At 60.4% G+C, this 57,651-nt stretch carries 45 protein-coding genes; 14 read left to right on the top strand and 31 right to left on the bottom strand.

Going from position 1 to position 57,651, the window contains the following annotated elements; translation table 11 throughout:
• Positions 1-196: 196 nt before the first annotated feature.
• The 11 genes from ACTNB2_RS07600 to ACTNB2_RS07550 form a co-directional block, all read right to left on the bottom strand.
• Positions 197-1,444 (bottom strand): zinc-ribbon domain-containing protein, encoded by a 1,248-nt coding sequence (locus tag ACTNB2_RS07600; RefSeq protein ID WP_441040756.1) that lies wholly within the window; start codon positions 1,442-1,444, stop codon positions 197-199.
• A 150-nt stretch (positions 1,445-1,594) separates the two neighbouring features.
• Positions 1,595-2,617: a YitT family protein gene (locus ACTNB2_RS07595; RefSeq protein WP_427728028.1), complete on the bottom strand. Its 1,023-nt coding sequence runs from the start codon at positions 2,615-2,617 to the stop codon at positions 1,595-1,597.
• Between the two features lie 207 nt (positions 2,618-2,824).
• Positions 2,825-3,346, bottom strand: a complete 522-nt coding sequence (locus ACTNB2_RS07590; RefSeq protein WP_441040758.1) for an Asp23/Gls24 family envelope stress response protein — start codon at positions 3,344-3,346, stop codon at positions 2,825-2,827.
• A gap of 44 nt (positions 3,347-3,390) precedes the next feature.
• Positions 3,391-3,768: a DUF2273 domain-containing protein gene (locus ACTNB2_RS07585; protein WP_441040759.1), complete on the bottom strand. Its 378-nt coding sequence runs from the start codon at positions 3,766-3,768 to the stop codon at positions 3,391-3,393.
• Complete coding sequence (locus tag ACTNB2_RS07580) at positions 3,761-4,333, bottom strand: hypothetical protein (RefSeq protein WP_441045741.1); 573 nt, start codon at positions 4,331-4,333, stop codon at positions 3,761-3,763. Before ACTNB2_RS07580 ends, ACTNB2_RS07585 begins: the two co-directional genes overlap by 8 nt.
• 138 nt (positions 4,334-4,471) lie before the next feature.
• Positions 4,472-5,278: a YebC/PmpR family DNA-binding transcriptional regulator gene (locus ACTNB2_RS07575; protein ID WP_154514825.1), complete on the bottom strand. Its 807-nt coding sequence runs from the start codon at positions 5,276-5,278 to the stop codon at positions 4,472-4,474.
• A gap of 165 nt (positions 5,279-5,443) precedes the next feature.
• Complete coding sequence (locus ACTNB2_RS07570; RefSeq protein WP_441040762.1) at positions 5,444-7,627, bottom strand: DUF6020 family protein; 2,184 nt, start codon at positions 7,625-7,627, stop codon at positions 5,444-5,446.
• A 145-nt stretch (positions 7,628-7,772) separates the two neighbouring features.
• Positions 7,773-8,594, bottom strand: coding sequence for a prolipoprotein diacylglyceryl transferase (gene lgt, locus ACTNB2_RS07565; protein WP_441040763.1), 822 nt, complete (start codon positions 8,592-8,594; stop codon positions 7,773-7,775).
• 109 nt (positions 8,595-8,703) lie between these two features.
• Positions 8,704-8,982 carry a NifU family protein gene (locus tag ACTNB2_RS07560; RefSeq protein WP_441040765.1) on the bottom strand — a complete coding sequence of 93 codons (279 nt, stop codon included), beginning with the start codon at positions 8,980-8,982 and terminating at the stop codon, positions 8,704-8,706.
• 188 nt (positions 8,983-9,170) lie between these two features.
• Positions 9,171-9,695: a deoxycytidylate deaminase gene (locus ACTNB2_RS07555; protein WP_154514829.1), complete on the bottom strand. Its 525-nt coding sequence runs from the start codon at positions 9,693-9,695 to the stop codon at positions 9,171-9,173.
• Positions 9,696-9,786: 91 nt separating this feature from the next.
• Positions 9,787-10,638, bottom strand: coding sequence for a type III pantothenate kinase (locus ACTNB2_RS07550; RefSeq protein ID WP_154514831.1), 852 nt, complete (start codon positions 10,636-10,638; stop codon positions 9,787-9,789).
• 353 nt (positions 10,639-10,991) lie between these two features.
• Here ACTNB2_RS07550 and ACTNB2_RS07545 point away from each other — a divergent pair, with 353 nt between their 5' ends.
• Both ACTNB2_RS07545 and ACTNB2_RS07540 read left to right on the top strand, forming a co-directional pair.
• Positions 10,992-12,692, top strand: a complete 1,701-nt coding sequence (locus ACTNB2_RS07545) for an OPT/YSL family transporter (protein ID WP_441044911.1) — start codon at positions 10,992-10,994, stop codon at positions 12,690-12,692.
• A 209-nt stretch (positions 12,693-12,901) separates the two neighbouring features.
• The gene (locus tag ACTNB2_RS07540; RefSeq protein ID WP_441040769.1) at positions 12,902-14,041 is read left to right on the top strand and encodes a DUF389 domain-containing protein; all 1,140 of its coding nucleotides are present in this window, start codon (positions 12,902-12,904) and stop codon (positions 14,039-14,041) included.
• Between the two features lie 69 nt (positions 14,042-14,110).
• Here the strand turns inward: ACTNB2_RS07540 and ACTNB2_RS07535 are convergent, their stop codons facing one another.
• The 9 genes from ACTNB2_RS07535 to ACTNB2_RS07495 all read right to left on the bottom strand — a co-directional run bounded on the left by ACTNB2_RS07535 (position 14,111) and on the right by ACTNB2_RS07495 (position 27,492).
• Positions 14,111-15,823 carry an aryl-sulfate sulfotransferase gene (locus tag ACTNB2_RS07535; RefSeq protein WP_441045739.1) on the bottom strand — a complete coding sequence of 571 codons (1,713 nt, stop codon included), beginning with the start codon at positions 15,821-15,823 and terminating at the stop codon, positions 14,111-14,113.
• A gap of 328 nt (positions 15,824-16,151) precedes the next feature.
• Positions 16,152-17,111 carry a 3-hydroxyacyl-CoA dehydrogenase gene (locus ACTNB2_RS07530; protein WP_154514839.1) on the bottom strand — a complete coding sequence of 320 codons (960 nt, stop codon included), beginning with the start codon at positions 17,109-17,111 and terminating at the stop codon, positions 16,152-16,154.
• A 281-nt stretch (positions 17,112-17,392) separates the two neighbouring features.
• Positions 17,393-22,174, bottom strand: coding sequence for an acyl-CoA dehydratase activase-related protein (locus ACTNB2_RS07525; protein WP_441040771.1), 4,782 nt, complete (start codon positions 22,172-22,174; stop codon positions 17,393-17,395).
• Positions 22,175-22,185: 11 nt separating this feature from the next.
• Positions 22,186-22,896, bottom strand: a complete 711-nt coding sequence (locus ACTNB2_RS07520; protein ID WP_154514843.1) for a TetR/AcrR family transcriptional regulator — start codon at positions 22,894-22,896, stop codon at positions 22,186-22,188.
• 120 nt (positions 22,897-23,016) lie between these two features.
• Positions 23,017-23,874 carry an HAD hydrolase family protein gene (locus ACTNB2_RS07515; RefSeq protein WP_441040773.1) on the bottom strand — a complete coding sequence of 286 codons (858 nt, stop codon included), beginning with the start codon at positions 23,872-23,874 and terminating at the stop codon, positions 23,017-23,019.
• Between the two features lie 87 nt (positions 23,875-23,961).
• Positions 23,962-24,300: a P-II family nitrogen regulator gene (locus ACTNB2_RS07510; protein ID WP_117629936.1), complete on the bottom strand. Its 339-nt coding sequence runs from the start codon at positions 24,298-24,300 to the stop codon at positions 23,962-23,964.
• 156 nt (positions 24,301-24,456) lie between these two features.
• Positions 24,457-25,734: an ammonium transporter gene (locus ACTNB2_RS07505; RefSeq protein ID WP_441044910.1), complete on the bottom strand. Its 1,278-nt coding sequence runs from the start codon at positions 25,732-25,734 to the stop codon at positions 24,457-24,459.
• A gap of 198 nt (positions 25,735-25,932) precedes the next feature.
• Positions 25,933-26,952, bottom strand: coding sequence for a putative ABC transporter permease (locus ACTNB2_RS07500; RefSeq protein WP_441040777.1), 1,020 nt, complete (start codon positions 26,950-26,952; stop codon positions 25,933-25,935).
• 3 nt (positions 26,953-26,955) lie between these two features.
• Entirely contained in the window at positions 26,956-27,492 is a 537-nt protein-coding gene (locus ACTNB2_RS07495) for an HD domain-containing protein (protein ID WP_441040779.1), read from the bottom strand.
• A 227-nt stretch (positions 27,493-27,719) separates the two neighbouring features.
• On the opposite strand from ACTNB2_RS07495, the gene ACTNB2_RS07490 reads away from it, so the two are divergent.
• The 6 genes from ACTNB2_RS07490 (at position 27,720) to ACTNB2_RS07465 (ending at position 34,472) form a co-directional block, all read left to right on the top strand.
• Complete coding sequence (locus ACTNB2_RS07490) at positions 27,720-29,501, top strand: 1-deoxy-D-xylulose-5-phosphate synthase (RefSeq protein ID WP_441040781.1); 1,782 nt, start codon at positions 27,720-27,722, stop codon at positions 29,499-29,501.
• A 649-nt stretch (positions 29,502-30,150) separates the two neighbouring features.
• On the top strand, positions 30,151-31,146 hold the full coding sequence (locus ACTNB2_RS07485) for a glutamate ABC transporter substrate-binding protein (RefSeq protein WP_154514875.1): 996 nt from the start codon (positions 30,151-30,153) through the stop codon (positions 31,144-31,146).
• 138 nt (positions 31,147-31,284) lie between these two features.
• A complete protein-coding gene (locus ACTNB2_RS07480; RefSeq protein ID WP_154514877.1) occupies positions 31,285-31,944 on the top strand; it encodes an amino acid ABC transporter permease in 660 nt (219 codons plus the stop codon).
• Positions 31,941-32,774: an amino acid ABC transporter permease gene (locus ACTNB2_RS07475; RefSeq protein WP_022094658.1), complete on the top strand. Its 834-nt coding sequence runs from the start codon at positions 31,941-31,943 to the stop codon at positions 32,772-32,774. The genes ACTNB2_RS07480 and ACTNB2_RS07475 overlap by 4 nt, the downstream gene beginning before the upstream one ends.
• Positions 32,775-32,810: 36 nt before the next feature.
• Positions 32,811-33,575 carry an amino acid ABC transporter ATP-binding protein gene (locus ACTNB2_RS07470; RefSeq protein WP_117840240.1) on the top strand — a complete coding sequence of 255 codons (765 nt, stop codon included), beginning with the start codon at positions 32,811-32,813 and terminating at the stop codon, positions 33,573-33,575.
• Between the two features lie 87 nt (positions 33,576-33,662).
• A complete protein-coding gene (locus tag ACTNB2_RS07465; protein ID WP_427728070.1) occupies positions 33,663-34,472 on the top strand; it encodes a gamma-glutamyl-gamma-aminobutyrate hydrolase family protein in 810 nt (269 codons plus the stop codon).
• Positions 34,473-34,543: 71 nt separating this feature from the next.
• Here ACTNB2_RS07465 and ACTNB2_RS07460 read toward each other — a convergent pair whose 3' ends face one another.
• Together ACTNB2_RS07460 and ACTNB2_RS07455 are read right to left on the bottom strand one after the other, a co-directional pair.
• A complete protein-coding gene (locus tag ACTNB2_RS07460) occupies positions 34,544-36,424 on the bottom strand; it encodes a diguanylate cyclase (RefSeq protein WP_441040783.1) in 1,881 nt (626 codons plus the stop codon).
• Positions 36,425-36,632: 208 nt separating this feature from the next.
• Positions 36,633-37,430, bottom strand: coding sequence for an alpha/beta fold hydrolase (locus ACTNB2_RS07455; protein WP_441040785.1), 798 nt, complete (start codon positions 37,428-37,430; stop codon positions 36,633-36,635).
• A gap of 236 nt (positions 37,431-37,666) precedes the next feature.
• Here ACTNB2_RS07455 and ACTNB2_RS07450 point away from each other — a divergent pair, with 236 nt between their 5' ends.
• The 3 genes from ACTNB2_RS07450 to ACTNB2_RS07440 all read left to right on the top strand — a co-directional run bounded on the left by ACTNB2_RS07450 (position 37,667) and on the right by ACTNB2_RS07440 (position 40,565).
• The gene (locus tag ACTNB2_RS07450; RefSeq protein ID WP_441040787.1) at positions 37,667-38,443 is read left to right on the top strand and encodes a radical SAM protein; all 777 of its coding nucleotides are present in this window, start codon (positions 37,667-37,669) and stop codon (positions 38,441-38,443) included.
• 169 nt (positions 38,444-38,612) lie between these two features.
• A complete protein-coding gene (gene map / locus ACTNB2_RS07445) occupies positions 38,613-39,500 on the top strand; it encodes a type I methionyl aminopeptidase (protein WP_441040789.1) in 888 nt (295 codons plus the stop codon).
• A gap of 123 nt (positions 39,501-39,623) precedes the next feature.
• The gene (locus tag ACTNB2_RS07440) at positions 39,624-40,565 is read left to right on the top strand and encodes a D-2-hydroxyacid dehydrogenase (protein ID WP_441040790.1); all 942 of its coding nucleotides are present in this window, start codon (positions 39,624-39,626) and stop codon (positions 40,563-40,565) included.
• Positions 40,566-40,640: 75 nt separating this feature from the next.
• Here ACTNB2_RS07440 and ACTNB2_RS07435 read toward each other — a convergent pair whose 3' ends face one another.
• From ACTNB2_RS07435 to ACTNB2_RS07420, 4 genes are all read right to left on the bottom strand, one after another.
• The gene (locus tag ACTNB2_RS07435) at positions 40,641-42,095 is read right to left on the bottom strand and encodes a glycoside hydrolase family 1 protein (RefSeq protein ID WP_441040792.1); all 1,455 of its coding nucleotides are present in this window, start codon (positions 42,093-42,095) and stop codon (positions 40,641-40,643) included.
• A gap of 85 nt (positions 42,096-42,180) precedes the next feature.
• Complete coding sequence (locus tag ACTNB2_RS07430; protein ID WP_441040794.1) at positions 42,181-43,584, bottom strand: PTS transporter subunit EIIC; 1,404 nt, start codon at positions 43,582-43,584, stop codon at positions 42,181-42,183.
• 104 nt (positions 43,585-43,688) lie between these two features.
• Positions 43,689-44,423: a MurR/RpiR family transcriptional regulator gene (locus ACTNB2_RS07425; protein WP_441044909.1), complete on the bottom strand. Its 735-nt coding sequence runs from the start codon at positions 44,421-44,423 to the stop codon at positions 43,689-43,691.
• A 119-nt stretch (positions 44,424-44,542) separates the two neighbouring features.
• On the bottom strand, positions 44,543-45,928 hold the full coding sequence (locus ACTNB2_RS07420; protein WP_441040798.1) for a M18 family aminopeptidase: 1,386 nt from the start codon (positions 45,926-45,928) through the stop codon (positions 44,543-44,545).
• A 161-nt stretch (positions 45,929-46,089) separates the two neighbouring features.
• Between ACTNB2_RS07420 and ACTNB2_RS07415 the strand changes: the two genes are divergently transcribed.
• Entirely contained in the window at positions 46,090-47,175 is a 1,086-nt protein-coding gene (locus ACTNB2_RS07415) for a carcinine hydrolase/isopenicillin-N N-acyltransferase family protein (RefSeq protein ID WP_441040800.1), read from the top strand.
• Between the two features lie 140 nt (positions 47,176-47,315).
• Positions 47,316-48,395: a 6-phosphofructokinase gene (locus ACTNB2_RS07410; protein WP_154514896.1), complete on the top strand. Its 1,080-nt coding sequence runs from the start codon at positions 47,316-47,318 to the stop codon at positions 48,393-48,395.
• 514 nt (positions 48,396-48,909) lie between these two features.
• On the opposite strand, the gene ACTNB2_RS07405 is transcribed toward ACTNB2_RS07410, so the two are convergent.
• Both ACTNB2_RS07405 and ACTNB2_RS07400 read right to left on the bottom strand, forming a co-directional pair.
• The gene (locus ACTNB2_RS07405) at positions 48,910-51,675 is read right to left on the bottom strand and encodes an FtsX-like permease family protein (protein WP_441040802.1); all 2,766 of its coding nucleotides are present in this window, start codon (positions 51,673-51,675) and stop codon (positions 48,910-48,912) included.
• A gap of 5 nt (positions 51,676-51,680) precedes the next feature.
• On the bottom strand, positions 51,681-52,382 hold the full coding sequence (locus ACTNB2_RS07400) for an ABC transporter ATP-binding protein (protein WP_427718202.1): 702 nt from the start codon (positions 52,380-52,382) through the stop codon (positions 51,681-51,683).
• Positions 52,383-52,697: 315 nt separating this feature from the next.
• Here ACTNB2_RS07400 and ACTNB2_RS07395 point away from each other — a divergent pair, with 315 nt between their 5' ends.
• A complete protein-coding gene (locus ACTNB2_RS07395; RefSeq protein ID WP_441040804.1) occupies positions 52,698-53,933 on the top strand; it encodes a chloride channel protein in 1,236 nt (411 codons plus the stop codon).
• A 153-nt stretch (positions 53,934-54,086) separates the two neighbouring features.
• Here the strand turns inward: ACTNB2_RS07395 and ACTNB2_RS07390 are convergent, their stop codons facing one another.
• From ACTNB2_RS07390 to ACTNB2_RS07380, 3 genes are all read right to left on the bottom strand, one after another.
• Complete coding sequence (locus tag ACTNB2_RS07390; protein WP_441040806.1) at positions 54,087-55,454, bottom strand: sensor histidine kinase; 1,368 nt, start codon at positions 55,452-55,454, stop codon at positions 54,087-54,089.
• Positions 55,451-56,140, bottom strand: coding sequence for a response regulator transcription factor (locus ACTNB2_RS07385; RefSeq protein WP_441040808.1), 690 nt, complete (start codon positions 56,138-56,140; stop codon positions 55,451-55,453). Before ACTNB2_RS07385 ends, ACTNB2_RS07390 begins: the two co-directional genes overlap by 4 nt.
• Before the next feature lie 228 nt (positions 56,141-56,368).
• Positions 56,369-56,947 carry a methylated-DNA--[protein]-cysteine S-methyltransferase gene (locus ACTNB2_RS07380; RefSeq protein ID WP_441040811.1) on the bottom strand — a complete coding sequence of 193 codons (579 nt, stop codon included), beginning with the start codon at positions 56,945-56,947 and terminating at the stop codon, positions 56,369-56,371.
• Between the last annotated feature and the right edge of the window lie 704 nt (positions 56,948-57,651).

Raw genomic sequence — 57,651 nt, 5'->3', positions numbered from 1 at the left:
CGGCAATCCACTACGCTGGTGCCGCCTCTCTAATGTTGTATAACAAAACCTTGTTGTCTAAGCGCGACCAACGCGCAGCCTTCGCCAGAGCGGGTTTTAACGGGGGGGGGGGAGGTGGCCACCCGCCCCCCCCCGCTCATTCGTCAAGCACTATTTCTACCATTTCTACCCCATCCCCAAATGGCAGGTGACAGGGCTACTCGTCTTGCGGGTCCTCGTCGGAGCTTGGCGCGGGCTCCGTCGTGGGCTCGGGCTCCGTCGTGGGCTCGGACTCCGGCGCAGATCCCGGGACAGACTCAGGCTCGGGCTCAGGCGCGACATCCGGAGCGCTGTAACCCGAAGGAGCGGACTTCTTCTCGAAGGGCAATACAAAAGTCAGGACGTCGTCCTTATCCTCGTCGGCCCACTCGCTTGCATAACGTGCGACCCAATAGCCAACGGCACGGTGCTTGAGCATCTTGCCAAAGACCGTTAGAAATACGGTGACGAAAGCGATCAGCACCAGGAACAGTACGAGTGCGATGCCACCGCCGGTAACAATTGCCTCAATACCCGTAGGACGATAGTAGTAGCTATACATACCGACAGAGGCAATGGCGCCAAAGACGGCCGTCAAGATCCATGTGACAACGTTGGCGACCAGGCCCGTCAAAAACTCGGGAAGGAATGAAGCGCAAAACAGCTTGGTCTTATTGTTCTTAAAGGCCGCCCAGACCTTGTCGAGCGAAAACGCGCTCTCGACGCGACCGGTCACCGCAAAGTGCATCACGGCGATATCGGCGAACATCTTAAAGAAGACTCCCAGGACCGCCGTGGCAATCATAGCCAGGACAAGCAGGCCAAGCGAGCCAAACAGCGCAGTCTCGAGCGCAGAAGAGCCGTAATACGAATACGAGCCCGCCGCGCCAATTACCACGCTCTCCACCAGCGAAAGCACTACACCAATAACGGGAATGGCAGCGATAATCTCGAGCACGACCGAAATAACGCTCGAAAAGACCCCGAGGCCAAACGATGTGGAACGCATCAACGGACGATCCATGCCGTCATCGATCTTAAGCGACAGGTCGCGACCCCACTCGATGCCAAAGCCCGAACCGCACACACTCGCCACGCAGGCGGCCAAAAAGCCGATGGCAGCTGCAATACCGCCGATAACGGGAATGAACAGCACGAGCACCGACACGACACAGATAAGCGCCGGCAAAAAAGCAATCTGGCACACGCGCTGCAGCACGCCCGGAGTCTTGGTCATGTCTTGGAACGCCTGAGCCACACAGCCCTTTGGCGCATTCGCCACGGGCGGTTGCGGAACAAACTGCTGGGGCTGAGACTGTCCCTGGGGAGCGGGGCCGGCGGCCTTGACCACGGTATTAGGGGCACCGCACACGCCGCAGAACTTGTCGTTATCGCCCATGGGGGCGCCACACTGCGAACAGAACATCGAAATCATCCCTTCGTATCTAGAGTGAATCACCTGGATCGCAAACGACGTCTTTGGCAACATTATCGCGCAATGTGGGGACAAATACCCCAAGATGACCGATTTGAAACGTAGGCGGCTTTATTCAATGGTTCGAAGGGTATATCCGCGCTAGTTCGTGCCGCGGAAGCCCTTGCCCACGATCTCGGAGCTGTCAACGATCGTGATAAACGCATCTGGATCGATATCGCGGGTATAGCGGCGCAGTTGCACTGCTTCGCGACGGCTCAGCACGCTCATGATCACCGTCACGCAATTGCCCGAGAAGGCACCGTAGCCGCGGCTGATCGTTGCCGTGCGGTTGAGATGCTTGACGATAAACTCCTCGACTTTGCGTGGCTCGGCGCAAATAATCGTACAGACCTTGCGCAAGTGAATGCTCTCGATGGCCTTGTCGACCACAAGCGTCTTGGCAAACAGGCCGAGCACGCAGTACAGGCCAACGCGCGGACCGTACAAAAAGGCCGCGATGGTCACGATGCCGATATCGACCAGTAGCAAGGCGCGTCCGATCTCGAGCGTCGTGCGACGCTTGAGGATCATGGCAAGGATATCGGTGCCGCCCGTCGAGGCGCCAATATCAAAGACAATGGCACTGCCCAGCGCCGGCAAGATAACGGCAAAACACAGGTCGAGCCACATATCGCCCGTCATCGAAACATCCGTCGGAATGAAGAGCTCAAACAGCGAGACGTAGGCCGAAAGCGCAAACGAGGCAAAAACGCTCCACAGGATTGCCTTGCGCTCCAAAAAGATAAAGCCCAAGACGACGAGAACCGCATTGATGATCCACATAAAGACGCCGACGGGCAGAGTCGGGAACAGCGTGGAAAGAATGACCGACACGCCCGAGGTTCCGCCGAAGGCAAAGTGATTGGGGGTTTTAAACGCAACGATGGCGAACGCCGTGAGGATCAGGCCCAGATTGAGCTCGGCGAAAAAGCGCGGGAAGCCCGGCTCCTGGCTGCGCTTGCGGCCGGCACGCTCGCCGCGCTCGATATCGGCGCGATCAACCACGCGCTCCATCGGCACCACGGGAGGACGATGCACCTCCTCGGCGGCACGCGATGCCGCCTCTGCCGCGGCGGCCTCAATCGCCCATGCCTTGCTTTCTGTTTCGTGCTCGTCGGCCATTACGGCAACCCCTCGTTAACGATTTGGAAACAATGCGCCCATTAGGGTAACGCGGAGCGCGAAGATTGCAACCCCTAGTTAGACGAGCGGTATGACTACATCGAGGGCATATAGAAAACGGTCGACCGCACTTTTGCTTGCGCGGTCGACCGTTTAGCGTTTTCGCAGGTAAAACCTATCGAAACAAACCTGTCCCTATTTGGTAGGTTACTCGTGCTGGCTGGTGCGGTGCTCGTACTCCTCGGGGGTGATGACATCCTCGATGCGCAGGTTGACGCCTGCCACCTCAAGGCCGGTCATCGCGGCCAGACGCTCGGTCACGCGCGCCTTAACGTCGTCGAAAATCGCGGGTGCGTAGGCGCCGTACTCGATAATGACGGAAATGTTGACGACCACGCGGTTGTCATCGGTGACCTCGACCGTCACGCCCTTGGTCAGGTTCTCGGCACCAAACTGCTCCTGAACAAAGTGCATAAGGTTGCCCTTCATGCCCAGGACGTGCGGCACCTCGCGGGTGGCCATGGCGACGATCTTCTCGATCACACCGTTGGAATAGGTCAGCGAATCCTCGGACTCGTCCGCTTCCTCATCATCCTCGTCCGCATCGTCGGCGGGCTCGGCCTCGACGAGCGCCCCGTCCTCGAGCGTTACGTCCTCAACCTCGGCGGCGACGGTCTCGTCTGCCTCGAGCTCGGTATCGGCCACATCGACCTTCGTGTTAAAAGCCATGGTTCCTCCTTATGCCCACCGCACACGCGGCGGTCGAATACATACTAGCGGCCGCTAAACAGACGGCCGAAGAAGTTGACGATCCCGTTCTCGCCGTCACGGATCTGGCCAATCACGGCGCCGATCAGCACAAAGAATGCGATGACGAGTGTGTCCCACAGGCCGAGCGTGAGCACCAGCACGGCGAGCACAAAACCAGCGACGGCTCCGAGCGTGGTGTTGGGATGACGGACGGCATAGCTCCAGATGGCCGCCCCCGTACCCTTGATGAGACCCATGGCCTCGTCAAAGTCGTTGGCGGCGCTGTCGTGCTGCTCGCCGGCCTCGGGGGTGGTGTCGGCGGACTCGCCTGCCGGCGTAGCGTTCTGGTCGATCGTCAGGCGCGGGGTGCGGACGGTCTTGTCTTGATTGGTATCACTCACCGGAAACCTCCACGGTCTGGACGGTAGTCTTGGACGGCAAAAAACGGACGCGCGCGGTCGTGCCCGGCGTGCCGAGCATGGTGTCGCAGGCCTCCTCGATACGTTGCTGCATCGCGGTTGCAAGGGAGGCCACGTCCCGGTCATCGAGCGCGATGGCTTCGACCTTAAAACGAACGTGCGACTCGTCGGAGCCTTGAACGCGCGCCTCGATACGCTCAACCATCACGCGATCATCGCGCTCTGCCGCAGCGCGAGCGCACGAGGAAAGCGCTGCGAGGGTGACCTCGATGTTGCGCTCCCCCGCCGGATGCACGCAGGACGGCTCGCGACGCGCGAACATCAGGCGGAAAAACCCGATGAGCACGCCAAGTGCCACGATGGCGGCGCACACCGTAACGACGACGCGAGGCATGGTGTCACGCAACAGCAGCATAAAGCGATACGTATACGGTCCCCAGAACTGGCAGACAAGCGTGCCCAGCGCCACGATGGCGGCGGCAAGGTACACGATTGCTAGGGCTCGTTTGAGTACGCGCACGCGCGCTCCCTTCAGGTTTCGGTCCACAGAATGCAAAACGATTCGCATCATTATAAAAGAGCCGGGTCCGGTGCCATACGCACGCGGATCCGGCTCATCTATTCCACGAGGCTTGTATGCTCGCTTCATTATGCCCAGATATGCACGGCTTAACCCGTGCAGGCGCTACTCCTCCTCGAGGGCAGCGATGACCTCGTCGGTCATGTCCATGGTGCTGTAAACATCCTGAACGTCGTCGAGCTCCTCGAGACGGTCGATGAGGCGCTGGACCTTCTTGGCATCGGCTCCGGAGACCTCGGTCGGGGTGGTCGGAACCATGGTGGTCTCGGAGCCCTTGACCTGGATGCCCTGCTCCTCGAGCGCCTTGGAAACAGCCATGACGTCGTTGGCGGCGGTCCAAACGATCCACTCCTCGCCGGCGTCCTCGTAGTCGTCGCCACCGGCCTCGGCGATAGCCATCATGAACTCTTCCTCGTCACCGGCAGCACCGTTGGCGATCATGGTCTCCTTCTTGGCGTTTTCGTCCAGGATCTCCTTGGCGACGACGATCTGGCCCTTGCGCTCAAACTGGAAGGCGACGGAGCCGGAGGTGCCCAGGTTGCCGCCAGCGTGGGAGAAGGCGGAACGGACATCGGCGGCGGTACGGTTGCGGTTATCGGTCAGGCAGTCGACGTAGACGGCAACGCCGGCGGGACCATAGCCCTCGTACACGATGTTCTCGTAGACGGCGGCATCGGCACCCGAACCGAAGGCCTTGTCGATAGCGGACTTGATCTTGTCCTTGGGCATGGACTGAGCCTTAGCCTTGGCAACGGCAGCGGCGAGGCTGGCGTTGTTCTCGGGCAGCGGGTCGCCGCCGAGACGGGCAGCAACGGTGATGTTGCGGCTCAGCTTGGAGAAGAGGGCGGAACGCTTGGCGTCCTGCGCGCCCTTACGATGCTTGGTTGTGGCCCACTTAGAGTGTCCGGACATACGTGTCTCCTATCGGTTTCGACCTAAAGCCCAGCGCAGATGCTCGGGCAATATAAACAAACGTCGTTATGATATACCTACTGGCCTGCGAGATAAACCCCAAAATGAAGGCGTCGTGATGATGCACCCCCTTGGTGCAAAGTAACCTGTCCCCTTTGCACCAAGTTAGAACCAGAGAAGGTCGCTGCGGGTGATGGTGGCGCCGATGGCGAAGGGCATGCAGGCGATGACTGGATACAGGTAGCGCATGTAGGTCGAGCCGTTGCAGGGACCGATCAGGCACACGGCGAGCACGCCCAGCAGCGGCACCCAAATGGCCAGCCCGCGCCACGAATGACGACGTAGCAGATAGACCACCACAGCGATCATGATCCACACGTAGGTGGCCGAGCTCATGGTGAGCGAGATAAACGGGATGCGTTGTACTGCCACGCGATACAGGTTGATCAGGTGGTCGCACCAGCGCACAACCTTGCTATCGACCGGATGGAAGTCGAAGTACTTGAGGTTATCGGGCTTCGCCATGATCTCGGCACTGCGCGCCGTGCTGTAGACCCACGCATCGCGGGCACTCGGATAAAAGTAGCCGTAGTAGTTATTGATGAGCGCCGAGATATAGCACTCGGGATCCTTTTTGAACATCTGGGCCCACACCTCAAAATAGGCCTTGATGTCCTCCTGCGAGGCGTACTCGTTAAAACAGTTTTTTACGGCATCCGACTTGTCGGGGTTGTAGCGGCGGCCCAGATTCTCGTACTTGAGCACCCGATCGATCGCAGCGCGTTCCTTATCGGTCACCAGACCGTCGCAGGGAGCTTCCTCAATCGTGCCGTCGTCTTTGACCTTGGGGTTAACGCCCGAATTAAGGCCGTCGTGCTTTTGGACGAAGCGCGCCGTCTGTTGAAACGGAATCGAGAGGATCTCGCGCTTGGAGCCCGGCGTGATATCGTGCGCGGGCATAAAGACCTTGGTAAAGTACATGTTGGAGGCAAGGCAGAGCACGAGCACCGCGAGAACGCCGGCCCAGCGGAAGCGCGGCGTGGCGCATGAGGGTGCGACGCCAGATTGTTTGACCACGCGACGGGCCACATGCGCGTCCCAGGCGCAAAACGCTGCCGCAATCACGCAGGCCGCCAACGGAAAGACCAGGCCGCCATTGCGCAAAAACGTGGAACCCATGGCGCCCAGCACGAGCAACAGCCAGTCGTGGCGCGCAAAGAGCACAGGCGTGCGCTCGCCCGCGCGCTCGGCATTGACATCGCGACGGGGCAGGCCACATGCCACGAGCTTGACGGTCTGAACGAGCAGTACCAAAAACGCATCGGCAAACAGTACGTCTTTGGTCAGCAGCGCCGCGTAGTTGGAGAACATCGGCATAAACGCAAAGAACAGCAAGATGACGCCGCGGACCGGCAGGCTCACGCCCAGCTTGCGCAGCGACGATATGGAATAGGCCACGCAGGCGGCCGTGATGACAAATTGGGCGCAGGTGTAGATGGCAAGACCCGCATTGGCGCTATTGAATAGCGAAAGCCCCAGTTGCACACACGAGCCGATGATGGCCGTGTGCACCACCGGATGATGGCCGTTGAGTAGCACGTTGGGGTTAAGCAGGCGCAGGTAGTCGCTCGTGCCGTTGGGGTAGTTGAACCATTGGCGAATCTGCGCGCCCGTATCTCCCATAAAGAGGCCGGGCAGCGAGGCGATAAGCGTGGGCGCCCAGACAATCATGAGTACAAGAAACGGCCCAACAAAAGGATGGACCGAGAGCACGGCGTGGGTAACACGCCACACGCGGCCAAAATGCGCCTCCGAAAACGGAATGCGGCGAGAACTCAACCAATCCAAAAACTCAAAAGCCAGATAGAAGGCCACAATCGCCAGAAGCATCCAGCCCGCGCCGCCAATCCAAGCGCAGATAACGCGCGCCTTGTCGCCCAGCACAATCTCGGCCGAATCGGTGAGGTCGTAGCTGCGGCCGAACACCATGCAGACGGCAAAGAACAGCGACGGCAGCACGACCGAGGGGCGCCAAGCGTCACCGCGGCCAAAGAACACATAGCGAAACGGCAGCGTGAGCAGGCAGGCCAGCGCGAGCAGCATCACAGCGTCGGTATGGCCGGCAAATGAGAGGAGTACCTCGTAACACACGTAAAGCATGCCCGAGGCCTTTGGATCGATCGCCAGGACCGCGTTGCTCGACACCGGGGCGGGATCGATGGAAAACGCCGTGGTCGCCAGCAGGGCGAGCAAAAATGCGACGAGCGTCTGCTTGGCGGGATAGCGCTTAAACCAAACGATGCGGGCGGCGTCGCGCGCAGCCGTTGTGGAGAGACCGGAATCCTTCACAGTCCGAAAAGCCTTTCTAGAAACCTGCCAAAAAGGGACAGGTTTATTTTGGCAGGTTTTATCTGGGGAAACGTTACGGTTCTGTCATCGTTGCCTGGCAAAACCGCCACAAAGGTGCCTGTCCCCTTTGTGGTGTATGTGGTGGTTAGGCGTCGAGATAGATGCGCTGGGGACGGTTGCGGCGGAGGGCAAAAATGATGAGCGCCAGGCCCGCAATCACGAGTGGCAAACTCAGCAGCTGGCCCATGGTGATGACGCCGCCCAGCAGATAGCCCAGCTGGGCATCGGGCACGCGCACGAACTCAATGAGGAAGCGGACGATGCCGTACCCCATCACGAACACGCCCATAAACGCACCCTGGGGCAGCAGCGGTTTTTTGCGGCTGAGCACCTGCAGGATGCAGAAGAGCACAATGCCCTCGAGAAATGCCTCGTAGAGCTGGGATGGATGGCGCGGCATATCGCCCGCGGTGCCGCCAAAGATCACGCCCCAGGGCAGATCGGTCGGCTTGCCCCACAGCTCGCCGTTGACAAAGTTGGCGCAGCGCCCCAGGCACAGGGCCAGCGGAGCACCGATAACGGCAAGGTCGGCGATGGTCCAGGCGTCGAGCTTGTACATGCGGCACACGAGCACGCCGCCGATGATGCCGCCCACCAGGCCGCCATGGAAACTCATGCCGCCTTCGTTGGTGGCAAAGATCTCGAGCGGATGCGCCCAGTAGTAGCCGTCACCGTAAAAGATGACGTAGAACAGACGGGCGCCAATGATGAGGCCAAAGACCACACCAACCACGACACTCATCAGGTCGTCGACCGTAATGTCAAAACCCCAACGACGCTGCGTGCGGTACATGACGACCGCCGTGAGCAGAGCTCCGACCACATAGGCCAAGCCGTACCAGTAGATGGTGATGGGCCCCGCCGAAATGGCGACAGGATCAAGCATATGGTAGAGGTCGTTGAGCATATCGGTCCCCCTGCTCCCTACATACAAATGCGGCCGCGGGCCTTTCGCTCGCAGCCGCACATTTGGGCATGACGTCTATGCGGAGCACATCGCCCGCAGCTTTCGCTTCTCAGAACGGCGCATACTCGTCGTACAGATCCTCGACCTCGCCGGAGGCATTGACCTGCTCGACACGCGTAACGCCGGGCACGTGCTCCTTGAGGATACGCTCGACGCCCATGGAAAGCGTCAGAGCGCTCATGGGGCAACCGGCGCAGGAGCCCTGAAGCTCCAGCTTGACGACGCCCTCGTCATCAACGCCCATATACTCCATGTCGCCGCCGTCGGCCTGCAGGTTGGGGCGAATCTCTTCAAGAACCTTCTTAAGCAGCTCTTCGTTAACAGCCACAGGGGCTCCTTTCTCACAATAACGCGGGCAAGCCCGCGGACAGAGCTATGTTACTACAGCCATGTACCCGCTCGCGAGCCGTCCATGCGCGCGGACACGACTTTCACGAGCAGTTAATTTGACAGTCAATTTGGGACGGGGCTTAATTAGCCGCTTTTGCCAACGCCCGGCGCTCGTACACGCTGCCGCTACTGCTGCGTTTGTTCCCCGGTACCAATGTGGACATCGACGATAACCTGGCGGAAGCTAATGCCACAGGAGTCGAGAATGCGGCGACTGATGCGGCCGTCGTCGGTGTCGGCGTACTTATTGTCCAGATAGACAACCTCGCCCACACCTACCTGCGCCAGGATTTTGGCACAGTCGTGGCACGGGAACAGTGTGACGTAGACCGTGGAACCCTCAAGGTCCTTGAGCGAGCCGCGGTAGTTGAGCACGGCGTTGGCCTCGGCATGAACTACGTAGTTATGTTTGTCCTGCAGCGGGTCATCGCTCGTACCCCACGGGAAAAAGTCGTCGTTGAGCGCCGAGGGCGTACCGTTGTAGCCCACCGAAAGAATGCGGTGGTTGGTGCTGGCGATGCACGCGCCCACCTGCGTATTGGGATCCTTGCTGCGGCGCTGCGCGGCGATGGCCACGCTCATAAAGAACTCGTCCCAGCTAATAACGTCGCGGCGCTTGCCCGACGCGGTTTGATGAAGATCGTCCGACATGGCAGACACCTCCGAAATCGAAATAGTTTGGCCCATTGTAGCAGGTGAAAGGCGGGACTGTTTCCTCCCCCCCCCGCCGACGTTCTTGGCTTTATGCGCGGCGAGGCTTTTGGTTGATGCGGTACAGCTCGGCGAGACCCCGCAGCGTCAGCGCGTCGTCTACCGTCAGGCTGTGGCCGACCAACGCCGCGAGCGCCTCGGCATCGTCGCCGGTGATGACAATGGGCACGCTGCCCTCGCCTGCCGCCTTGGTCGAGCGCATCTCGGCAAGCACCATGTCGAGCATGCCGTCGATACGGGCCACCTCGCCCAAGACCACGCCCGAGCGCATGGCCTCGCGCGTGTTGCGACCGATCACATGCGTGGGTGCCGAGGGCTCGACTTGCGGCAGGCGCGCCGCAGCGGCCGAGAGCGAGCGAGCGCCGAGCGCCAGCCCCGGCGCGATAACACCGCCGACAAAGGTTCCGCGCGCATCGATGACCTCGATATTGGTCGTAGTGCCCAGGTCGATCACGATGCACGGAGAGCCGTAGACGGCACGGGCCGCCACGGCGTCGGCGATGCGATCGGGACCGATCTCGGCCGGGTCGTCGTAGTGCACGGGCATGCCGGTCTTAAGTCCCGGCCCCACGGTGAGCACGCGCCCCGTGCAGGTACGGGAAAGTGCCGCCTTCCACGGGCGCTCGAGCGCCGGCACCACGCAGCTCAGCACTGCTGCCGCGGGAACGAGCACACCAGGCATGCCCGCATCGGCTGCCAGTGCGCCCATGACCCGCGCGAGCCTCATGCGCGCCTCATCGGCCGTAATGCTCGGCGGCGTCGTGATCTCGCACGTCGCAAGCGGGCATTCCTGCGCCGCGGCCGAATCCTCGGCAAACAGACCAAAGCGAATGAACGTGTTGCCCACGTCGACCGTCAATATATATGCGCACCCATTAAGCATCGTCGGCGCTCCTTTCGTCTGCCCAGCAGTATATCGCCTACCCGAACCAGCCATCCCAGGTAGTCATTTTGGGACGGGGCTATTTTAGCTACCCCAAAATGTCGGATGATATTTGCCCCAATCCCAGATAATTCGTCGACTGTCAAAGGGTAGCTAAAATAGCCCCGTCCCAAAATGACTAAAAAGCCCCGTCCCAAATTAGCTGGTTTTGGCAGGGCATAGGACGGGCGATGCCGCTATACTGATGCGCGGTCGTGCGCGAGCTCACGCGGCGGCCCTTGGTAACCCGACTTCCCGCGCCGTATCCGTAGCGGCGCTTACGGGGGAAGCGGATATACGCAAAGGAGTTCTATATGGGCAATCCCTCGAACCGCACCTCTATGCGCGGTCAACTCACGCTGCGCGGCGTCGTCATCGGCGTCCTTGGCTGCGTGATTATCACGGCAAGCTCGGCCTACACGGCCCTCAAGATGGGCGCCCTCCCCTGGCCGATCATTTTCGCTGCCGTCATCTCGCTGTTCTTCCTTAAGCTCATGGGCAATGCCAGCCTCAACGAGGCCAACGTTACCCACACCATCATGTCCGCGGGTGCCATGGTCGCCGGCGGCCTGGCGTTTACCATCCCGGGCGCCTGGATGCTGGGCTATGCCGACCAGATCAGCTGGCTCGACATGTTTATCGTGGCGCTCGCCGGCACCATCTTGGGCCTTCTGGCAACGGCGCTCATCCACCGTCACTTTATCGTGGACGCCGCGCTGGAGTTTCCCACCGGCAACGCCGCAGCCCAGACCCTGCGTGCTACCGAGGCCGGTGGCAAGACCGGCAAGCAGCTCTTTGGCTCCATGGCCATCGCAGGCATCTATAGCGTGCTGCGCGACGCCCTGGGCGTGGTGCCCAGCATGCTGTGCACGCTCAATATCCCCGGCGTGACCTTTGCCATCTACAACTCGCCCATGTTGCTGTCCATCGGCTTTTTGGTGGGCTTTGCCCCCGTCGCCTTCTGGTTTGCCGGCGCGCTGCTGGGCAACTTTGGCATTATCGTCGGCGGCACCGCTGCCGGCCTGTTCGATATTGTGACCGCGCAGGGTATCGTCAAGTCCTTAGGTATGGGCCTTATGATGGGCTTTGGCGTCGCCGTCGTCCTTAAAGACATTCTGCCGCAGGTCGCCGGTATCGTCCGCGGTCTTGCCGCCGACAGCTCCACCGACACCGACGAGCAGTCGCTCATCTCGGGCTCGCTTAAGCTCGACGCCGGCATCATCGGCCTGGGCACCGCCGCCATCGCCGTGATCATCGCCATCGCGCTCGACCTTGGCCCCGTCCCAGCCGTCATCGTCACGCTGTTCACCTTTGTCACCACCATCATGAGTGCGCAGAGCTGCGGTCAGACGGGTATCGACCCCATGGAGATCTTTGGCCTCATCGTCATGCTCATCGTAGCGGCCTTCGCGCGGCTTGCGCAGGTCAAGCTGTTCTTTATCGCTGGCATCGTGGCCGTGGCGTGCGGCCTTGCGGGCGACGTCATGAACGACTTTAAGGCCGGCGCCGTGCTGGGCACCAACCCGCGCGCACAGTGGATCGGCCAGGCCATCGGCGGCATCGTGGGCGCACTGGTCGCTGCCGCCGTCATGGTCGCGCTCGTCACCGCCTATGGTCCGGACGCCTTTGGTCCCGACAAGAGCTTTGTGGCCGCGCAGGCAAGCGTAGTCGCCACCATGGTCTCGGGCATCCCGAGCGTGCCGTGGTTCGCAGGCGGTTTTATCGCCGGCATCGTCATGTATTGGCTCGGCATTCCGGCCATGATGATCGGTCTGGGCGTGTACCTGCCGTTCTACATGTCGCTCACGGCCTTCTTGGGCTCCTGCGTCAAGCTCGCCTACGACAAGTGGGCCGCACACCGCGACGCCGCCGGTCTTTCGGGCAAAGAGAAGGCTTCCAAGGATGCTGCCTTCCAGGAGCAGGGCCTGGTCGTCGCCAGCGGCCTGCTGGGAGGCGAGTCTGTCGTTGGCGTTATCCTGGCGTTTGTCTCCGTCGGCCTGAGTCTGCTGGGCTAAACCTAACAACAACGTACCCGTACAGAGCGCGGGGCCGGAGTCCATACGGCCCCCCCCTCAGTATCTGTCGAAACACTCGGCCGCAACCGCATTTGACGTCCCCCTTACCTGCTCGTCTAAGTTTCACGTCAAGATGACCGCCCCGCCCGCCACGGTGTAGAGTACATGCTGCGAGCGCACCCGCGTTCCTGCGGCAATACGAGGTGGACATGGAACTCGACAAACAACAGATCAAGCGACTACGCAAACGCCATCACCGGCGCCACGGCATTCGACCTGCCCATAGTGAGGCCCTGGAGAACACCGGCCGCTTCCTAAAGCGCGCATTCAACATTCGCGAGGGTCGCGCACCCTATCACGTGATTCGCAAGCGCTTTGTAAACGGGGCGCGGCTGACCGGCTCGCACTTATGCATCCTCATCATCGCCATGCTCATCGCGAGCATCGGCCTCGATATCGACTCGGACATTGCCATCGTGGGCGCCATGCTCATCTGCCCACTCATGGGGTCGGTCCTTGCCATGGCATATGGCATCGCCACGCTCGACCGCGAGATTGCCGTCGAGGCCGTCGCCGGCCTCGCGCTACAGATGGCCTTTTGTCTGATCACGTCCACGCTGTATTTTAAGCTCTCGCCCCTTGGCACCACCACGGCCGCCATCATCGACAACTCGACGCCCACTGTGTGGGACCTTGCCGTCGCGCTCGCGGGCGGCTTTGCGGGCGGGCTGGGCAACTCGCGTGACCAGGAACCTGCCACGCTTATCGCCGGCGTGGCCGTGGCGACCGCGCTCATGCCGCCCCTGTGTGCGGCGGGCTATGGCATCGCCATTGCAAGCGGGTCACTGTTTCTCTCGGCGCTTTATGAGTTTGGCGTCAACGTGGTCTTTATCGCACTGGCTGCCGAAGCCGTGCTGCTTCTTTTGCGCGTGCCGCTCAAGCGCGACCTGAACGGCGACGGTATTGTGACTGCTGAAGAAAACGCCGAGGTCAACGAGCTATCGCGCAAGGTGCGCCGCCGCATCATCGTGGGCACGGTGATCTTTGCCATCCCCTGCATTATTATGACGGCGGGGTCTATTGGCTCGGCGCAGGCCGGCGTGCAAGACGGCTACGGCGTCACTGAAACCACGCGCGAACTTGCGGCGGTGCTGCCGGGCTTTAAGGATTACACCGTCGCCGTCGAGACCTCGGCTACCGAAGGCGACAAGGAGGGCGTTGTCGAGCGCCAGACTGTCGCTCGCGTAACGACAAGCGAGACGCTCGGGGCGCACGACCGCCGTGTTGCCCGCAAGCTCATCGACCTCAACGTACCCGAACTCGATCGCGTGGAGTTTGACGTGAAGTGATGCGGAACGTGAGGTAGGCCCGGTACGAGCGCGCGCAGCCGCGGGGCACAGGCACAGCCAAGCGCAGCGCTACAGCTCGTACTTGTACACGCGGTAGATGTACTTCTCGGCTTCCATCTCGTACGTGGCAATGGGCAGTCCATAGCGATCGTACTCGGCAAAGGTCTTGGCTATGCCCGATGCCACGAGCATGCTATTCGAATCGCCGACGCGCTGCGCACTACTTACGTAACCTGAGAACGGCACTGCGATCTGGTCCACAAGCTCGTAGGTGCGCGCGGTCTCGTCCACCGTAAAGATGCGCCCAAACGAATGCGTTCCCTTGCTGTAGTCGGTCACTACCGCAGCGCCCAGCTGGCCCCAGTCGAACTTGGGATAGCTCTCGGCAACACCAAAGTTGTTGTCGTATAGCAGCACCTGGTAGCGACCAGTCGCGGTCGTCTCGTCGTTTGGCAGATAGGTCACACTATGCTGGCCTGCGTTGAGCGAAAAATCGCCTTGAGCCTGCAGCAACTTGTCCTCAAAGCCCGAGCCGGCCCAAAACTCTGGCGAGCCCATAAGCCAATCGACCGTAGGCGTACCGTAGATATCCGTGAGCTTGATGACCGTTGAGGTCTCGCGCGAGCTGAGCAGAACGGTGCCGCCGCCGAGCCACTGGATCGTGTTGATGTGAATCCAATCCAGGTCGCCGTCCGAGGCAACCTTGGCGCTTGCCTTGAGGTCGGGGAATATATCGCCCAGGTCCACGACGAGAGAGACGTCACCTGTTGTTATGTCGACCTTAATGATGAGGTCCTCTACATTAACGCGATCGTCCTTATCTTTTTTGGCAGCCGCGCGATCGACGTCCAAATCGGCTTCGGAGCCGGCGTGACTCGCCAGCACCAGCAGGTTGCCATCGTCATCGAAAGCGTAGTCGTGGTGTAGCTCGTAGTCGCCCGTGCTCCAGACGTTTACCACCTGGCCGATGGCGTTGATCTGGGCCATCTTGGTAGTCGAGACGCTCATGATCATGCTGCCGTCGCCCGGGAACAGCAGGCGGTGGCTGCGGTAGCCGACAATCGGCACCTCGCCACGAATCTGGCCGTCGTTGTCGTAGAGGTACATAAAGTCGAGCTTGGACGAGTCGTTGCCCAGAATAGTAAAGAGACCATCGGCAAGCGGCGTATTGGACTCCCCCGACGTGACGACGAGCTGCTCTTCTTCCTCGCCTTTGAGAGCCGGCGTCTTGACCGTGAACGTCGAGGTGCGGCTGATACCATCTTGTGCCGTGCAAGTGATGGTTACCGTGTTTTTGTGGTTGGGAATGAGGCCGATGACCTTGAACTCGTGTTCCGTGGCCGGCGCATCGCCGCCGTGGGGCGTATGGGAAAACGCGGCGACCTTGGGCGTGTCACCAGTCTTTTTGCGACCGGCGACCTTGTAGGAGACGGTTACGGAATCCGTTGTCGCAAAGCGAACGTAGCAGCTCAGGGTATCGGTGCCAAAGGGGTCCTGCGCGATAAACGGAGTGGTCTCGTTGTAGCCGCCGTCAGCGTACTCGGCATCGAGCCTCTCCTTGATGGCCGCCTGCTTCTCGACGTCGTAGGTCGCGACAATCTGCTTGTGGAGTTTCTTTTGCTCGTCAGTGAGCTCGTTGCTCGCAGTAGATGCGGCGCCCGTGCCGGCCCCGCCGACCGAGCAGCCCATGAGCCCTGTCCCGGCAAGCGCCAGCGTGCCCGCCGCACCCGCAAGAGCCGCTCGACGCGAAAACAGTCTGCTGTCCTTGTCACTCAATTCCATATCGTTACCGTCTTTGAATACCATTGTTGTTCCCTCATATACCACGGCGTTTGCCCAGCCCTGTCTAATTATGACTCGCAGTTTAACAAACGCCCCTTAATGCAAGTTTAAGCTTGTAGCGATACGGAAACGCGGGGCGCGAAGGGAATCCGCAACCCTTCCGCTCCCAAGTGATCAATCGGAGCGGCCGCGATGGTGCTCGATCCAGTCCACGGCAAAGTCGACAAGTTCGCGTTGGCGCATAAAGCGGATTGTCCCGTTGCCGAGCGGCGCTGCGGCGCACTGACACTGCAAATGATACGTTTCTCAATGTTGCCGAGGGATCTTTTTAGTACTTGAAGAAACCCTCGCCCGAGCTTTCGCCCAGCTTGCCTTCGTCGAGCATCTGCTTGAGGACGGATGCCATGGCCTTAAAGTTGTAGGGCATCATCATCTTTTTGAGCAGCGGGCTCACCAAGCCCGGCACCTTCTGATACTGCATGACGATGTTGTAGGCCGTCTGGATGCCCACGGTGTCGAACACGCGGAACGGGCCCTTGGGCGCGCCAGTGCCGCGCGTCCATGCGAGGTCGATGCTCTTGGGGTCGCTGACGCCCGAAACGTACAGATCAAGGCCCGAAAGCAGCCACGGCACCAGCATGGAATTGAGCAGATAGCCGTTCTTTTCCTTGTTGACGGGCAGGGCAAGCATACGGATGTCGCTGGCAAAGTCGACGAGCTCATCGAAATAGCGCTTGTCGGTCTGGTCCTGAGCCATGACCTCGGTCATGTTGTTCTTCCAGATGGAGTTGGCAAAGTGCAGCGACAGGTACTTCTCGGGGCGGCCAGTGTACTTGGCAAAGGTGCTCGGCAGCAGCGTGGAGGAGTTCGTCACGACAACGGTCTTTTGCGGGAGAACCGGGGCGAGCTTCTTGTAGAAGTCGATCTTTGCCTGGGTGTCCTCGGCCATCGACTCGATAACCAGATCGGCGTCGGCCACTGCCTTGGCAAGATCGAGCTCTAGCTTGAGTGTGGAGTAGGCACGCTCGACGGCGGCGAGCGCCGCCTCCTTGTCGAAGGGCTGGTCGCTATCGGCGATACCGGCACACCACTCGCCCGTGCCGTCTGCCATGCCCTCGATAGCCGCGATGTACTCCTCGCGCACATGATCGATCTTGGGCTGAGTGCGGCCGATGCTGCCCTCGCTGCGCAGCCAGATCGTCACATCGAAGCCGCAGTAGGCAGCCTGAAAGGCAATCTGGCTTCCCAACACGCCGCCACCGGCAACACAAACGGTCTTGTAGCTCATAGGAACAGTCCTCTCTTACGTAATTCCATGGATGTGTATTTATTCAACCGTAAGGATGACGCGCGCTGAGGGTGGGTTCCATAAACGGACGGTAATTTGCGGCGAACGGCTACATATGTTCATTATCTCAGGGTTCCAAGGGCGATTTTTGGTGCCACTGACACGTCGCTTTCGGAAGAGATGATAGTTGGGGCGTTTACGCAGCATATGTCCAGCAAAAACGGGTGGTAGCCGGCACGACTACCACCCGTTTGTCTCATATCTAGCACATAGCAGGCCAACTACTTCTTAATGCCGCGTCCCAGACGCTTGGCGACCGATGCAACGGCCTCCTCGCTGGCCGAGCCACAGCTCACGCAGCCATCATGGTCACGCATCTGGCCGGTGACCTCGTCCATCGCGAGCGGCGCCACCTTCTCGAGCTTAAAGCCCTTACCGGCGCGCATGTTTTCCTTGGCCACGCTGATCATGAGCTTAATGCGGTTGAGCTGGTTGACCTCGGACGCGCCGGGGTCGTAGTCCACTGCGACAATGTTGCTCTCGGGGTGCTGACGGCGCAGCTCCTTGATCACGGCCTTGCCCACCACGTGGTTAGGCAGGCACGCAAAGGGCTGCGTGCAGATGATGTTGGGCGCGCCATGGTCAATCAGGTCGAGCATCTCGGCCGTGAGCAGCCAGCCTTCGCCCATGTTGTTGCAAACCGAAAGCACCGTACGGGCCTTGTCCGCCATGGTGCCGATGCGCTCGGGCGCCTCAAAGCGGCGGGACTTTTGGAGCAGCTCTTCCACCGGCGTACGCATCCAGTCCACGAGCTTGATGAACGCCTGCATACCAGCGCGCGTGGTTGCAGAGCTTCCGAGCTCATCCTTCTGCAGCTCGGCGTTGCTCATGGAGTACAGGAAGAAGTCGAGCAGGCCCGGCACCACGGCCTCGCAGCCCTCGCGCTCGATAACGTCGACCACGTGGTTGTTGGCTGTGGGGTGGAACTTGACCAAGATCTCGCCGACCACGCCCACGCGCGGCTTGGTGCCCTCGCCCACGAGCGGCATGGTGTCGAACGCGCGGATGGCCTCGCGGCACAGCTTGGTGTAGTTGTGGCGGTTGAACTTGGGCGCCAGCTTGCGGGCGCGCGCCATGTACTCCTCGTAGAGTGCGTTGGCGGCACCGGGCGTAGCCTCGTATGGACGACAGCGATAAAGCATCTGCATCATCACGTCGCCAAAGAGCACCGCGTAGACTGCCTGCTTAAGCAGCGCCGGCGTAATCTTAAAGCCGGGGTTGTCCTCACCGAGCGCCACCGCCGAAAGCGAGATCACCGGAATCTCGGGGTGGCCGCTCTCGCGCAGGGCCTTGCGGATGAGTGCGATGTAGTTGGTGGCACGGCAGCCGCCGCCGGTCTGGCTGATAACCACGGCCGTCTTGGACAGGTCGTACCGGCCGCTCTCGATGGCCTCCATAATCTGGCCGGTCACCAAAATGGACGGATAGCAAATGTCGTTGTTCACATAGCGCAGGCCGGCCTCGACGGCGTCGTGATCGGTCGAGGGCAGCAGCTCCAAGTTGTAGCCGGCGCCGCGGAACACCTCTTTGACCAGGTCAAAGTGGATCGGCGCCATCTGCGGGCACAGGATGGTGTAGCCCTCCTCGCGCATCTGCTCGGTAAAGGGCACCTTGGGCCACGCGGTCGATGCGCTCTCGCGCTGAGCCTCGAACGTGTACTTGCGGCTCGCGAATGCGGGGGCATCCGTGGAGGGAGCCACCGGCGCGGCATCGCCCTGCTCGTAGGTCTCGCCCGCGGCCGCGGCCTCGGCCAAGCGCTCGGCCTCCTGGTCCTTAAGCGCGGCCATGAGCGAGCGGGTGCGGATACGCGCGGCGCCCAGATTGGACACCTCGTCGATCTTGAGCACGGTATAGATCTTGCCGCTGGCCTCCAGAATCTCCTGCACCTGATCGGTAGTCAGGGCGTCCAGGCCGCAGCCGAAAGAGTTGAGCTGGATCAGGTCCAGGTCGTTGCGCATCGTCACAAAACGGGCGACGGCGTACAGGCGGCTGTGGTACATCCACTGGTCGACGACGCGGATGGGGCGCTCGGGCTTCACCAGGTGCGCAAGCGAATCCTCGGTAAAGACCGCAAAGCCAAAGCTCGAGATAAGCTCGGGCAGGGCGTGGTTGATCTCGGGGTCGTTGTGGTAGGGGCGGCCGGCGAGCACGATGCCGTGACCGCCATGGTCCTCGACCCACTTAAGGGCCTCCTCGCCCATGGTCTGGATGTCCTCGTGGAAACGCGCATCGGCCTCAAAGGCAGCGTTGACGGCGGCATCGACCTCGGAGCGCGTGATCTTGGGACCGCGCACGCGACCGCGACCGGCCTCAGCATCGGCCACGCGGTCGACGGCAAGCACCTGGTACAAGCGGCGCTTGAGCTCGGTCTTGTCGTGATAGGGCACAAACGGGTACAGGAACTCGATGTTCTGCTCACGGATCTCGTCGATATTGAGTGCCAGCGCCGTGGGGTAGCTCATGACGATGGGGCAGTTATAGCAATTGCCAGCCGTCGGATCCTCCTTGCGCTCCCAGCGCACGCACGGCATCCAGATAAAGTCGACATCGCGGTCGATAAGGTTCATCACGTGGCCGTGGCTCATCTTGGCCGGATAGCACACGCTCTCGGACGGCATGGACTCGATGCCCGCCTGGTAGGTCTTCTTGCTCGACTGGTCGGACAGCTGTACGCTAAAGCCCAAGCGCGTAAAGAACGCGTGCCAGAAGGGGTAGTTCTCGTACATGTTGAGTGCGCGCGGGATACCCACGGTGCCGCGCGGGGCCTCGTCGGGGCTCAGCACCTCGCGATTAAAGAGCAACTCGTTTTTCTTTTTGAAGAGGTTAGGGGCCTCGGTCTTTTGCTTTTTGTGGCCGGCGCCCTTCTCGCAGCGGTTGCCGGTAATGAAGCGCCTACCGCCGCCAAAGTCGTTAACGGTGAGCTGGCAGTTGTTGGAGCAACGGCCGCAGCGGACGTGCTTTTGCGTCACAGTGAGGTGCGCGATGTCCTCGGCCGAAAGGATGGTCGAGGTGCCGTCGGCGCCAGCGCGATCACGGGCGAGCAAGGCCGCACCATAGGCGCCCATGCAGCCGGCGATGTCGGGACGCACGGCGTGAACGCCGGTGAGCTGCTCAAACGCGCGCAGCGTGGCATCGGACATAAAGGTGCCGCCCTGGACGATCACCTGGTTGCCGATCTCCTTGGGATCGCGCAGCTTAATGACCTTGAACAGGGCATTTTTGATGACGGAATAGGACAGACCGGCCGCGATGTCGCCCACCGTGGCACCTTCCTTTTGCGCCTGCTTAACACGCGAATTCATAAAGACCGTGCAGCGACTGCCCAGGTCCACCGGAGCCTTGGCATGGATGGCTGCGTCGGCGAACGCGCGCACGTCCATGTTCATAGAGACGGCGAAGCTCTCGATAAAGCTACCGCAGCCCGACGAGCAGGCCTCGTTGAGCATGATGTGCTCGATAACGCCGTCCTTGACGCGCAGGCACTTCATGTCCTGGCCGCCGATGTCCAGGATAAACTCGACGCCGGGCAGGAACGCCTTGGCGCCGCGCAGGTGCGCGACGGTCTCGATCTCGCCGGAGTCGGCCTTGAGGGCCTCGATGAGCAGCGCCTCGCCGTAACCCGTGGTGGTCACGTGGCCGATGGTGCAGCCGGCGGGGATGTGGTTGTAGAAATCGGCCATGATGACCTTGGCCGTACCCAGGATGTCACCGTTGTTATTGCCGTACCAGGTATGCAGCAACTGGCCGTCCTCACCCACAAGCGCGGCCTTCATGGTGGTGGAACCGGCGTCGATACCGATGAACACGCGACCGGTGTAGCCTTCGAGCTTGCCCTTGGGAACGACCTCGGTGTTGTGGCGGGTCTTGAACTCGGCAAAGTCCTCGTCGGTGGCAAAGAGCGGATCCAGACGCTCGACCTCGGCGCCCTGTGTGTCACCCAGGGCATCGATGGCCTCGATGAGCTGCGGGAACGTGCTGAGCTTATTGGACTCGTGCGCCATGGCGGCACCGCTCGCCACAAACAGGTGAGCATTTCGGGGCACGATGCGGTGCTCCTCGTCCAGGTTGAGCGTGAGGTAAAAGCGATGGCGCAGCTCGGAGAGATACTGCAGCGGGCCGCCCAGGAAGGCGACGTTACCGCGGATGGGACGGCCGCACGCCAGGCCCGAGATGGTCTGGGTCACGACGGCCTGGAAGATGGAGGCGGCCACGTCCTCGGGGCGGGCGCCCTCGTTGAGCAGCGGCTGGACGTCGGTCTTGGCAAAAACGCCGCAGCGGCTGGCGATGGGATAGATGGTGGTGGCGTTGGCCGCGAGTTCGTTAAGGCCGCTGGCGTCGGTGTGCAGCAGGGTTGCCATCTGGTCGATGAACGCACCCGTACCGCCGGCACAGGTGCCGTTCATGCGCTGCTCGATGCCGTTATCGAAGTAGATGATCTTGGCGTCCTCGCCGCCCAGCTCGATGGCGACATCGGTGGCCGGGATGAGGGTCTCGACGGCGCGCTTGCTGGCGATGACCTCTTGGACAAACTCCAGGTCGAGCCACTGGGACAGCAGCAGGCCGCCCGAGCCGGTAATGGCGCAGGTCATTTGGACCGTCGGCAGCACGGCCGCAGCGCCCTCGAACAGGTCGCGGGCGCAGGCGCGGACGTCGGTGTGGTGGCGCTGGTACTTGGCGTAGACGATCTGGTTGTCATCGTTGAGCACAGCGAGCTTAACGGTGGTGGAGCCCACATCGATGCCCAGGTGCAGGTTGCCGTGGGCGTTGTCGGGGTTGAAGATTGCGCCTTCGGGGGCGTGGGCGGTGGCTACGGGCTCGGCGGCGGTGGCGGGCTCGCTAGCGACGGACGTCTCCCCTACCGAGTTCTTGGCATCGGCAACTGCCTCGGCAACTTTCTCGGCAGCTGCGGTCGCGGCCTTCTGCGCGGCGTCCACCACGGTGGGCGCAGCCTCGCGTGCGGCGGCGACCATGCGGTCCTTGATGCCCTCGACGAGTTTGCTCATTGTCTCTCCTCTTAGTTGTTGGACTCGACGGTTACGGCGGTGTCGGCCGCGTCCTCGAGCTGCAAGTTCAATAGCTTCATGCCGTACTCCGGCACGTTGATATCGATGGGTTGGCCATACAGGTCACCAGGACGCACAAAAGCGAGCACCGTCATCATGCGCGCCATGGCCTCGGGCGATTCGGTGAGCCCACGCTCAAACCAGCGCTGAATCATGCCGACCTCGGCACTCACGACGTAGGTGACGTAGTAGTCAAAGAACGTGCCCAGCGCCAGGCCCAAAATGCCCGTCTGTGCACGCGGCACCACAGCCTCACGCGCGGTGTCGATAATCCTTTTAATGAAGGCCTGGTCGCCGCCCGGACCCAGCAGAGCACCGATCAAGTCGCGGTTGGCCGCAAGATAACGCAGTAGCTCAACCGAACCGGGCGCCGGCTCGAGCTCATCGATGTTGTGATAAAGATCGGGCAGCCGAGCTGCGGTGATGAGCTCAATACGCTCACGGATCTCGGCCAGCAAGCCGTCCTCGATTTGATTGATAAAGTCGGGGATATCGCGGTAGTGCGAATAGAACGTACGGCGCGTAAGGCCGGCGCGCTCGGTGAGCGACGCGACGTTAATGCGCGAAAGGTCGCCGCTTTCGGCAAGCTCGCTGGCAAGTGCCTGGCGAAGGGCACGCTGCGAGCGAAGGGACCGGCGATCGCATTTCTCGAGCTGGGACAAGCGTCCTCCTTGTTACTCAGCCTGTGCGCTATTGCACAGTGCGAGTATTATTGCACACCGTGTGCATCAACACGTAAAGGCAATATTTGGATGCGACGAAGGGGCAGTCCCTTTGTCACATTATTCGATGATGGTGCGGGGGGTTTGCTTATGCATGGTGGCGAGCATGTGTTTGGGGACGGCGTGGACCATGCAGCTGCCGATAGTCGCGCTCGCGGCGGCCTTGGCCGCGTCACTGCCGTTTTTGGTCGCGTAGCTGTGGCGGAAGCGCTTGAGCATGGCGATGTCGTTGCCGCCGTCGCCGTAAACCGCGACCTCGTCCTCGGCAATGCCGTAGTAGCCCGCCAGCCAGGCCACACTCTCGCCCTTGTTACACGCCACGTCCGTGATCTCAAACATCACCGGATCGAACGGCGCGTTGACCACGCGGTCCGAGCGCTCGGCCAAATACGCCTTAAGGTCGCGCTCCAGCTCGGGCGAGGTCACGCGACAATTGATCTTGCATACGTCATGGCGCAGGATGTCACCGATCGACTGGTCGAAATACTGTTCCTCGTGATACCCCCCACGTGCACGCATGCCGCGCATCACGATGCGCTTGATAGGACTGTCCTTTTTAAAGCCCGCCTGGTGCATCTCGAACGATCCGCTCGAGAACATGCCGTCGGGCGTGGAGCAGTCGAAGCAAATGCCCGGAAACTCCTTGAGCAGCTCCTCGGTAATCTGCGGGTCGATGGTCCAGGTCTTGAGCACCTCGCCATGGCTGTTGCGTACGATGGACCCATTGGAGCAGCAGGCGTCAAGCGCCAGGCCCGTAAAGCCATGCTCGCCGATCGGCAGCGTCGAGCGCCCGGTCGCGGGAACCACATGCAGGCCAGCTTCGGTCAGCTCGCGAATGGCACGGCGGATGGTCCCGTCTGCCTCGTGCAGGGCGTTCAGCAGCGTTCCGTCTAAGTCGCTCGCAAACATCTTGATCATGGGCATGCCTCTCCTTCGTCTGCACGATATTGTAGACGAGAACGGGCGCGCCCCAAGAGAGGCACGCCCGTCAGGCGAAAGATTGTCCTACACCGCGGCGGGGCCGTGTTCGCCGGTGCGGATGCGGATGACCTCCTCGACCGGCTCGACCCAAATCTTGCCGTCGCCGACGGCGCCGGTGCGGGCGGCGTTGCAGATGATGTCGACAATTCCGTCGACATGCTCATCGGCGCAGATAAGGGTGAACTGTACCTTAGGGATCGTGTTGACAAGCAACTCGTTGCCGCGCACGTATTCCTTCCAGCCATGCTGCGCGCCGCAGCCCTGCACCTGGTTGATGGTCATGCCACGAACATCGGCAGCAAACAGTGCGTCTTTAAGAACCTCAAGCTTCTCGGCACGAACGATCGCCGTAATCTTCTTCATAGTGAATTCCTCTCTTTAATAAAGAAATGAACCGCTCATTCATGTGGCACGGGTTTTCCAGGTGCCCGAGATTGCCCCGAAAGAGGAGCGCCGCGTACTTCGGTACGCAAGCGACGGTTTGAGGGGCAAGGTCGGGTGCCTGGGAAAGCCGTGCTGCTAATCGAGTCCGGAGAACGAAGGATACGCGCTCTCGCCGTGCTGACTCGCATCCAGGCCCAGCGCCTCGTCTGCCTCGTCCACGCGCAGGCTACCGTGGAAGAGCGCCTTGACCACCGCGGCGATCACCAAATCGAGCATCAGTACAAGAGCGACCGTCACCACAATGCCCAAAATCTGCGAGATGAGCAGCGACACGTCGCCCGTGTAGAACAGGCCGCCCTTACCGGTCCACGAGAGCTCCGGCACGCAGAACAGGCCCGTGAGCACGCCGCCCAAGATGCCGCCGATGCCGTGGCAGCCAAACGCGTCGAGCGCATCGTCGTAGCCAAACTTGGTCTTAAGATGGCTGATAGCCAGGTAGCAGACAGGTGATACGATCAGGCCCATGACCAGCGCCGCCCACGGCTCGACAAAGCCCGCACCCAGCGTGACCACCACAAGGCCCGCAACCAGACCGGTGCTGGCACCCACCAGCGTGGGGCGACCGGTATGCACGCGCTCGACGACAAGCCACGAGACCATGCCCGCCGCGCTGGCCGTCACGGTGTTGAGGATGGCGAGCGCCGCCACGGCGTCGGCCTTAAACTCGCTGCCGCCGTTAAAGCCAAACCAGCCAAACCAAAGCAGGCCGGCGCCCAGCGCCACAAACGGCACGTTATGCGGGCGGTAGCTCACCATGCCAAAGCCGCGACGACGGCCGAGCATTAAGCAGAGAATCAGGCCCGTCAGACCGGACGAGATGTGCACCACGTCGCCGCCCGCAAAGTCGAGCGCGCCGATGATGTCGCCGATAAAGGAACCCTCACCGCCCCAGACCATGTGGGCGAGCGGCGCATAGACCACGAGCAGCCAAATGCCCAGGAAGGCCGTCATGGCACCAAACTTAACGCGGCCGGCCAGGCTGCCCGTGACGATAGCAGCCGTGATCATGGCAAACGCCATTTGGAAGGCGATGTTGATGATTTGAGGGTAGACGGCACCGTCCGCAGCATTGCCCTCGGCCGCCTGCAGTACCTGGTTAAGCACCGGCAAGCACAGCAGCTGGTCAAGGCCTCCAATAAACGGGCTGGAACCATCGCCACCGTAGGCCAGCGACCAGCCGGCGACAATCCACAGCACACCAACCAGGCCAATGGCGCCAAAACACATGAGCATGGTGTTGATGACATTTTTGCGCCTGGACAGGCCGCCATAGAAAAACGCCAGACCCGGTGTCATTAAAAACACGAGCATGGTGCAGATGAGCATAAACGTTGTCGATCCCGTATCGTACATTCGCTCCCCTTTGGTCGCATGAACGTTGTCGGCGCCCATAATGCGGCCGAGGGGCAACTGGTGTAGACCAGATACGGCGTTGTTAAACGCTGCGTTGTCGAATGGAAACGGTGCCGCAATCTTGGAAACGGCGCGGCAACGGACGCGAAACGAACGGGAAATACGCGAGCAAGGGAGCCGTGAGCGTGCCCGTCCCGGCTAGCGCCGAAACAGCTCGTGGGCGCGGTCGCGGAGATTGGTTGCTCGAATGACACCCTCGTAGCGATTGATACGCAAGCGCGGGAAAGCATTGAAGAAGCGCAGGTCGCGACGGCTGAGCGACACACTCGGCACCGGACGCCTCATGCGCTTACCGGCAAGGCGACGACTGAGCGACGGACGCGGCATGCTCGGCGCGGCATCGGCGACGCGGCGGGCGGCAAGCGCCAGGCCGCGAGCACCATCCGAGATAAACGTCGGCATCGAAGCCTTCTCACGAAGGGCATCGAGCGCCGCGTCGCCCAGCTCGGCCAGCCACGCGTTAACGGCGCGGCTACGGATATGCGTCTGCGCTACCGAGTCGATCGTCGAATCGGGAATACGTTCGAGCATGGAGTCCGAGGCATCGGCAAGCGACTCATTGATGCGGTCGGCAAGGTCGGCGCGCACACGCTCCAGCTGATCGGACAGGCGACGCCAACTGGCCAAAGAACACACCGCGTCGACCATCATCGCGACCGCGACGATAAAGGCGGACAGCCGCACAATCAGCACCGGCAGATGGCCAAGCAGTCCCAGCAATGCCGGCTCCACTAAACGACAAATGCACAACGCGCCCAGGCCAAACGCGCAGGCCCAGTACAGGCAGATACGTCCGTGCAAGTTAAACGGCAGGTGCGAATAGTCCCAAAAGCGTGCGCCCGTTGTTTTTTCCAAAAGAAGGCCCACACTGTACTCGATTACACTGCACACAAGCGCCGCGGCGACAAATTGGCTCGAGGCATCCGGAATCCCGCGCAGCAAAAGCCAGCAGGCTATGCCGCCCACACCATAGATAGGGCAACACGGCCCCAGCAAGAATCCGCTGTTGGCAAAGCGTCCTTGGTTGAGCATGGCGCAGACTGTCGACTCCCATGCCCAACCGCAAAACCCGTAAAAGGCAAACGAGAGCACCAGTGCCGAGAGCGGACAGGCGGCAAGCGTCGCGCCGTCAAATGCCATGTCGATCGCGGTCCCCACCGTCTACCCTCTCCTCTTTTCGTTCGATTCTTCACTCACGCCATCGTCTGCCTCGTCCTTGCGCGGCAGACGGCCGGCGATCGTCTCGCGCAGAGCACACCATTTATCCGCCAGGCACACAATCCATGCCTCACGACACGTCGGCGGCACTGGCACCAGCGGAAACATATGGCGCACGATAATATTCCGCTCGCGCGACGTCAGCTCAAAATCTTCCTCCGCACGCGCCAGAGCAAAAAACGGATGCCGAAAGCCATGCAGCCGATGGCTTGGGTCGGGATCGTGCCAGTCATAAAGAAAGTAATCGTGCAGCAGGGCCCCGCGCAGCAACGAGGCGCGGTCGACGGAGATACCGACACGGCCCAAGCGCTCGGCAAAGGACAGGCTCGCCCGCGCTACCGAAGTCACATGTGCATAGACCGTCACATCGCCATGCTGGATAAACTCGCGCGTCAGGTCCAGACGGCCCGCCTGCGCCAGTTGACGGGCAGCATGGTCTACTTCGCACGCGATTTTCTCGGCACGAACGACATCGGACATGCTGCCTCCTTCCAGCGACTCACGGCGACAAGCCACAGCCTGCACGCATTGAATAAATCATCATCGAATCTACCAGTATGGCATCGGACAAAACGTTTTGCCCCACCAGTTGGCGAATTACCGCGCCGCCGTCACATATCAAACGCCAAAATGTGCGAGACTGTTTTGTGCAATTGTGCCGGCCGAGGGAGCGCTGGCGCTCGATTCGCATGGAGTAACCCACAACGATGCTGCTTACGCAAACGACAACGCCCGAGGACGTCAAGGCTCTCGACCGCGCCGAGCTTCCGCTGCTCTGCGGCGAGATCCGCCAGGCAATCCTCGAAAGCTCCGCCGCCGTCGGTGGGCACGTTGCTCCCAACCTGGGCGTCGTTGAGCTTACGGTTGCGCTTCATCGCGTGTTTAACTCCCCCATCGACAAGATTGTCTTTGACGTTTCGCACCAGACCTACGCCCACAAGGCGCTGACTGGGCGCGCATACACCTATATCGATCCGGAGCGTTATGGTGAGGCTTCTGGCTTTGCCAATCCCGACGAGTCCGAGCACGACCTGTTTGCCATGGGCCATACCTCCACGTCGGTGAGCCTGGGCTGCGGCCTTGCCCACGCGCGCGACCTGGCGGGTGACGCGTACAACGTCATTACCATCATTGGCGACGGTTCGCTTTCGGGCGGCCTGGCGTTTGAGGGCCTCAACAATGCCGCCGAGCTCGACAGCAACTTGATCATCATCGTCAACGATAACGACCAGTCCATCGCCGAAAACCATGGCGGCCTGTATCGCAATCTGGCCGAACTGCGCGCCAGCAACGGCGCCTGTGAGCGCAACGTTTTCCGCGCGATGGGGCTCGACTACCGCTATCTGGACACCGGTAACGATGTGTTAGCCCTCGTCGACGCGCTGCAGGAACTGCGCAATATCGATCATCCCATCGTGCTGCACGTCTCCACCGCCAAGGGCAAGGGCTTTGAGCCAGCCCAGAGCGACCCCGAGCGCTGGCACCATGTGGGTCCGTTTGACATGGCAACCGGGCGCAAGCTCTGCCCGGGCCATCCGAGCGAGCCTGCGCCGCGCACCTATGCCGACATTACGGGTGAGGCGCTCAGCGCCGCCATCGAGCGCGATCCACAGGTCGTGGGCATCACGGCCGCCACGCCCTACATCATGGGCTTTACACCCGAGCTTCGCGCCGCGGCCGGCAAACAGTTCGTCGATGTGGGCATTGCCGAGGAGCACGCCGTGACCTTTGCCACCGCGCTTGCGCGCTCGGGCGCCAAGCCAGTCTTTGGTGTGTACGGCACGTTTTTGCAGCGCGCCTACGACGAGCTGTGGCACGACCTGTGCCTCAACGACACCCCCACAACCATCCTGGTGTTTGGCGCGTCGATCTTTGGCTCCACATCCGAGACGCACCTCTCGTTCTTTGATATATCTATGCTGGGCGGACTTCCCAACATGCACTATCTGGCACCGGCCTGCATGGAGGAATACCTGTCCATGCTGAGCTGGTCGCTCGACCACCGCGAGCATCCCGTGGCGATCCGCGTTCCGGGCATTGGCCTGGTTAGCCGCCCCGATTTGGCGCCCGCCGAGGACACCGACTACAGCACCGTTCGCTACGACGTGGTGCGTCAGGGCCGCGACGTTGCCGTGCTCGCGCTTGGCGATTTCTTTGAGCTTGGCGAGCGCGTGACAAACCGCTTGGCTGCCGAATACGGCATAGAGGCCACGCTCGTCAACCCGCGCTTTGCAACCGAGCTTGACCGCGAGTCTCTCGATGGCCTTGCCGCCGAGCATCGCGTTGTCGTCACCCTCGAGGACGGCATCATGGACGGTGGCTGGGGCGAGCGCGTCGCGTGCTACTTGTCCTGCACGCCCGTGCGCACGCGCACCTTTGGCATCGCCAAGGGCTTTCCCGACCGCTACGACCCCAACGAGTTGCTTGCTCAGAACGGCATGACGGTTGAGAATATGGCCGCTGAAGCAGTACGCCTGCTGAACGAGTAGAAAAACCTCCGCAAGGGAAGCACCCCTGCGGAGGTTTTTATTTTCCCAACTCAATTGTCTCGATCTGTAACACCTAGAGGACAAATCCTCGCCCAATTGTTACAGATCTAGACAAACCGTCTTTGCCCCTGTTGTTTGTCTCAATCTGTAACAGATAGAGACCTTTTGTCCGTCCAGATGTTACAGATCGAGACACTCAAGTCCCCCTAAAGAGAAAATCTCAATCTGTAACAGTTACTCGGCAAAAATGGCTGCAGATGTTACAGATTGAGACAAAACAGCGAGGCAGGCCGCCACATCCGCAAGAATCACCACAAAGGTGCCCGTCCCCTTTGTGGTAGTTTTAAGTCATGGTCGGCGCGAAAAACGAATAGCCATTCATACGCGATCTCCTTACTTATATATGTCGCGTTGCCGCCATTATAGCGACCGCCGCGAGCGACCATGCTGTCCGCAAAACGCTATCTCAGCTGTAATAATCGACGTTTGCCCAGATAAAACCTGCCAAAATAAACCTGTCCCTTTTTGGTAGGTAGAATTACCCATAAGGTAAGTATGTTTCTGAGTTATTTCGTGTTGACCCATTTGAGCGCGATAGGGTATAACTCTATTCAACCGCTAGGGATTTTATTGAGAAAGGTGTTCTACCATGAGCAAGAACCTCTCCCAGCAGGTCGTTTTCGACCGTCGCGGCTTCATCGCCGCCACCTTTGCAACCGTCGCCGGCCTTGGTCTTGCCGGCTGCTCCGACACCAGCGCCGAGGCCGACAAGGGTTCCGCCGCCGGCTCCTCCAAGAGCCCCGAGGACACCGAGGCTTCCACCACGCTCGATGCCAAGGCATTCGACAAGCTCGTCGACAACGGCCCCAAGGCCGATGATGACGCCATCGCCGCCAGCACCTGGGCCACGGCCGTCAAGGACGCCGGCGTCTTTAAGATCGGTGGCGTTCAGACCTCCACGCTCTTCTCCCTCCTCAACGAGAAGGACGGCAAGACCCGCGGCTTCGACGCCGGCATCGCGCAGCTCCTGTCCAACTACATTCTGGGCGAGAACAAGGTCGAGATCACCCAGGTGACCTCGGACACGCGTGAGTCCGTCCTGCAGAACGGCCAGGTCGACGCCGTCTTTGCCACCTACACCATTACCGATGAGCGCAAGAAGCTTGTCTCCTTTGCCGGTCCCTACTACTACACCCAGCAGGCTATCCTGGTGCTCGCCGACAACGACGACATTAAGAGCGTCGACGACCTGGCCGACAAGAACGTCGCCGTCCAGTCCGGCTCCAACGGCCCCGCCATCCTGGAGGAGTTCGCCCCCAAGGCCAGCCAGCAGGAGTTCAAGACCGACGAGGAGGCCCGTCAGGCACTTCAGCAGGGCCGCGTTGACGCCTACGTCATCGACAACAACATGCAGCAGAGCGCCCTGGTCCGCGAGCCCGGTAAGTACAAGATCGCCGGCAAGCCCTTCGGCAGCAAAGAGCCCTACGGCATCGGCCTGCCGCTCGATTCCGACGGCGTCGCCTTTGTCAACGACTTCCTTAAGAAGATCGAGGACGATGGCACCTGGACCGAGCTGTGGCAGATCTGCATCGGCGATCGCACGGGCGATACCAACGTTCCCGAGCTGCCCGAGATCGGCGCCTAGACAGCGAGCCCAGTAACGGCCGCTACGAAACCATACGGAAACGCACGATGCGCTTTATTGCGCTAAACTGTTTCCACACTGAGTTGTCGGGGCTTCCGTACACACGGGAGCCCCTTTCCTTATCGGCGGGAGGTCCGCATGAGTCTCTCCGAGCTCTGGTCGCTCTATGGCCAGAACTATATCGACGCGCTGCTAGCAACCTGGGGCATGACGCTTGAGTCGTTTGCCATCGCCATGGTGCTGGCCGTCGCCGTCACCGTGATGCGCGTGTCGCCGCTCAAGCCGCTGCGCATTTTTGGCGACCTGTATGTTCAGGTCTTCCGTAACATCCCCGGCATCGCGCTGCTTATCATCGTCGTCTATGCGCTGCCGCCGCTCAAGGTCGTCCTGCCCTACCGCACCTGCGTTATCGTCGCCACGGTCCTTTTGGGCTCGGCCTTTGGCTCCGAGAACTTTATGAGCGGCATCAACACCGTCGGCGTCGGCCAGGTGGAAGCCGCGCGCTCGCTCGGCATGAGCTTCAGCCGCATCCTCGCCAAGATCGTGATTCCGCAGGCACTGCGCTCGAGCGTGCTGCCCATGACCAACCTCTTTATCGCCGTCATGCTCACCACCGCACTCGGCAGCCAGGTACCGCTTCAACCGCAGGAGCTCACCGGCGTGGTGAGCTACATCAACACGCGCTCGCTCGGCGGCGTCGCCGCGTTCTTTATCTCGGCGCTCGGCTACCTGGGCACGGCCTTTGTGGTGAGCCACATTGGCAACTACATCGATAAGAAGGTGAGGATCCTCCGATGAGCAAGCATTCCACCTCCGCGCTCACCATGCGCGATGCGCTCTACGAGGCCCCCGGCCCCAAGATGCGTGCCAAGATTCGCATCGGCACCGCCATCTCGCTTGTTGCCGTCGCCGCGCTCGTCGTCCTCGTGTTGCAGCGCTTTTATGTGACCGGTCAGCTTTCGGTCCACTATTGGTATTTCTTTACGCACCTCACCACCTGGAAGTTCCTGCTTGCCGGCTTTGAGGGCACCGTTAAAGTCGCACTCACCGCTGGCGCCATCGCGCTGGTGTTGGGCCTAGCCCTTATGCTCGGCCGCACCAGCGACATTAAACCGCTGCAGCTGGTCTGCCGCGTGCTCACCGATTTCTTCCGCGGCGTACCGAGCCTGCTGTTCATCTACTTCTTCTTTTTGGTGCTGCCTCAGTACAAAATTGCGCTGCCGTCGTTTTGGATGCTCACGCTCCCCGTCGCGCTCGCTGCAGCCGGCGTGCTGGCCGAGATCTTTCGCGCGGGCGTCAACGCCGTGCCGCGCGGGCAGGTCGAGGCAGCCCAAGCGCTCGGTCTCTCCAAAGCTAAAATCACCTTTAAAATCGTGCTGCCGCAGGCGATTCGGTTTATCATCCCGTCGTTGATTTCGCAGCTTGTGGTCGTAGTCAAAGACACCACCGTCGCTTACGTGGTGAGCTACCCCGACCTCATGCAAAATGCCCGCGTGCTCATTACCAACTACGACGCCCTCGTGTCGGTCTACCTGGTAATCGCGGTCATCTACATCCTCATCAACGTCGCGATCAATAAGGCCGCTGTCTACGTTTCGCACAAGACCGGCGCGACCATCATCCGCTAACGCTTTACCATTTCCAGTCATAAGGAGCCGAGCACCATGGCACAGAGCACCTCTTCCACCGGCAATCAGCCGCTGATCGAGCTCAAGCACGTCGATAAGCACTATGGCGATCTGCACGTCCTCAACGACATCAATCTCTCGGTCGACCGCGGCGAGGTCGTCGTCGTGATCGGCCCCTCGGGCTCGGGCAAGTCGACCATGTGCCGAACCATCAACCGCTTGGAAACCATCGACTCGGGCGAGATCCTCATCGAGGGCGAGCCCCTGCCGCAGGAAGGCAAGGACCTTGCCCGTATGCGTGCCGAGCTGGGCATGGTGTTTCAGCAGTTCAACCTGTTCGCACATATGACCGTGCTGCAGAACGTCATGCTGGGACCGGTCGACGTGCTGGGCGTCTCCAAGGACGAGGCCCGCGAGCGCGCCATGGACCTGCTGGGCCGCGTGGGCGTTGCCGAACAGGCCGATAAGGTGCCCGCACAGCTCTCGGGCGGCCAGCAGCAGCGCGTAGCCATCGCCCGCTCGCTTGCCATGCAACCCAAGGCCATGCTTTTTGATGAGCCCACGAGCGCCCTTGACCCCGAGATGATCAACGAGGTGCTCGAGGTCATGGTCCGTCTGGCCCAGCAGGGCATGACGATGATCGTCATTACTCACGAGATGAACTTTGCCCGCCGCGTGGCCGATCGCGTCGTGTTTATGGCCGACGGCCAAATCGTGGAAACCGGCACGCCCGACGAGTTCTTCGACCACCCCCAGACCAAGCGCGCCCAGGACTTCCTCAACTCCATCAAGGGCCACTAACCAGCAACCCCGTGGGACAAATCCATTGAAAGTGTTGTCCCACGTCTCTCATGCGCCCTGTCACCTTCAGATTCGAAAGCAGCACCCATGATCGGAACACGTACTTCCTCGTCCTATACCCCGCACGTCGACGTTGCCCCCGCCGACCGCCCGCTCATCCTCGTCGCGCCGCGTTGGGAAGAGGCAAAGCCGTTTTTGAGCGAAACGCTCTCCCCCAACGAGGAAATCGCCAGTGTCTTTGTCGATGCCATCCTTGCCGCTGGCGGCCTGCCGCTGCAGATGTCCATCACCGAGGACATTGATGTTATCCGTCATTACGTTGATATCGCCGACGGCATCGCCATTCCCGGCGGCCCCGATGTCAATCCCAAACGTTGGGGCGATGATCGACCCTACGACCCCACCCTCTGCTGCGAGATCCGCGATAGCTTTGAGTTTAAGCTGGTCGACGAGGTGCTCCGCGCCAAAAAGCCGCTCTTTACCACCTGCCGCGGCACGCAGCTGCTCAATGTCGCCACTGGCGGCACCCTGTGCATGGACGTACCGAGCCTGGGCGCGCGCGAGGGCCGCACGCAGTGGCGCCATACCCACGTGCTCAACGACCCCGTGCATCCCGTCGAGGTCGTGCCGGGCTCGCTTCTGGAGCGCGCGGTTGGCGGGCACAGACTTATCCAGACCAACTCCGCACACCACTGCTGCGTCGAGCGTCTGGGTAAGAGCACGCGCTTGGTCGCCAAGGCAACCGACGGCGTTCCCGAGTGCATCGAGGTCGAAGGCCAGCCTTTCTGCCTGGGTGTGCAATGGCATCCCGAGTACACCTGGCAGACGCTCGAGACCGACTTTAACCTGTGGAAGTCGTTTGTCGAGGCGGCGGCCAAGGTAAAGCAGGCCCGCTAGTTCGCGAACCGCACAACAGATAAGGACGCCCCGCCGGCCACATGGTCCGACGGGGCGTCCCTTTGCCTAGCTTAAACCGAAGGGAACGCGACAACGTCCGCAGGGCGCTCCAGCGTCTCGGCAATGCGATCGCGCACTTCGAGCAGACACTCGATAAGCAGCGGATTGAAAGCGCCGCACTCACCGTCCAGAATCATCCGAATCGCCTCTTCTTGCGAAATGGCGTCCTTGTACACACGCACGCTCGTCAACGCATCGTACACATCGGCCACCGAGACCACCTGAGCGGCAATGGGGATATCGTCGCCCTTAAGACCGTCAGGATAGCCCGTACCATCCCAACGTTCATGATGCCAGCGGGCGATTTGGTACGCATAGTCCAAAAGGGCACTTCCTTCATGGTTTCTGCCCAGATTGCGCAGCATGTCGGCGCCAATGGTAGTATGCGTCTTCATTATTTCAAACTCTTCGGGCGTCAGACGTCCGGGCTTGTTGAGAATCGCATCGTCGATCGACATCTTGCCGATATCGTGCAGCGCCGACGCCAACGCAATCGAAGAACGCTCCTCGTTGCCAAGAGAGTACTTGTCGCTCCGTCGCGCCAAGTCGCCAAGCAGCAGCTCAGTCAACTTCTCGATATGCGTGACATGCCTGCCGCTTTCGCCATTACGGACTTCCATGACGCTCGCCATGATGTCGACGAGTATACGGCTGTTATTGACGCGCGCATTGTACTGCTGCGACAGCAGACTCGTCAGACGACGCTGTTTGGCATACAGTCGAATAATATTGTTGACGCGACGACGCACAATGCGGTCATCGAACGGGCGACTGATATAGTCCGAGGCGCCCAAATCGTAAGCACGTAACACCGCGTCGTCGGTATCTTCGCTCGAGATCATAATAACAGGTAGGCTATCGAGGGCTGCCTGACGCGAAAGCTCGGCCAGCACCTCACAGCCGCTCATGTCCGACATGACAATATCGAGCAGCACGAGGGACAGGTCGCCACCATAACGGTCAACCGCATCGAGCGTGGCGCGACCGCTATCGGCTTCTAGAATGCGATAGTCGTCCTTGAGCATCTCACCGAGGATGGACCGGCTCACTTTGGAATCGTCGGCAATCAGCACCAGGGGCTTTTGGCTCCTGATCGTCTCGCTTGCATCGGCATCCGTCACAACCGTGCCGCGTCTGATCTTCGCACGATTCAAGAGAGTGGCTGCGCGATGCACGCCTTCCTCGATCGTCTCACCGCTCACACGAACGCCGCTCGCACAGGCCGATAGGTCGATCTCCTCATTCCCCGGTACAACAGCAGAGCGAATGGCCTCCGACACATGGTGCAAACGCCGAGCAAAATCATCGGGGGCAATATCGGGCATGACGACCTCAAACTCGTCGCAATCATAGCGCACAAGCAGATCGGTCGAGTGAATGTTATCGCGTATAACGGCCGCGACGACGCCAAGCACCAAATCGCCGACACGATGGCCATAAGCGTCGTTGACCATCTTAAAATCATCGAGGTCAACGATCGCCACGCCACCGGATACATGGTGCGTGCGGAGTCTTTCATCAAAGTAGCGACGATTGCGAACGCCCGTCACCACATCGGTGTAGGCCGCCTCCTCATCTGCCACCTCTTGCTCATTGACCGGGCGTGCCACAAGTAAAACGCGTCGCTCGCCTTCAACCGTCACGGGACGCACGGAAGCACAGTATTCGATACCGTCGCCCGTCAGTCGCTCAGACACTTCATCGGAACCCCCGAGCACCTTGCGACAAACCTGACGCAAGCAAGGGCACTGATCGCCAAAGAACAGGCAGTTATGCTCGTTATTAATCTGTTCGGCAGAAAGCAGGCGCACCATGGGGTAAATCTTCTCGACACGGGCGACCTTGGCGGCGGCCTCGCTGTCGGTAAGATTACCCCCATATTTATTGAGCATATACGGCCTTTTCCGTCGTTGGCCTGGCAACGGTACGTCCGTTAAACGTTACTAGAGTAACATCTTGCAGAGCAGGCAGGTGCACAATTGTTGTAATATTTTTAATAGCAATAGAATGGGTCAATTACCTCTGCGAACACGCAGCTCAAGATTGATTTATTGCAGGACACCAATGTTTATTGATTCTCCTGTATGAGTCACCGACGCATCAGCGGCTTAGAATGGCGCGGACGGCGTTGGCGGCTGCGACCGGTCGATCTCGAAGACCGTTATGCGCGCCCGGAATTGTTACAACGGGGCAGCCCAGTAACTCCGCAGCCGCTCGTGCACCTGCCGCGCGGGACGTATCGGCCGAAAGCTCTCCCAAGCAGACGGCGGCAACGGTTTTTGATGCGCGAACTCGATCCCAATCGGGACCATACGTCATGACAAGTCCATACTCGTTCGCCATAAAGCCACGTCCATTGCGCATAGCATATTTGGCTTCCGCTTTGGTTATACCGGGAGCTTCAGGGTCGGGGTCTCCAATAGCGCCCAAGAAGACCCTCAGCGCCCTCGAAACTTTCCCCGCCGCAACCATCTCGAGCAAAACCGGGGCTGCGCCCAAGCCAACGCCCTCGCCTGTCACGGCCGGCTCATGCAAAATCGCAGACGATACTGCCGCCGCATCCGCATGAAGGAGCTCAAGGGCAACGAGCGTGCCAGCGCTGTGCGCGAGGACATTTGCCGGGGCGCCGACATGTTGGATAACAGCTCGCAGGTCGGCAGCCTGAACTGCCAGATCGTAGCGCCCGTCTGCCGCATCGTCGCTCTCGCCGCAACCACGGCGGTCATAGGCAATGACGCGATAGCCACAGGCGAGCTCGCGGGCGATGCCGTCAAAAAATGTGCCGTCGACGCACGCACCGTGCACGCACACCAAGGCGGGCGCATCGGACGATACATCCGGGCCGGCATACTCGCGGCAGGCAATCGTGGTGCCCGCATTTTCGACCGTAAAATCCATGTTGTGATCCTATCGTCAACGCCATCAGGCCACACCGAGGTGCGACTTGGACAGTCTGGCGCCATGTTGCGCATACTTAAATGCGTTTACTGTACCCGACTCGCACCCTTTCATGATAGGGTTCCGAAAACTCACCAGGCTGCACAGTTTCGGCTTAGACAACAGTGTCCAGACCCGCGATTGGCACGGGGGCCAATGCTATGCTTAAGTGCAACTGTCCCGAGGAGCATATGCCTATGTCTACGTTTTTGAATGCCAGCCCCATCTTTGGGCCTGTCCGCAGCCGACGCCTTGGACTCTCGCTCGGCGTCAACATGATGCCTGCCAGCGGCAAGATTTGCACCTTTGACTGCATTTACTGCGAAAACGGACTCAACGCCGAACGCCCCTGCCACGAGCCACACAACACGGCTGCCGTGGTGCTCGATGCACTCGAAGCCAAACTACGCGAGATGACGGTCGAGGGTGAGCTGCCCGATGTAATCACGTTTGCCGGCAACGGCGAGCCCACCGCCGCACCGGAGTTCCCGCAGGCTATCGCCGGCGCTGTCGCGCTTCGCGACCAGTTGGCCCCGAACACCAAGATTGCCGTGCTTTCCAACGGCACGCGCGCCGACCGTCCCCAGGTGCATGATGCGCTCATGATGGTCGACGACAACATCCTCAAGCTCGATACGGTCGATCCGGCATTTATCCAGCTGCTCGACCAGCCCGTTGGTCCCTACGACGTCGAGCACCAGATCGAGACGTTCGCGAGCTTTGATGGCCACGTTATCATTCAGACGCTATTCCTAACCGGCGAGTACCAAGGCAAGTCTATTGACAACACGGGCGACGAATACGTCGGCCCTTGGCTTGCGGCGCTCGAGCGCATTCGTCCGCAGGAGGCGACCATCTACACGGTGGCACGCGAGACGCCAGTCGCCGGCCTTGCTAAAGCGGCGCCTGAGGTGCTCGACGCCATTGCCGCGCGCGTCCAAGCCCTCGGCATCCCCTGCCAGGTGAGTTACTAGCACCCGTCTGCCCAAGAGCAGCTAATTTGGGACGGGGCTTTTTTGACTGCTTTTGGGAGCGATATGGGCGGCGCAAGGCCGCGCGGACAAAAGCAGTCAAAAAAGCCCCGTCCCAAATTAGCTGCTCTGCGGGTGGGCTATACTAGCCTCGGATGAAAGGAAGTTAGCCATGTATGACAAAGGACCCGTACCCGGCCGCAACGACGATTGCTGGTGCGGCAGCGGCAAAAAATACAAGAAATGTCATAGCTCCTTTGATGAGCGCCTCGAGCGCCTGTGGGAAGAGGGCTGGAACGTCCTGCCCCGCACGCTCTATAAGACGCCTGCCGATATCGAGGGCATCAAGCGCTCGGCCGCCATCAACGTGGGCGTGCTCGATTATGTGGGTGAGCATATCGCCGCGGGCATGACCACCAATCAGATCGACCAGATGATCTACGACTACACCGTCGAGCATGGTGGAACGCCGGCCGACCTCAACTACGAGGGCTACCCCAAGAGCGTGTGCACCTCGATCAATGACGTAGTCTGCCACGGCATTCCCTGCGATACGGACGTACTGCACGAGGGCGACATCATCAACGTGGACTGCTCAACGATCTTAGACGGCTATTTTAGCGACTCGAGCCGCATGTTCTGCATCGGCAAGGTCTCGGCCGAGCGCCAGCGCTTGGTCGACGTCACCCGCGCCAGCGTGGAGGCGGGTCTGGCAGCCGTCAAGCCATGGCTGCCGCTCTCCGTGATGGCCGAGGCCGTTCAAAAGACGGTCGAGGACGCCGGCTTTAGCGTGGTGCGCGAGTACGGTGGCCACGGCATTGGCAAGGAGTTCCACGAGGACCCGTTTGTGGGCTTTACCACCGAGGCGCCCGACGTGGACACTATCATGGTTCCGGGCATGGTCTTTACTATCGAGCCCATGGTCAACGCCGGAGCACCCGACATTAAGATTAGCAAGGGCGATGGGTGGTGCGTGCGCACCAAGGACGGCAGCGACTCGGCCCAGTGCGAGGTACAGCTCGTGGTGACCGAGGACGGCTACGATCTGCTGAGCTGGTAGCCGTAGATGCGCCAGATGCTGACGGGCACGCTCGTCTTGCATCCGGCGTTTTATTTGAACGTTTTGCCTGATAAAACCTGCCAAAATAAACCTGTCCCTTTTTGGCAGGTTGAGCGGAGAGGAATGCTTGTGAACATCCTGGTTTTGCTGCCCGTCAACGACCGCCATCGTGCAATTCTTGAGTCGAGCGCTCCGGGCGAGGATTTTATCTACACGAGCGCTGGCGACATCACGCGCGAACAGGTCGCCGATGCCGACGTGATCCTGGGCAACATCGACCCCGACATGCTCACGGCATGCGACCATCTCCAACTGTTGCAATTGCAGACCGCCGGCTATGACGACTACCTTGCCGCCGGCACCGTGCCGGCTGAAGCCAAGCTGTCTTGCTCGATCGGCGCCTACGGTCAGGCCGTGAGCGAGCACATGTTTGCCATGGTCCTTTCCATGATGAAGCGCCTGCCCGGCTATCACGACTTGCAGCGCGAGCATCGCTGGGAGGATTTGGGGCCGGTCACCTCGCTCAAAAACGCCAACGTGCTGGTGCTGGGCGCAGGCGATATCGGTGGCCACTTTGCCACGCTCTGCCGCAGCATGGGTGCGCATGTCCGCGGCATCAAGCGCCATCCGCTCGTCTACCCCATTGTGTTTGAGGACATGGACGGCATGGATGCCCTGTCTGAGCGCCTGGCAGAGGCCGACATCGTCGCATCCTTTATGCCCAGCACGCCCGAGACCCGCGGTCTGGCGAACGCCGAGTTCTTCGCCGCGATGAAACCGGGCGCGTTCTTTGCCAACGGCGGCCGCGGCGATCTTGTGGTCGCCGACGACCTGGTTGCCGCTCTGGAATCGGGACATCTCGCCGGCGCCGCGGTCGACGTCACCGATCCCGAGCCGCTGCCCGCCACAAGCCCGCTGTGGGATGCACCCAACATGCTCATCACGCCGCATGTCTCGGGCTGGTTTCACTTGGAGGCTACGCTCAACAATGTGGTCGACATTGCCGCAGAGAACCTGCGTCACCTGCAGGCCGGCGAGACGCTCCGCTGCTGGATCGAACACTAAAAAGGCCGGCGCCCAAATGGGCGTCGGCCTTCTCTTTTACGAACATGCAACCCATAACATCGACGATCGTTTTAATTACAAGCTCAGGCCGGCACCATTGCGCTCGATAACATCCTTGTACCAGGCAAAAGAATCCTTGCGGTAACGTTTGCATTCGCGCGGGTCGTCATCGGTACGATCGACGTAGATAAAGCCGTAGCGCTTCTTGACGCCGTTGCTCGTCGACAGCAGGTCGAGCGCTGACCACGGACAATAAGCAAGCATCTCTACGCCGTAATCCATGGCACGCTTCATGGCCGCGATATGCTTCTCCAGGTAGTCGATTCGGTACGGGTCATGCACACGGCCATCCGCCGTGAGTTCATCGAACGCTCCCAACCCGTTCTCGCACACCATGAGCGGCTTGTTGTAGCGCATATAGATATCGCGCAGCAGGTACTCAAGACCAATCGGATCGATCGCCCAATCCCAATCGTTCGTATCGAGGTTGGGATTTTTGCACATCTCGTAGAACCCGGGATGGGTTTCGAACCCGTTGATGTCACCTTTCTTACCGGTGAGGTTCACCCCGTTCCAGCGCATCTGCTTGGAACCGTCGTCGGGACACCATCGCGCACATTCGCTCGCATAGTAGTTGATGCCGAGCATGTCAGACGTGCCACTCGCAATGAGCTCCATATCGCCCGGATCGATCTTGGGCGCCAAACCGTGACGTTCAAGATAGGCCATGGCAGAATCTGTGTAGTGGCCCTTGAAGTAGATATCCAGGTAATAGCCGTTGCGCAGGTCGTGCGCGTTCTGCGCGGCCATCACGTCCTCGGCATGGGAGGTCAGGGGGTAAATGGGCGAATAGCCGATCACCGACCCCACCATGCCGTCGGGCACGAGCTCGTGAACCAAGTTGCACGCTACGGCATGCGCTAAGTTCATGTGATGGTTAATCTGGTAGCGCAGCTGGTTGTCGCCCCGCAGCTCCTCGGGGATATAGCACTTCTGCGTCCAGTATTGAACGATAATCGATTGTTCGTTAATAGTCGTCCAATACTTGACCTGGCCTTTGAACTCGTTAATCACAAAACGGGCGTAGGCCTCAAAGTCGTCGACCACCTGGCGTGAAATCCAACCGCCGTAACGCTCCACAAGCGCCCAAGGCAGATCATAGTGGTAGAGCGTCACGATCGGCTCAATATCGTGCGTCAAAAGCTCGTCAATCAGGTCATGATAGAACTTGATACCAGCCGGGTTGACGGCACCCGTTCCGTCGGGGATCACGCGCGACCAAGCAATCGAGAAGCGGTACGCCTTGAGTCCCATCTCGGCCATGAGCGCCACATCCTCACGGAAATGATGATAGTGGTCGCTCGCAATATCGGCCGTAGCAAACCCGCGCTCCTCGTAACTGTGCTGGTTGATGACGTCCTGCTGAGACGGCTTCTTGCCATCCTCATACGCAGCGCCCTCAACCTGGTAGGCGCTCGTAGCGGCGCCCCAAAGAAACTCCTCCGGGAAAGCCGTGGTAGTGTATGCCATGGTTGTCTCCAAAATCGACAGAACCCGAGCGGCGGACGCCAAGAAAAGGCGCCCGGCTCAGACGATTTGACAGAAGTTGGCCCCGTTATTCCGCGGTCTGCTCCTTGATGGCGGCGCGCTTACCGAGCACAAACGTCGACACAAAGGCGCAGGCAAGAGACACAGCCATGACCGTAAGTGCAAGCGCAAGATTCGTGAGAGAACCGTCCGCACCGATATACGCCGGGAAAGCAATGAAGCTGCACGCCGTGATGACGTATTGCGTCATGCCGGTGATGCCGGCGATAATGCCGCCAATGCAGCCACCGATCATGGCGCCCACGAGCGGGAAACGCTTGGTGAACAGCACGCCGTACACACCCGGCTCGGTAATAGAGCACATAGCCGTGACGCCGGCGCCCACCGCGACGGAACGCTCCTCCACCTTGGTCTCGACGGCTGCGGCGGCAAGGCACGCACCGGCGACGGCAAGGTTGGCAGCGGTCATGCCGGCACAGATGAGCGGGTCGGAACCGACCTCGGCCATAAGGATGAACTGCAGCGGGTAGAGCGCATTATTCATACCAAAGAAGACGAGGAACGGGGTGAAGCAACCCACGAACGCGACAGCTACAGCAGGGCAAGCGCGATAGACATTGATGAGCACGTCGGCAAGCACAGTGCCCGCAGTGTAGCCAATGGGACCAAGGACGAGCAACGTAACAGGCACGGTCACTAACATGGTGAGCAGCGGGACGAAGACCGTGCGCAAAACCTCGGGCAGAACCCTCTGGAACCAGCGGTAAGCCACGCTCATGAGCAGCACGCCTAAGATGACGGGGAAGACCGTGGAGTTGTAACTCACCGCGGGAACGGCGAGACCAAAGAAGTCATAGACGGTATCATTGCCCTGACCGATGGTGTAGAAGAGCAACACCGCGCCCAGGAAGGCGCCGAGATAACCGTTGGACTTGAGACGCTGGGCGGCGGAAAAGCCGATAAAGACCGGCAGGAAATAGAATGTCGCCTGGTTGATGCAGGAAAAGAACTGATACGTGCCCGAATCGCTCGAAACGCCGCAGAAGTTGACGAGGAGCGTGAGCACTGCGCCCGTCAGACCACCGGCGACGATGACCGGGATGACCGGGGAAAACGTTCCGCCAAGGAATGAGAGGATAGCGTTGACGACACTTCCGTGATCCTTGTGGTCGACCTTTGCCGTCTGCGGATCGTCAACCGAGCCGCCCGCCGCAATGCCCTCGATCTTGAGAAACTCCTCGTAAAGACTCGGCACATCCTGTCCGATCACAAACTGATATTCACCGTTCTGGACGACGAGCCCGATCACGCCGGAAACCGCCTTTGCCGCGTTCTCGTCAAACGTACTGGCATCTTTAAGCTGAAGTCGCAAGCGGGTCATGCAGTGCGCGACGTTGGCAATATTTTGCTCGCCACCGCATGCGGACACGATGGCCGAACACATCGCTGCATAGTCTTTCTTGGCTGCCATGAAGCCTATCCCTTCACCGTTAATGTAGTGCATCTCAGCGCGCGCTTGCTGATGGCTGCATCATATAACGGACCCCTCTCGGCACGGGGTCCGGGATTTGGACCCTAGGCGAACCGAGCGAGCCCGGAACCGCCATAAAGAACAAAGTATCGGTTGTAGAGAAGATCGAGGAGATAGGTAATCCCGTACTGCGCGAACACGGTGCGTCCCTCCGTTGCCGGCGCCGGAGAGAGGCGAACGGCATATGCAAAGTTCGCCATGGTCTCGCCATCGGCATCGACAGTGACGAGCACGCTCACGACCGGTGAATCCGCGAGAACAGTGCGAACAGCACGTGCGTAATTTCCGTGCTCCGAGATGACGACGAGGACGTCGTCGCCGGCCAACGCTTCGAGTTGAGTGGTATCGCCCGTCGAATCGGTGACGATATCGATTACTTTGTGCAGGTAGAGCATCGACTGTTGGAACTGTCTCACTGCGCCGCTCGAAAAGTCCGATGTGAGGATCACGATGCGCTTGGACCGATGCAACAGCCGCGCTAGACGATCGAGCGTCTCCTCGGAAACAGCCTCGTTAATCGTACGGTCCATCTCGGCGAGCGCCGCAACGAGATAGTCCCGGTAGTTCTCATGGTCGGTATAGCGTGAGAATAGTCGGCGGTGACGCGACCATTCCCACGCATAAGATTTAAGGTCCGAGAAGTTATCCAAACCAATCGATTGGCAGAAACGCCGAATCCCCGAACGCGATGTATAGCACTCCTCGGCTACGTCATAGACGTTGAGGTCGGCGAGTCGGTCGAACCGCTCCAGAAAATAGCGGGCGAGTGTACTGTCCATAGAGTCGTGGGGGCTTCGATTGACCACCGCGAGCAGTGAATTCATAAGACTGAAATGCCTGATAGACGGGCGGCTGTCCTCCGGAGCGCGAACCGATTCGTCGACCTCGGTGCCCATGGCTACAACTCCACACTTTCGGCACCGTTGATGTTTAGGTCGCGCTCGTAGAAAGCCGTGAGGGCACGAATCGCGTACATCACGTCGCGCACGCCACCGGTCTCGTAGCTCGAGTGCATGGCCAGCTGCGGCAGGCCCACGTCCACGGCGTGCATGCTCGCCTGCATATTGGACAGATTGCCGAGCGTGGAGCCACCCGCCATATCGCTCTTGTTGGCAAAGGCTTGCGTGGGCACGTCTGCGTCATCGCAGATGGCCTGGAACACTGCGCGGCTAAAGGCATCGGTGCAGTAGTGCTGGTTGGCGGCTTCCTTGATGACGATACCGCCGTTGAGCACGACCTGGTTGTGAGCATCGCACTTCTCGGCGTGGTTGGGATGCACGGCGTGCGCGTTGTCGCAGCTCACGAGCATCGAGGCGGCAAGCGCACGGTGGTACGACTCGTCATCAAAGCCCAGCGACCCGTTAATGCGACGCAACGCATCGGCCAAGAACGTCGACATGGCGCCCTGCTTTGTCTCGGAGCCAACCTCCTCGTTGTCGAAGCAGCAAAAGACCGAGATGTCATGCGCATTCTCGGCGCCCAAAAATGCCTGCAGCGAGGTGTAGGCGCAGGCTAGGTCGTCGAGCTTGGGCGTCGAGATAAACTCGTCGGCCCAGCCCCAAATGCGCGCGTCCTGACGATTGACCAGGAACAGATCGCGGCCCAAAATCTGCTCGGGCTCGACGTCCAGTTCGTCGGCGATCAGAGCATCAAAGTCGCCCTGCTTAAGCTCGCCGGCGCTGATGAGCGGGCACAAGTCGACGGCGCGGTTGGGTGCAAAGCCCTCATTGACGCCACGGTTCATATGGATAGCAAGGCTCGGAATGATAGCGACCTCGCACTCGGTGGCAAGCAGGCGGCTCTCAATACGGCCGCCCTCGCGCACCAGCACGCGTCCAGCCAGCGCCAACGGGCGATCGAACCAGGTGTAGTCGATCATGCCGCCGTAGGCCTCGGTGTTCAGGCGCAGCGTCTCGCCCGCGCCGTCAAGCTCGGGCACGGCCTTGACCTTAAACGTCGGAGAATCGCTGTGCGACGCCGTGAGCTGAAAATGATAGTCACCGGCAACGCCGTCCTCGCCCCACGTCGCGGCCAGGTCCTCGCCCACCTTAAAGGCGATAACGCTCGAGGTGTTGCGCTGCGTGTAATAACGCCCGCCCGGCTCGATGTCCCATGCCGCATTCTCGGGCAGGTAGGTAAAGCCCGCCTCGTCGAGCTCGGCCATAATGGTCGCCGCCGTATGGAACATGCTGGGGCACGCCTCGATAAAGTCGATAAGGTCGTTGGCGGCCTCGATATCGTCGGCCGTCACATGCGCGCGTTCGGGCGTTTCCTGATCCGTCATACTCTCCCCTTTCGCTGGGTTGATGGTCCCCTCCAGCATACCCCGCCACGCCAGCGCCGCACTCTTCATTCCATGTTTAATCCCGTGCCACTCACCAGGTTGAGCCATCATGCCCGTGCTCCTTTTGCGATAATTACGCTAACAGGACGAGAGGAGCCGTCATGAAGCCACGTAACATTGCCATCGCCTGCGGTGTCGCGGGAGTCGCCGTCGGCCTTGCCGCTGCCACCGGTATCCTTTACCGCAAGCAAATCAAGTCCGCCGCGTCGCTCAAACGCTTGACCGGCTACGCGGATGGCTATGACCTGTACGCAATCGACATCGCCTACGACTACGATCTTGATCGCATCATCGCCGCTGGCGTGCGCGACGACCAGGCCTACATCGATGCCGTGGTGGCGCAGGTGCTGCCCGGTGTGCCGGCACATGTCCAGGCTCCCCAGTTTGCCTGCAGCGCTTTTGTCGCCGTAGATGCCGAAGGCCGCGTGCGCACCGGTCGCAATTACGACTTTAAGGACGACACCTCGGCGCTGCTGGTGCGCAATCACCCACGCGGCGGCTATGCCTCCATCGGGTTTGCCGCCCTTAACAACCTGGGCGATAACACTCCGCTTGACTCCGTCGCCGGACGCGCCGCCGCACTCATGGGTCCGTTTGCCCAGCTCGACGGTGTTAACGAATGCGGCGTGTCCGTTGCCGTGCTCACCCTGGATTCCAAGCCCTGTGACCAGGACACGCAACGCCCTGTCATCAATACCTCGCTCGCCATCCGTCTGGTACTCGACCGTGCCGCCACCACGCAAGAAGCTGTCGACCTGCTTTCCGCCTACGACATGCACGCCATGGCAGGACGCGATTATCACTTCTTTATCAACGACGCCACCGGTGACGCGCGCGTAGCAGAGTGGGATCCGCACGATCCGGACCGCGCTTTCAAAGCGACTCCTGTACGCCAGGTTACGAACTTCTACCCCTGCTATGGCGACGAAGTGCTGCCCAACCAAAAGAACGGCGAGCTGGGCCATGGTAAAGAGCGCGCCGTCGCAATTGCCGATGTCCTTGACGCCCATGTCGGTGCCCAGGACGAAACGATTGCCTGGGAAGCTCTGCGCGCCGCAGCGCAAGAGCCCAATCCGGAAGACATCACCAGCAATACGCAATGGTCGGTCGTCTTTGACAATACCGAACCCGCCGCCGCTATTACGCTGCGCCGCCACTGGGGCGACATCGACGCCTTCGCACTGTAAGGAGCCAGGCCCGTCGACCTTACGCTCGCCTGACGTTGTTTACATTTCTATACGCTTGAGCTAACACGTTTTACCCCCGTATCAACAGTGTGCGGGGGTAAACTTATGCGCATGTTATAACTTGCCCGGAAGGATTCATCATGCTTAGGATCGGTCTTCTTACCAGTGGCGGCGACTGTCAGGCGCTCAACGCCACCATGCGCGGCATCGTCAAAACGCTTATGACCAATAGCGAAGAACCTATCGAGATCTATGGTTTTGAGGACGGCTACCAGGGCCTTATCTACAGCAGGTTCCGCGTCATGACGCCCGCCGATTTTAGCGGCATCCTTACCCGCGGCGGCACCATTTTGGGCACGAGCCGCACGCCGTTCAAGCGCCTGGACATTCCCGAGGCCGACGGTGTCGAGAAGGTGCCTGCGATGGTCCACACCTATCACAAGCTGCAACTCGACTGCCTGTTTATGCTGGGCGGCAACGGCTCCACCAAGACTGCCAACCGCCTGCGCGAAGAGGGCCTCAACGTTATCGCTCTGCCCAAGACAATCGATAACGACACCTGGGGCACCGAAATGACGTTTGGCTTTACGAGCGCCATCGACGTCGCCACCAAGTGCATCGACGACATCCACACCACCGCCTCGAGTCACGGCCGTGTGTTCGTTATCGAGATCATGGGCCACAAGGTTGGCTGGATCCCGCTGTACGCCGGCGTCGCGGGCGGCGCGGACGTCATCCTGATTCCCGAGATTCCCTACGACATGGGTAACGTCATCAAGACCATCGAGCATCGCATGGAGACCGGCAGCCGCTTTACGATCGTGGCCGTCGCCGAGGGCGCTATCTCCAAGGAGGACGCGGCGCTGCCCAAGAAGGAGTACAAGAAGAAGCTCGCCGAGCGCACGAGTCCGTCGATTGTCTACGACATTGCCAAGGAAATCGAGGCCAAGACCGGTCGCGAGACCCGCGTCGCCATCCCCGGCCACACGCAGCGCGGCGGTCAGCCCGACGCCCAGGACCGCATCTTTGCGACCCAGTGCGGCGTCGAGGCGGCACTGGGCTGCCTACGCGGCGAGTTTGGCTACATGATTGCCCTGCGTGACGGCAAGATGTGCCACATGCCGCTCGAGGAGGTCGCCGGCAAGCTCAAGTTTGTCGATCCCCAGAGCGACCTGGTACGCGAGGCCAAGGCGCTGGGCATCAGCTTCGGCGACGAATAGCCTCGGCCGAAAACCCATCCCATCGGGCCCTCCGACCCCGCCCGACGTATTTCGATTTGGCTCCTCCCTTGACTCCGCCAAAGGTCGCCAATCGAAATCGTCGGTCGGGGTCGGAGGGCCCTGCGTTTACATGCTCGCCGAGGCTATTCGACTTCTTGCTGCGGGTGCCTAGGGCAGGAGGCGCCGTGCATTTTTGGGAGTTTTCAGCAGCCGAGGGTGCCTGCATACTGTATTTTGGGCGAAAGGCAGGCGCCATGGGCCGCATCTTGTAAAAACGAGCGGCTCTTGAGGCGTTGGGAGCTCAGAATCAGGGCTTTCAGCGCAGTTTTGTGCGCCCGCTCCCATACTCGTGGACTCCGGAATGCTGAATTCTCCGGAATTTGCACGCCGCCCCTGGGGGTACCTGCGGGCAAAAAGCAACCGCCCCGCCAAAATATGCATTCTGCGGGGCGGTTTATGCAATAAAGCGACTGCGGCACGTCACAGCTCGCTACAACTTGAATCCAAGAACAGGTTACTCGGCGCTCTTGAGGGCACCGACCATGTCAATCTTGTTGAGGGTACGGTTGGTGGCGAGGTTGACGATAAACGTAAAGCCAAACGAAAGCACCACAGCGAGCACGAAACTCAGCGGCTCGACCTCAACATCAAAGTACAGCGACGGCATCTGAAGAACGTACGTAAAGCTCTCGGCAAGCAGGCCACCCAGCGGCACGCCCAGTGCGGTGCCAATCGCCGTAAGGATCAACGTCTCCTTATTGACGTAGTGGTGCACCTCGCCACGGCGGAAGCCCAGCACCTTGATGGTCGCCAGCTCGCGTTCGCGCTCCGAAATATTCGTATTAGACAGCGTAAACACCACCACAAACGACAGGCACGCCGCCATAAAGGTCACAAGCACTACGACCGAATTGATAATCGTAAAGTTCGACTCATAGTTCTCCCAATGCTCGGCCGTACTCGAAATCGTAAGCCAACCGTCACTCTTAAGCTTCTTGCTAAACGCAATCTGGTCGGCCGACGAGCCCTTAAGCAGCACAAAGATGCCGTTAAGACGCGCGCTTCGGCCGAACGCGCGCTCATAGGTGCCCTGCGTCATATAAAGCGTGTTGCCCAAATAATTGAGCGAGATATCGCTAACCTTGACCTTGGTAACATTGAGCGACGAATCCTGGACCTGCGCCGTATCGCCCGGCTGAATCCCCAGCACCAGCTGTGAACTCTTGCTTAAATACACGTCCCCGTCACGCAGGGCGAGCGGTTCTTTGGACTCATCCTCCAGGCGCACGTAATCGTCCAGGTCATTCGTGCGGTCATCGGGCACCACGATGAGCTGTACGGTCTCGCTCTTACCGCCAAACGTAAAGGTGACGTTGTCGGTCATAATCGGCAGGGTCGAGGTCACGCGTACGCCGGAGTCGCTGGCCGCGCTACGCTCTTCCAGCGCCGCACACGTCTGAGCATAGTCATCGGGATTAGCGACCGCCAGCAAGTCATAGCGCGTGATATGCCCGTACTGTTTGGGCGAAAGCGCCACCGACGTATCGCGGATGCCCATACCGCAGATCACAAGCGCCGTGCAGCCGGCGATACCGAAGATGGTCATAAAGGCACGTTTTTTGTAGCGGAACAGGTTACGCGCTGTCACCTTGTTCAAAAAGCCCATGCGGCGCCAAATAAAGCCGATGCGCTCAAGCAAGATGCGAGAGCCGGCTCGCGGGGCCTTGGGACGCATAAGCGAGGCTGGGGTCTCGGCCATCTCGTGGCGGCAGGCGATAATCGTGGCACCCACCACGCCCACGGTAAACAGCGCCACCGAGACGATCGAGGACACGATGTCGTACGAAAGCAGCATCTGGGGCAGTGAGTACATGTCGTCGAACACCGTAAACAGGAACAGCGGCAACCCCACAAATCCGATGATGTTGCCGAGTACGCCGCCGAACAGACATGCCCACAGCGAGTAGTCCACGTATTTGGACAGGATTCGCCCGCGTGAATAGCCGAGCGCCTTGTACAGGCCAATGAGCGTGCGCTCCTCCTCGACCATACGAGTAGCGGTGGTAAGGCTGATGAGCACGGCTACGACGAAGAAAATAAATGGGAAAACCGTGGCGATGGCCTCAATCGAAGAGCTGTCGCTCTCGACGCTTGAGTAGCTTGCGATGTTACCGCGATCCTGGATGTACCAAGTGCATTCGCCCAGATCGGAAAGCTCGGCGCGTGCATCGGCAAACTGCTGGTCGGTGGCGGCGCGGCGCTGGTCCAAATCGGCCTGAGCCCGAACACGCTCCTCACTGCCCTGGGGCATGCGGTTGATGTTGTCCTGCTCAATCCCAAAGAGCATATTCGCCTGGCGCTCGGAGGCATCCAAGCTTGCCGGCGCGTCGACCGTCAGCTCTTGGGCGCGCACCTTCTCACGCTCGTCGCGAATCTTCTCGATATTACCCTTGACCTCGTTGATCTTTGTCGTGTAGGCATCTGAATAGGAGTTGAGGCTCTTGGCTCCCTCGACGATCACGTGGACCGCGGAGTAGGAAGAAGATGTCGCGGCATCCTCGCTCACATAGAACTTATAGTCCGCAGCCGAAGCAGCGCGAAAGGCGTTGACTGTCGAGTCGGAGCTCACATCAGTAGGATCGAGGACCTCGGCCGTAATGGTGTAATCACCCGCGGCAAACTGGTCCTTGGCGCTTTGGTTCGACGAGCTCGCGTCATTGGCGGCAAAACTCACCGTGTCGCCGAGCTTTTTGCCCGAAGCCTTCAGGAACTTCGAAGTCACCGCGACCTCGCCGGCGCTCTCGGGCAAATCGCCGCTCACCAGCACCGGTTGATCGATATTCTTCCTGGAAAGGCTCTGCACGACCACACGCTCGCGCGTGGTACCCACGGCGGTGTAGGCGGTCTCGGTGTAGATGCCCTCGGCCGTCTCGACGCCGTCGACCTCTTGAATGGCCGCAAGATCGTCGCGCGTAAGGCCATAGGTCGACTGCACGTTAATGTCATAGACATTCTGCTGGTCAAAATAGACGTCGACCGAATCGCGCAGATCCTCGCAGCCCGCCTTAAGACCGCACATCACGCTCACGCCGAGCGCGGTGATCACGACGATAGACAAGAAACGTTTGAGGCTGCCGCGAATCGTACGGTAAACACCGCGGCGAAACACCGTCGGCACCATGTCGTTTGAACTTTGGGCAGTGCGGTAGGTCGTAAAATCCTGCTCGCGCTCCGTGTTCTGCGCGTCGCGGCGTTGGCCGTTTTGGCGATCTTGGTCCATGGGCGCTACCACTCGATCGTCTCGATAGGCACGGGATTTTGCTGGACCGTCTCGCTCTCCACGCGACCGCTCTTAAAGCAGATCAGGCGATCGGCCATGGGCGCGAGCGCGGAGTTGTGCGTGATGATGATGACCGTAATGCCCTGCTTGCGGCAAGTATCCTGCAGCAGCTGCAAAATCTGCTTGCCGGTTTTGTAGTCGAGAGCACCCGTGGGCTCATCGCACAGGAGCAGCTTGGGGTTCTTGGCCAGTGCGCGGGCGATGGACACGCGCTGCTGCTCGCCGCCCGAAAGCTGCGCGGGGAAGTTGGCGAGGCGCTCGCCCAGGCCAACCTGGCGAAGCGTTTGCTCGGCATCGAACGAATCGGGGCAGATTTGCGCCGCAAGCTCGACGTTTTCGAGCGCCGTCAGGTTGGGAACCAGGTTATAGAACTGGAAGACAAAGCCGACGTCGGCGCGGCGGTATTCCACGAGCTGCGCCTCATTGGCGGAACTCACGTCGCGCCCATCCACCGTTACGGTGCCGGAAGTCGCCGTATCCATGCCGCCCAGAATGTTGAGCGCCGTGGTCTTGCCGGCACCCGAAGCACCCAGGATAATGGCGAGCTCACCGCGCTCGACCGTAAAGCTCGCGCCATCGAGCGCGTGAATGCGGGCGTCACCCTCGCCGTATGCTTTGACGACGTCCTTGAATTCGATATAAGCCATCGATTAATTCCCATCTGGTCGGATAACTCTTTAGTATTACCCATTTCGCACCGACCAAAAAGGGACAGGTTTATTTTGGCAGGTTTTATATGGGGAAACGAGGGGTGCGGGCAGGCACCAGGACTGTCCACGGCAACCATTTGACCCAAACCGTATCCACCGCTATGATGCCACTGCGGAATGAATGTCTCCGTTGGGCGCGCCAGCCAGGCTGCCGCGTTACCCTAAACCGCCTTGTTGCTGATGACTTCTGCTGTTACGTGATGCCCCTAGGCATCACGCCGCGGCAGGAGTCTTTTTTGTTTTGGAGGAGAAGTGTCGGAAAGCAGCGCATCGAGCAGAATCAAACGTCTGCTCAACACCTATAGCGGTCTTGTGCTTATGGGTGCCGTCGGAATCCCCGTCGGTATCATCGTTGGCGCCATCTGCGCGCTCTTTGGACGCGTGCTTTTGGCGATCGGCGCCTTCCGCGACGAACACATCACCCTGCTCATCCCCTTCCTCGCCCTTATGGGCCTTGCCATCGTGTTTGCCTACCGCGCTTGGGGCAAGGGCACCGACCGCGGCATGAGCCTGGTATTCGACGTAGGCCACGGGCGTGAGGACGCCATCTCGCCGCGCTTGGTGCCGCTCATTATGCTGAGCACGTGGGGGACGCACCTCTTTGGCGGCAGTGCGGGACGCGAGGGCGTAGCCGTGCAGATCGGTGCAACCGTCTCACATTGGATCGGCCGACGTCTACCTTTCCGAGACCCCGGCAACACGTTTTTGCTTATCGGCATGGCCGCCGGCTTTGCCGGGCTCTTTCGTACGCCCCTTGCTGCCACGGTCTTTGCTATCGAAGTACTGGTCGCAGGACGCATGGAATACCGCGCGCTGTTTCCCGCGCTTACAGCCTCGCTCGCCGCAAGTATGACCTCCGGTGCCCTGGGACTCGAGAAGTTCGAGGTCGCCGTTGTCGCCTCATGCGCGCTTGATCTCCCCGGTCTTGGACGGCTTGCGGTACTAGGCATCGCGTTTGGCATGGTAGGCGGTGCCTTTGCCTGGTGCCTTGCCCATGCCAAGACCCTTGCGGCGCGGCTGCTCCCCAACCCCTATGCGCGCATCGTCGCTATCGGCATCGCGCTATCGGCGATTCTGTTCGCACTGTGGCAGGGTCGATACTGCGGCCTTGGCACCAACCTGATATCGGCGGCGCTCAACGGTAACGGTAAGGTCGCCATCATGCCTTGGGACTGGGCGCTCAAATTCGTACTCACCATCGCCACACTTGCCGCAGGATATCAGGGTGGTGAGGTGACGCCGCTGTTTTCCATCGGAGCCAGCCTGGGCGTCGTACTCGCCGGGATTCTCGGCATGCCCGCCGAACTCTGCGCCGCGCTGGGCTACGCAGCCGTCTTTGGCAGCGCCACCAATACGCTGCTCGCACCCATCCTTATTGGCTGCGAAGTCTTCGGCTTTGGTAATCTGCCGATGTTCTTTATTGTCTGCGTCGTGGCTTACCTGTTCAACATGGATAAGTCGATCTACGCCCTGCAAGAGCGAGCGTAGAAGGCCGCCGTTCCGAGGCTCAGACTCAGACGCGCGGAAAGCACGTCCCATTCCGAGACATCAACCGGGACACAGCCTCCGCCCACGCCCTCTCCCGCCGGCGTTTCCCCAGATAAAACTTGCCAAAATTAACCTGTCCCTATTTGGCAGGGTTTAGAGGCGAACGGTGAAGGTAATCTGGTTGCCGCGGCCGCAGACAGAAGCGCTCCCGCCATGGGCCTCGGCAATAGCGCGCACCACGGATAGGCCCACGCCCGAGCCGCCTGTCTTGGAGCTACGCGATACGTCCGCACGATAGAAGCGGTCGAACAACCGGTCCAGGTCGCCTTCGGGCAGCCCGTCCACGGCGTTCGATACGACAAGCTCGGCGGCGCCCTTACCCCGACCGCGCGAGGCTGCGCGCAGGCTCAGCTCAATCACGCTGCCCTCGCTCGCATAGCGTGTGGCGTTGTCCAGCAGCAACTCAACCACCTGCGCTACCGCTGCAGCGTCGGCATGGGCCCGCACACCGCTCGCGATCGACGTCGACAGACGCTTGCCACGCGAAACCGCCACCGACTCAAACGGCGCCGCCGCCTTGTCCACTGCCTCCGAAAGATCGATCGTTGTCATGGTAAAGCCCGCCGAGCCCTCGTCCATGCGAGCCAAAAACACCAGACGCTCCGTGAGCGCCGTCAACCGTGCAACCTGCTCGTGAATGCTCTGTGTCCACTCGCTCTCGCCGCTCTCAATTTCCTGCACTTCGTTAGCGGCGTCGATCACAGCTAGCGGCGTCTTGATCTCGTGGCTCGCATCGGTAATAAAACGCTTTTGCTTGCTGTAGCTCTCGACCATCGGTCGAATCACCGCGCCCGAGGCACCCGCCACAATTGCCAGCACCGCCAACCAGCCAATGCAACTGATTGCCACGCTCGCGCTCAAAAACGAATGAAAGCTTGCGAGCTCGCGCGAGCAGTCAACGAACACATAGGTGGTCTCATCGTCTTGAACGTCAGTCGTGTAGCGATAATTGCCAGAAAAACCTGAGACCCAACCCTTGGAATGCAACCTTGCGGCAATACTGGCGGCGCGCTTGGCACCCACCGCGGCAATGCGGGCCGTATTGACATCGGCAACCTGACCGGCGTCAATCGTCACCGTAAAGTAGCGCGTGTCAAAAGGAGACTCCGCCGTCATACCTTCGAAGTGCCTGATGCGAACGCCCGCTTGGCTATCGCTGGCATCCTTGCCATTAGCGGGATCGTCTTTAGGCTCGTCCCCCCAATCGATACCGTCCTTGCCCGCCAGGATATAGTCCAGGCGAGCGTCGGCCATCTTGCAGACATGCGAATAATTGACGATGTTGATGCCGGCGATGATGAGCGTGAGCACCACGGTCACGGCGCCCATGGCAACGAGGATAAACTTGCGACGCAGGCGGCGGCCCATCGCGTTGGCGGCATCGGCGCGGTCCGAGCCACCCGTGCTCGCACCCACACCAAGCCTCGCCATCATGCGCTTGCACCACGCGCGTACGCTCACACCTGCTCGCCTTCCTCGATAACCTCAAGCGAATAGCCCTGATTGCGCGATGCGCGAATGACCACGTTGGCGCCCAGCGCCGTCAGCTTTTTGCGCAGATACGAGATGTAGACCCACACCACGTTGGCGCCTTCGGGCGCGTCCTCGCCCCAAACCTCGAGCATCAGACGTTCGGTGGGCATGCGCGTGCCGGCGTTGCGCATAAAGAGCTCCATAAGCTGAAACTCACGATTGGCCAGGTGCTCATCGCCCAAGGGACCGACAAGCGTGCAAGCCGCCGTGTCGAGGCGTACGTTGCCCACGCTGAGCGTCGTGGCGTCAATTGCCGTCGCGGCGCGTGTCATAGCACGAATGCGCGCAAGCAGTTCCTTGGCGGCAAACGGCTTAGTCAGGTAATCATTGGCGCCGGCATCCAGGCCCTCGACCTTATCGGACACCTCGCTTTTTGCCGTGAGCATGATGATGGGCAGTCGCTTACCGGCGGCGCGTGCGCGCTTGAGCACCTCGATGCCATCCATGCCGGGCATCATGATGTCTAGAATCGCGGCGTCATAGTCGTTGGCGAGCAGATATTCGAGCGCCGTCAGACCGTCGAGCGCAGTATCGACCTCGTAGTCGCTATGTTGAAGAATCGCGGTAAGGGCGCGGGAGAGGCCGGGTTCGTCCTCGGCAAGCATCAGCTTCATAGTTGTTCCTTTGGCGCACGGCTATACAAGTTTCGATACTGCCGATGATAGCGCACCGCCAGCTGCCTTAGCGCAGCCTTAGCTGCTCAACCTGCGCGTTTTTAAATACGCAGGATATGGCTTAGCCAAACTTAAGGCGCAGATGCCGAGCGCTTGGACGCATGCCGGCCGCGAAAAGACAGCGACTCGTCCTTTTGCGGCGTCCTAGTTACGCAAAGTGTTCGAGCGCTAGTCCTCGTACGCGCCCTCAAGCCGCAGCAGCCACTCCTTGCGGTTGAGGCCGCCGGCATATCCGTTGAGCGAGCCGTCGGCCGCCACCACGCGATGGCACGGCACGATAATCGAAATAGGGTTGCGAGCGACCGCAGCCCCCACCGTACGAGGAGACACAACGGGGTCCTCGTTCCCCGGCACCCGATGGCGGGCGGCGACACGAGCCGCAATCTCGCCATACGTGGCGACCTCGCCACGCGGAATAGAAAGCAGCTCAAACCAAACTTCACGCTGAAACGCCGTACCGATCATATGCAACGGCGGCGTATACAGAGGCTCCTGCCCTGCAAAATAAGCATTCAGCCAAGCCCACGAACGCTCAAGCACCGAAGAAGCCACACCATGAGCCGGACTCGCCGACGACATGCCACCAGCACCGGAAACCGCATCGGCCCCTTCAACATGTTCGGAGTCTTCCCGGAGAAGCGTGGAGCCAAAGTGCTCCTGCCCCTCAAACCAAAGCCCCGTCAGACCGCGGCCATCAGCGGCAAGCAGGATTTCGCCCAAAGGCGAAGCAAACGTCGTCGTGACCACCAGCGGCTCCTTTCAAAACTCCGCACTATAATACCGCGAATTGTGTAGACAACTCCGCAGATACGTCTGGGCAGGAACGCAATTGCTTAAGCGAGGCCGCTTTCCCCAATCAAGCGGAGAAGACGCGGGGCTTCGACGCCAGGGCAGTACCCATGCCAGCTGAGCTCTAATACTTTTCCCGAGAAGTGAACGAGTAAAAACGAGGCCCCGGAGCATCCACACTTTTTGATTACAAAACCGCAGGATTCGCGCAGCAAAGCCGCAGGAAATAGCGGTCAAAATATGCCAATGCTTCGGGGGTCCAAAATAGGTCGTTCACTTCTCGGGAAAAGTATTCAACTTCAATTCACCCCAACCCCAAAGTCACCTCAGGCAGCAGGCGCGAAGCGCCGCAGCTGCCGTCACGGCCCCGCAGTCCCCAAAGGCGGCAGGCGCAAAGCGCCGAGGCCGCCGCCAGGACCAGGGCCCGCAACGGCCACGTGCCCTCACATCAGCCCAGCGGCCCCAACCAACAACGGACCCATCGCAGGCCGCTCGCAGCCGAGTCACTGCAGGCGGGGCCGGGCTCAGCTTTCAGAACACTCCGCAGACCAGTGGGGGGGGGGGGGGGGGGGGGGGGGGGGGGGGGGGGGGGGGGGGGGGGGGGGGGGGGGGGGGGGGGGGGGGGGGGGGGGGGGGGGGGGGGGGGGGGGGGGGGGGGGGGG

Source organism: Collinsella sp. HCP28S3_G2 (assembly GCF_052065125.1).
GTDB lineage: Bacteria > Actinomycetota > Coriobacteriia > Coriobacteriales > Coriobacteriaceae > Collinsella.
Note: the sequence above shows the minus strand (reverse complement) of the source record. Positions and strands in the feature narration are given on the sequence as shown.

Coding starts and splice junctions, on each gene's coding strand:
- ACTNB2_RS07600 (WP_441040756.1), bottom strand. CDS start 1,444: ATGTTCTGTTCGCAGTGTGGCGCCCCCATGGGCGATAACGACAAGTTC.
- ACTNB2_RS07595 (WP_427728028.1), bottom strand. CDS start 2,617: ATGGCCGACGAGCACGAAACAGAAAGCAAGGCATGGGCGATTGAGGCC.
- ACTNB2_RS07590 (WP_441040758.1), bottom strand. CDS start 3,346: ATGGCTTTTAACACGAAGGTCGATGTGGCCGATACCGAGCTCGAGGCA.
- ACTNB2_RS07575 (WP_154514825.1), bottom strand. CDS start 5,278: ATGTCCGGACACTCTAAGTGGGCCACAACCAAGCATCGTAAGGGCGCG.
- lgt (WP_441040763.1), bottom strand. CDS start 8,594: ATGCTCAACGACCTCTACCATATGCTTGATCCTGTCGCCATTTCGGCG.
- ACTNB2_RS07555 (WP_154514829.1), bottom strand. CDS start 9,695: ATGTCGGACGATCTTCATCAAACCGCGTCGGGCAAGCGCCGCGACGTT.
- ACTNB2_RS07550 (WP_154514831.1), bottom strand. CDS start 10,638: ATGCTTAATGGGTGCGCATATATATTGACGGTCGACGTGGGCAACACG.
- ACTNB2_RS07545 (WP_441044911.1), top strand. CDS start 10,992: ATGGGCAATCCCTCGAACCGCACCTCTATGCGCGGTCAACTCACGCTG.
- ACTNB2_RS07540 (WP_441040769.1), top strand. CDS start 12,902: ATGGAACTCGACAAACAACAGATCAAGCGACTACGCAAACGCCATCAC.
- ACTNB2_RS07535 (WP_441045739.1), bottom strand. CDS start 15,823: ATGGAATTGAGTGACAAGGACAGCAGACTGTTTTCGCGTCGAGCGGCT.
- ACTNB2_RS07530 (WP_154514839.1), bottom strand. CDS start 17,111: ATGAGCTACAAGACCGTTTGTGTTGCCGGTGGCGGCGTGTTGGGAAGC.
- ACTNB2_RS07525 (WP_441040771.1), bottom strand. CDS start 22,174: ATGAGCAAACTCGTCGAGGGCATCAAGGACCGCATGGTCGCCGCCGCA.
- ACTNB2_RS07515 (WP_441040773.1), bottom strand. CDS start 23,874: ATGATCAAGATGTTTGCGAGCGACTTAGACGGAACGCTGCTGAACGCC.
- ACTNB2_RS07510 (WP_117629936.1), bottom strand. CDS start 24,300: ATGAAGAAGATTACGGCGATCGTTCGTGCCGAGAAGCTTGAGGTTCTT.
- ACTNB2_RS07505 (WP_441044910.1), bottom strand. CDS start 25,734: ATGTACGATACGGGATCGACAACGTTTATGCTCATCTGCACCATGCTC.
- ACTNB2_RS07495 (WP_441040779.1), bottom strand. CDS start 27,492: ATGTCCGATGTCGTTCGTGCCGAGAAAATCGCGTGCGAAGTAGACCAT.
- ACTNB2_RS07490 (WP_441040781.1), top strand. CDS start 27,720: ATGCTGCTTACGCAAACGACAACGCCCGAGGACGTCAAGGCTCTCGAC.
- ACTNB2_RS07485 (WP_154514875.1), top strand. CDS start 30,151: ATGAGCAAGAACCTCTCCCAGCAGGTCGTTTTCGACCGTCGCGGCTTC.
- ACTNB2_RS07480 (WP_154514877.1), top strand. CDS start 31,285: ATGAGTCTCTCCGAGCTCTGGTCGCTCTATGGCCAGAACTATATCGAC.
- ACTNB2_RS07475 (WP_022094658.1), top strand. CDS start 31,941: ATGAGCAAGCATTCCACCTCCGCGCTCACCATGCGCGATGCGCTCTAC.
- ACTNB2_RS07470 (WP_117840240.1), top strand. CDS start 32,811: ATGGCACAGAGCACCTCTTCCACCGGCAATCAGCCGCTGATCGAGCTC.
- ACTNB2_RS07465 (WP_427728070.1), top strand. CDS start 33,663: ATGATCGGAACACGTACTTCCTCGTCCTATACCCCGCACGTCGACGTT.
- ACTNB2_RS07460 (WP_441040783.1), bottom strand. CDS start 36,424: ATGCTCAATAAATATGGGGGTAATCTTACCGACAGCGAGGCCGCCGCC.
- ACTNB2_RS07455 (WP_441040785.1), bottom strand. CDS start 37,430: ATGGATTTTACGGTCGAAAATGCGGGCACCACGATTGCCTGCCGCGAG.
- ACTNB2_RS07450 (WP_441040787.1), top strand. CDS start 37,667: ATGTCTACGTTTTTGAATGCCAGCCCCATCTTTGGGCCTGTCCGCAGC.
- map (WP_441040789.1), top strand. CDS start 38,613: ATGTATGACAAAGGACCCGTACCCGGCCGCAACGACGATTGCTGGTGC.
- ACTNB2_RS07440 (WP_441040790.1), top strand. CDS start 39,624: ATGCTTGTGAACATCCTGGTTTTGCTGCCCGTCAACGACCGCCATCGT.
- ACTNB2_RS07435 (WP_441040792.1), bottom strand. CDS start 42,095: ATGGCATACACTACCACGGCTTTCCCGGAGGAGTTTCTTTGGGGCGCC.
- ACTNB2_RS07430 (WP_441040794.1), bottom strand. CDS start 43,584: ATGGCAGCCAAGAAAGACTATGCAGCGATGTGTTCGGCCATCGTGTCC.
- ACTNB2_RS07425 (WP_441044909.1), bottom strand. CDS start 44,423: ATGGACAGTACACTCGCCCGCTATTTTCTGGAGCGGTTCGACCGACTC.
- ACTNB2_RS07420 (WP_441040798.1), bottom strand. CDS start 45,928: ATGACGGATCAGGAAACGCCCGAACGCGCGCATGTGACGGCCGACGAT.
- ACTNB2_RS07415 (WP_441040800.1), top strand. CDS start 46,090: ATGAAGCCACGTAACATTGCCATCGCCTGCGGTGTCGCGGGAGTCGCC.
- ACTNB2_RS07410 (WP_154514896.1), top strand. CDS start 47,316: ATGCTTAGGATCGGTCTTCTTACCAGTGGCGGCGACTGTCAGGCGCTC.
- ACTNB2_RS07405 (WP_441040802.1), bottom strand. CDS start 51,675: ATGGACCAAGATCGCCAAAACGGCCAACGCCGCGACGCGCAGAACACG.
- ACTNB2_RS07400 (WP_427718202.1), bottom strand. CDS start 52,382: ATGGCTTATATCGAATTCAAGGACGTCGTCAAAGCATACGGCGAGGGT.
- ACTNB2_RS07385 (WP_441040808.1), bottom strand. CDS start 56,140: ATGAAGCTGATGCTTGCCGAGGACGAACCCGGCCTCTCCCGCGCCCTT.